Below are 57,671 nucleotides of genomic sequence, written 5' to 3'. Positions count from 1 at the left end.
GTGAGCGGCCAGAATCTGCTGACCTTCGATCAGTTCGTGGAAGGCTTCGACCCCGAGCAGGAAGATCAGGATGGAAACTTCTATCCCGTGATGAAAACCTTTACCGCTGGACTGAACCTGAGATTTTAACCAATTATGAAAAAGATACTTCTCTTTATTCTATCCGCACTGACGCTGACCAGTTGTGAGGACTACCTCGACCGGCAGCCGCTGGACACGCCGGCTTCGGCCTCTTATTATAATAACGAGGCCGAAATGAATCTGGCCCTGACCGGGGTGTACAGTTCGAACTACTGGACCACGGGCAACCTGCCCGTTCAGGTGCTGTATGACCTTTATACGGACATCGGCCTCGAACGCGCGCCGGGTATCGCCCAGGGAAACTATGACGCGACCAACGGGACGGTCAGCAGCTTCTGGGGATTCATGTACACGACGGTGGCCCGGGCCAACGCGCTGCTGGCGGGCATGGAACGGGGCAAAGCGAACGTCCCGGCGGCCAACTTCAACCGGATTCAGGCGGAAGCGAAAGTGCTGCGGGCCTGGGCCTACTATCACCTGATGGGGTTGTACGGCGATGTGCCGTTTTACACCGAGCCGCTGCTGCCGGAACAGTTTTATACGCTGACGCGGACGGAACGGGCCAAAATCGCCGACTTCCTGATTACCGATCTGGAAGACGCCGCGCCGAAACTGGAGTGGGCGTCCCGTGAACGGGGTCGGGTCAACCGGGGCGTGGCGCTGGGGCTGATCGCCAAGGTGGCGCTGATGCTGAATCGCCACCAGGTCGCCGCCGACGCCGCCAAGCGGGTAATCGACGGAAACTTCTACGGCCTCAATCCGCGCTTCCAGGACCTGTTCACGCTGGCTGGTCAGCAGGCCAATGCCGGTCGGGAGATCATGTTCGAAATGCTGTATCCGACCGACGCCGCCTTCCCGGTATCGTTCATGGCGCTGGGGCAGGGGTCTCGGGCAATTGCCGCGCAGTCGGGACGTTTTCCGTTGCAGGCATTGGTCGATAAGTTCGAGGCGATTGATGGCAAGCGGATTGATGAATCGGCCGTGTACAGTCCCGCCCAGCCGTCCCGCAACCGCGACCCGCGTCTGAAATGGACCGTCACGATGCACGGCGATACGATTACGGGCAATACTTCCGGCACGCGCCGCCGGGCGGTGTTCAATATCTACGACGCGCAGACGAGCTTCTTTAATTTCAACACCAACACCTGGGCCAACGCCGCCAATGCCGACGTAACGAACCCTTTCGGGCCGGTGCTGAACGGGCTGGGGCTGCTCTGGGCCAAGTGGACCTACGACGAGGCGCAGGATATGTTTGCGTCGAAAACCGGCTTTGCCTACATGCGCTACGCCGAAATCCTGCTGACGTATGCCGAGGCCAAAATCGAACTGAACCAGATTGACCAGACGGTCATCAACGCCATGAATCTGGTGCGCCGCCGGGCGGGCATGCCGAATGTGGACCCGGCCATCCAGAGCAACCAGACCAAGATGCGGCAACTGGTGCGCCGCGAACGGACCGTCGAACTGGCTAACGAGGGCATCCACCTGTTCGACATGCGTCGGTGGGGTACGGGTCGGCTGGTGATGAACACCATCGTTTACGGCGCTCCCCGGACCCGCACGGCCGTCGCCCCGATACCGTCGTTCGGGACGCCGGGTTCGCCCCAGGACCTGAACGACATCCCCAACTATACGGCGGGCGACGCCGTCCGGTTCAAGCGGGAACAGCGGACCTTCGACGACAAGCACAACCTTTTCCCAATCCCCCAGCGCGAACGCGACATCAACCGCAGCCTGACGCAGAACCAGGGGTGGTAAACATGTTTTGTGTTTTCCGTTTTGTGTTTTCAGTTATGTATTGCTCCGCGATGAGGAGGCACTGGAGACACAAAACGGAAAGCACAAAACAAAAAAAGCCCCGGCTGGGCCGAGGCTGGGGTGGGTACGAAATCCCTCGGTTTGGAGAGACTGCTTCATCAATGTGCCGGTTTGGCCGGCGAGTACAAGTTACATGAACAAAGCTAAAGGAAAGTTATTGCCTTGCAAATGAGTTTTGCTTTGTCTGACAATTATTAATTGAAGTTTAATTCATATTAGCGAAAGCAAAGAAAAAACCCGGCCGCAGCGCAGCCGGGTTTTTTGTACCCACCGTAACTTGTACTATTATCAGGCAAAATTAACCAGTTCGTTACAAAAACGGCCTTATGGGGCGAGGTGTTTATCCAACGGCCCCCCGCGTGTCTGTTAACAGGCCGCGATGGCGGCTTTCCGCTCCCGGAACGTCAGCAGATGGGGGAGGTTGTAGCAATCGGTAAACAGCACCTTGCAGGGCTGCGCCTCCGCTGGAATATCGGTGAAAAGCCATTTCCGGCCCGTTCTGGCCAGAATAAACAGGCCAAAATCATCCCCCACCGCGTTGAAATCCGGCAGCGGATTCATTTTACTGAACTGCGGCAGTGCAAACTCCTCGACCAGATACCGCGTAAGGGCCGTAACATCGTCTACCGCCAGTCCGATTTCGCTGACGCCCTGAAAAAGCTGACTGGGAGCGCCGCCAAACAGCGCGTCCCGGCGTTCGATAAACTCCACGAGGTTACCGGCGGCATCCCGAAAGTAACAGGCCCGGGCTCTCCAGTCCGTGAACGTGGCAATTCGCTGCCCAAAAGCGGTGTTCAGATAGGGCAGGGGGAACGACTTAATGAGGGTTTCCAGGGAATTGGTCGCGACGTTGAACGCAAAATGGTAGGGCGCGACCGGCGTATCCGTACGCACAAAAATCAGATCGGTCCAGCCGGCCCGAACGGTCAGGCTGCCCGGAAGTTCGCACACGACGGGAAGCTGCAGCGTGTCGACATAAAAGGTCCGGGTGGCTTCCAGGTCGTGACAAAGCAGCTCCAGTTGGCAGATTTTCATGGTGAAAGCGGTCGTCTGACCAGCTATTTGTTGTTTACTGTTCTGCAGGCAAAGATGCGCAACGACCACAGGAACCGAAACGGCTTCCGGCCCTAAACGGCAGGAAAGGCAACTGAACTGGGCTTTTTTCGGGATGAACAGGCGCCGGAATTATTGCAGTTGAACGGTCGGCGTCTGGCTGACGAACGTCTTGCCGTCGCTCAGCTCAACCGTAATTTCCGCCCGGAAAGACGACACGGACGGGGCCTGATTGAAGCTCAGGCGCAGGTATTCATAAGGTCCGGTTTTGGGGCTTTTCTGCTGAAGGAACGTCGCCAGCGGCAAGTCTTTGCCGTCCGGTTGGCCCGTCACGGTGAGCTCCGCATTCAGCAGACTCCCGGCTTTGAAGCGGTCGTTATAATCGGTCAGGGCTTTCACTTCTATCCGGCGGATGGTTTCCACGGACCCCTGATGACCGGGCTGTACGCAGTCGCAGGCGTAGGCGCTCGGGAAAAATCCGCCGGGGGCCGAGGAGCGACGCGAGTAGCCGGTACCCTCCCAACTCAGCATAATGCCGCCGAACCTCTCCCGGCTCAGCGTAGCGTCCGCCGAGTGGATGACTCCTGACTTCTGAAAATACCAGGTCTGAACCCGATCCGGCCGGAACAGCTTCGGCACATCCGGGCACCGACAGGTCGGGCCAATCAGGGAATTGCAGCCGGGCATCAGCACCTGCCAAAAGCCCAGCAGGAAAAAAAGCAGCAGGAAGCGCTTCAGCATAAGAACTGGTTTGAAGTTTATGGTTTATAGTTTATGGTTGAGGGTTCAAAGTTTAGGGTTGCTCTGCCGTGTTCAGAACAAGCGGAGCAACCCTAAACTTTAAACTATAAACTCCAAACCCTTCTCAGGTTTTCTGTTTTTTCTTCTTGGCGGCCGGGAAGAGGATGTTGTTCAGGATGAGCCGGTAGCCTGCCGAATTGGGATGGAGGGCGAGGTCGGTCGGTTCTTCGTTGATTTCGTGGCGGTAATCCTCCGGATCGTGCCCGCCGTAGAAGGTGAAAAAGCCTTTGCCGTAGGGCGCGTGAATGTACCGGGCCTCGTTGGCGGCCTTGCTCTCGGCCAGAACGACCACTTCGGGTTTGATCAGATTTTTCTTGAAGGCCGTGGTCTGTCCCATAAACCCTTTGATGATGTTCATGTGGTTCTGGGTCAGCATGGTCGGGACGGGGTCCCATTTGGCGGAAAACTGGAACAGCGTGAAGTAGTCGTTCTGTTCGCTCAGGCCCCGCTCGTCGGGCTGGTTGTCGATGTTGGAAAACTCGATCAGGTAGGGGTTCGTATACACCTGAAAGTTGCGGAAGGCCATGGTCTGGCTGAAATCCAGTTTGTTGTTGGCGGCGGGGTCCGCGCCGTCGCCGTCGTAGATGGACTCGGCCACGTCTGTGTTCTGGGCGGCCAGGGCGATGTCGTAGGTATCGGTGGCGTTGCACATGGCAAACATATACCCCCCGCCGAGGCAGTATTCCCGGATTTTGCGAACGACGGACAGCTTCAACTGAGAAACTTTCGTAAGGCCGTATTTTTTAGCGATCAGCTCGGCTTCGCGGCGCTGGGCCACGTACCAGGGTTCGGAGCGGAATTGATAAAATTTCCCATATTGTCCCGTAAAATCCTCATGATGAAGGTGCAGCCAGTCGTACTGGGTCAGCTTGCCTTCCATGATATCGTCGTCGTAGACCACCTCGTACGGAATCTCCGCGTAGGTCATCACCAGCGTGACGGCGTCGTCCCAGGGTTGTTTGGTCTTGGGCGAATAAACGGCTACTTTCGGGGCTTTCTGGAGCTTGACCGCGTCCATGTTGGCATCCGGGGAAGATACTTCCGCTAGGATCTGGGCGCCCTGCGCGTCGGAAATAACGTCGTAGCTCACGCCGCGCACCACCAGTTCGTTGATGAATTTCTGGTTGACCGGCATCATGAAACTGCCGCCGCGGTAATTCAGCAGCCAGTCGATTTCGGTATCGTACTGCTTCAGCACCCAGTAGGCAATGCCGTAGGCTTTCAGATGATTCTTCTGGCCCTCATCCATCGGAATCAGGATTTTGGAAGCCATCGCCGGGCTTACCAAGGCGAAGAAAAGGATAAACGGTAGCAGCAGCCGGTTCATTGGTGTGCAGGATTTTCAGGTTGCATATAGCTTTGTAACGAAAAATAGCAAAAATTGTGCAGGAGAACTAACATTGAGTGAAAGAGCGATTGAGCGATTAAGTGATCTGCCTTCTGGGTGCATTGCTTTGCTGCTTATTCTGTCACCGCAGCGGCGGACCGCTCATTCACGCAATCACTCATTAAGAAGATGAATCTAACCGAAAACATCAGCGAAGGACTTCGCTCCATTGCATCCAACCGGCTACGAACGATCCTGACTTCGGCCATCATCGCCATCGGGATCACCTCCCTGGTGGGCATCCTGACGGCCATCGACGGCATCCAGGCGTCTCTCGAAAGCGGCCTAGGTTCGCTGGGGGCCAATACGTTTGACATTGAAGGGCCGAACATGTTTCGCCGGTTTGGCGGCCGCGCCGAAAAGCAGGTACCGCCGATTGACTTCCGGCAGGCAATGATCTTCAAGCGGCGCTTTCCCTACAAAGCATCCATTTCCGTCTCGGCAATGATTACCGGGGCCGCGCAGGTGAAATATGCCTCCAAAAAAACGAATCCGAACACGCAGTTGGTGGGCGTGGATGACACCTATCTGGCCGTCAAAGGCTCGAAACTGGCGCAGGGCCGGAACTTCACCGAGAACGACCTGGTCAATTCCCTGAACGTGGCCATCATTGGGTCGGAACTCGTCAATACGCTTTTTGAACGGAATGTGTCACCGGAAGGCAAGGAAATTTCGGTGCTGGGAACGCGCTTCAAGGTAATCGGGGTGCTGGAAAAGAAAGGCAGTCTGAACGGCGCCGGCGACGACCGGCTGGTGCTGATTCCGCTGAACGTAGGCCGCGCGCTGGCAGGCGGCCGGGCGCTGACCTTCGACATTACGTCTACCGTCGAGGGCAGCAAAGACCCGGATGTGGTCATTGGAGAAGCCCGCGGCCTCATGCGCCAGATTCGGCAGGACCCGCTGGGCCGCCCGGATTCGTTCCGCATCATCCGGGCTGACGAACTGGCTAAGGAACTCGAAGAAAATACCAACGTCCTCCGCATCGGCGGCTTCGGCATCGGCTTTATCACCCTGCTGGGGGCCGCCATTGCCCTGATGAACATCATGCTGGTTTCGGTCACCGAACGTACCCGCGAGATCGGAATCCGGAAATCGCTCGGCGCCACGCCCCAGCGCATCCGGGAGCAGTTTCTGATCGAAGCCATCGTAATCTGCGTACTCGGCGGTCTGGGCGGTATCCTGCTCGGTCTGGGAATCGGGAACCTGATTTCCATGGTTGTCAGCCAGGGCAAGGGCGGATTTGTCGTTCCCTGGTTCTGGATGATGATGGGAATCATCGTCTGCGTGGCCGTAGGGCTGTTCTCCGGCATTTATCCCGCTTTCAAAGCCTCCCGGCTTGACCCGATCGAGGCGCTGCGGTACGAGTAATGAATGATGAATGATGAATAATGAACCGCGGCGGCGGACCGGAATGAACGGGGTGGCGGATTGCAATGAAGGAGGAGTGGGGAGGCTTGAGGGCGGGGTTTGCGGTGGGGCGGAAGGCTTGATTTTATGAGGCGGAGAGTCAGTCACTTGTGAAATAATCGCTGAATTTCCCTTTCTGATTCATTCTTCGTTGTTCATTATTCATTAATATTGCGCATCGATTTCAGGCCGGGATGGCGGAATCGGTAGACGCGATGGTCTCAAACACCATTGTCTGCAAGGACATGCCGGTTCGAGTCCGGCTCCCGGTACTCTTAAGCCGTAACACGTTGATCCGTGTTACGGCTTCTTTATTTTTTACCGGATTTTACCGGAAACGATGTGCAGCAGCGCTCCAACCGGGCTTTCTCTGCCCGCCGCTGAATCTGAAAGAATTGCTTTATCCCCTTTAACGATCAGCAGAAGTACCGTTGAAAAAAATATTCCATCGTAATATTGCGATATTCAATTTAGCCATTACTTTTGTGGCATGGGAGTAACAAAGACCGAAGTATTCACCGCCGAGCAGAACCGCATTGCTGATCTGGCCAAAGCACTGGCTCATCCCGCCCGGGTAGCCATCCTGCAACTGCTGGCCACCCGCAAGTCCTGCGTGTGCGGTGATCTGGTGGAGGAACTGCCGCTGGCACAGGCCACCGTTTCCCAGCACCTCAAAGAGCTGAAGCGGGTGGGCATCATCAAGGGCGACATCGATCCGCCCCGGGTGTGCTACTGCATCAACGAAGCCGTCTGGGCCGAGGTCCAGCAGGCGTTCGGTGCCCTGCTGGCGGCCTATCAGCCCCAATCCTGCTGCTGACCCCTTGGGTCGCCGCTTTTTTTTGACCGAATCAATCGTATTATTGCGATAAACTATGGACGCCATGAACCCAGCTATCCGACCTGCCGAGTCGAGCGATGTCCCCGCCGCTCACGGCCTGCTCCGCGCAGCGAGTCTGCCCACCGACGACCTGCCCGCTGACCTTCCCCATTTTGTGGTCCTCTACGACCAGACCCGGCTTGTCGGGCTGGCGGGGATGGAGTACCACGGTCCGGTGGGCCTCCTTCGGTCGGTCGCCGTGTCGCCCGAATACCGCTCCCAAAGGTTAGGAGAAAAGCTGGTGGGCGCGGTACTGGATGCCGCCCGGGAGGCGGGTGTCCGGGAAGCCTACCTGATTACGACCACCGCCGAGGCATATTTCCGCCGGTACGGATTTGCGACCGTGGCCCGAACCGATGTGCCCGAAGCCATCGGGAAGACAAGCCAGTTCAACGGCCTTTGCCCTTCGACGGCCACCGTCATGAAGATGACCCTGTAGCAATTCATTCAATCCACTTTATAAACCTCTATCCGAACATGGTAAACAATGCTGATGAACTGAAAGCCGTAGTCCGTCAGAAGTACGGCGAAATTGCCCAGACCGAAAATCCGGCGGGAGTCCCCGTGGACTGCGGCTGCGGCCCCACGTCCTGCTGCACTCCTTCTACCGCCGGGGCGGAAGCCATCAACATGGCCGAAGCTTATTCGGGCCTGAATGGCTATGTGGCCGAAGCGGACTTGGGGCTGGGCTGCGGACTGCCCACCCAGTTTGCCCTCATCAAACCCGGCGATGTCGTGGTAGACCTCGGCTCCGGGGCGGGCAACGACTGCTTTGTGGCCCGGGCCGAAACCGGCGAGACGGGCCGGGTGATCGGGCTGGATTTTACCGAAAGCATGGTCCAGCGGGCTCGTCGGAATGCCGACGCCCGGGGCTACACCAACGTTGAGTTTGTGCAGGGTGACATTGAAGACATGCCCCTGCCGGATGATCTGGCGGATGTGGTGGTCAGCAACTGCGTGATGAATCTGGTGCCCGACAAAAAGCGGGCTTTCGCCCAGACGTACCGGGTTCTGAAGACCGGAGGGCATTTCAGCATCTCGGACATCGTGCTGGAAGGAGAACTGCCACCCCGGCTGAAACAGGACGCCGAACTGTATGCCGGTTGCGTCTCGGGGGCTATTCAGCTCCGGGATTATCTGGCGGCGGTGAAGGAGGCCGGGTTCCGCAACATCCAATTGCAGAAGAAACGGCAGATCGTCCTGCCCGAAGAAGTCCTCGCCGCCTACCGGGATGAACTGCCCGCGGCGGGCGAAGGTGAAGCAGTTCCGGGCATCTTCAGCGTCACCGTTTACGCCGAAAAATAAGCTTACTCCGGCAACATCCGCCCCGAAACGTAATCGTCCGTAAGGCTGGCGCTGACCGGGCAGGGGCGGTGTTGCCGGAATTAACCCATTCTTTTTTAAGATGAACATACTGGTTCTTTGTACGGGCAACTCCTGCCGGAGTCAGATCGCCCACGGCTACCTCCAGTCCATGGCTGGCGACCGAGCCAAGGTCTACAGCGCGGGGGTAGAAACCCACGGGGTGAATCCCAAAGCCATCGCCGTGATGGCCGAAGAGGGCATCGACCTGTCCGGTCACACCTCCAACCACGTTGATGAGTACGCGGACGTTCCGTTTGATTACGTCATCACCGTCTGCGACAATGCCCGCGAGCGTTGCCCTTACTTTCCCACCACCGCCCGGAAATTTCACTACAACTTCCCGGACCCGGCCAAAGCGACCGGTAGCCCCGACGAAATTATGGAACAGTTCCGGGCCGTGAGGGACCAGATCAAAGCCTATAGCCAGACGTTTATCCAGCAGCAGATTGATGGAAGCCACCCTAACTAAAGGCAGATTGTCTTTCCTGGACCGCTTTCTGACGGTCTGGATTTTCGGAGCGATGGCGCTGGGAGTGGCTATCGGCTATTTCTTCCCGGGTGTTGATGGCATTCTGAACCAGTACCAGAGCGGGACAACCAATATCCCCATCGCAATCGGTCTGATTGTGATGATGTATCCGCCGCTGGCCAAGGTGCGCTACGAGAAGCTGCCGGACGTCTTCCGCAACACCCGTATTCTGCTGTTGTCCTTGGTGCAGAACTGGCTGATCGGCCCTCTGCTCATGTTTGGACTGGCCGTGCTGCTGCTGCCCGACAAGCCGGACTACATGGTGGGATTAATCATGATCGGTATTGCCCGCTGCATTGCGATGGTCATTGTCTGGAACGATCTGGCCGGGGGAGACCGCGAGTACGTAGCGGGTCTGGTGGCCTTTAACTCGGTGTTTCAGGTGTTGTTCTACCCGGTCTACGCTTACCTCTTTATCACCGTTCTGCCGCCTCTGGTGGGGCTTCAGGGCGTGGCCGTCGAGGTGAGCATCGGCCAGATTGCCGAAAGCGTCCTGATCTATCTGGGCGTCCCGTTTGGAGCAGGCATGCTGTCCCGTTACCTACTGGTGCGCCTGAAAGGGCGGCAGTGGTACGAATCCCGTTTTCTGCCCGCCATCAGTCCCCTGACGCTGGTAGCGCTGCTATTTACCATTGTGGTGATGTTCAGCCTCAAAGGCCGGATGATCGTGGAGATTCCGCTGGATGTGGTTCGCATCGCGATTCCGCTGGTGATCTACTTTGTCCTCATGTTCTTCTCGGCGTTCTATCTGGCCAAACGGGCCGGGGCGGATTACCCAAAGAGCACCTCACTGGCTTTCACGGCGGCAGGCAACAACTTCGAGTTGGGAATTGCCGTGGCCATCGCCGTGTTCGGCATTCATTCGGGGGTGGCGTTCGCCGCCGTGATCGGACCACTCATCGAAGTGCCGGTGCTGATTCTGCTGGTGAACGTGGCGCTTAAAAAACAGGCCGATTTTAGAGTATCAGCCCGTTCATGACCCACTTTCCCAGTCCAGACAGCGTTCCCGCGATTCGTTAAAATCGCAACCAAAATGGAAGTTAACTACCTCGACGCGGTTATCATCGGGGGCGGTCAGTCCGGACTGGCGACGGCCTACCATCTGCGGAAAGTCACGTCGAACTATCTGGTGCTGGATGCTGGCGTTCAGCCGGGTGGGGCATGGCCGCATGCGTGGGATTCGCTGCGGCTGTTTTCTCCGGCGGCGGCCAGCTCCCTGCCCGGATGGCTCATGCCCGCCACGGCAGAGGCGTACCCCGACCGGAATGAAGCCATCGATTACCTGACCCGCTACGAACAGCGCTACAGCTTCCCGGTCAAACGGCCGGTACAGGTGGAGTCGGTTGAAAAGGAAACCGAAGGCTTTAGGCTGCACACTTCGGCGGGTGTTTTTCACAGTCGGACGGTGATTGCCGCTACCGGTACGTGGAGTAAGCCCTTTATTCCTGACTATCCCGGACGGGATTCCTTTGGAGGCAGACAAATTCACTCGGCCCATTACCGTTCCCCGGAAGCTTTTCGGGGCCAGCGCGTATTGGTTGTGGGGGGAGGCAACTCCGCCGCTCAGATTCTGGCGGAGGTTTCCCGGGTGGCACATACGCAGTGGGTTACGCTGCACGAGCCGACCTTTCTGCCCGACGAGGTAGACGGCCGGTACGTGTTCGAAGTGGCTACCCAGCGATTCCACGCCGCCCAGCAGGGAGTGACCTTGCCGCCCGCCAGCCTTGGCGACATTATCATGCTCGATAGCGTCAGGGAGGCGCGAAGCCGTGGGGTGCTGAAGGCCCGACGACCGTTTGCCCGGATCATACCGGAAGGGGTGGAGTGGCCGGATGGCACGCAGGAACGCTTTGACGCCATCCTCTGGTGTACGGGTTTTCGTCCTGCCCTCGACTTTCTGGCTCCCCTGAACGTACTGACTCCGGAGGGCCGGGTGGAGGTCGCCGAAACCCGGTCTACGCGCCAGCCGGGCCTTTGGCTGGTCGGTTACGGCAACTGGACAGGGTTTGCGTCGGCTACCCTGATTGGCGTTAACCGGTCCGCCCGCAGGACGGCCGAAGAGGTGAAAGAGTACGGTCGATAAAAAGCGAATGCTTGGTAGAAAATATACACATTAAGCTTTCTACATTTGTGTCTTATAATTAAGCACATTGAATGAAAAAAACATTACTTGGTTTTTGCTTCTCATCATTAATTTTCTTGTCATCGTCAGCCTTTGCCCAGACTAGTACCGAAACCTGGAGTTCAGAGGGATTAGGGACTTTGGGTGGGGAGAATATAAAAACGGCAGCAGAGATAAAAAAGCTGTTGATTGGTACATGGGTGTTGAATGATGATCCAAAACAGACCGTTACATTCACAGCTACCACCGTCACCTTCAGGGTGAAAGGATTGTCTCAAAAGCCATCCACGTACAAAATGGAGGACGAATGCTGAGATGGTCCAGTTTTGCCGGACAGTCTAAGTGCTTAACTTAGCTGTACCATGAGCCAAAACAAATCCGTGCTGATGCCTCGTCGAAAGTACGATGAGGATTTCAAAAAAGAAGCTGTTCGCCTAGCTACTACTGGTGACCGGACCGTTGCTGATGTGGCCCGTTCACTGGGCATCTCGGAGAATCTGCTCTATCGTTGGAAAGGGAATAAAAAAGCAGGCCACCCGGATGGTAGCACCGTATCTATCGAGGAATATGAGCGGGTCCGGGAACAACTTCGTCGTGTCGAGCAGGAACGCGAAGTGTTAAAAAAAGCGTTGGCCATTTTCAGCCGGATGACCTGACGGTGGTCTATAAACTGGTCACTGAACTGAGTAATCACCACCCGATTCAAGTAATCTGTCATGCCTTGGAGATCAGCCGAAGTGCCTACTATGAATATCGACGGGGTTTGAGCTATCAAGTATCTGAAGAGAAACGAAAGCTCATTGGTGCTATGCAGAAAAGTTTTGCCGATCATCGTCGTCGATACGGCAGTCGTCGGTTAACGCCGGAATTACAAGAGCAAGGTTATTCGGTGGGACGGCATCAACTCCGACGGCTGATGCGCCGTGAAGGATTAAGGGCAATTCAGCCCCGAAGCTTTATTCCCCGAACGACGGACAGCCGCCATAGTGGACCTTTTAGTCCTAATTTGTTAGCAGATAGCCCATTTCCTGCCGCGCCAGGGTGTGTACTGGTTGGGGATATTACATATATTCCTTTGGTTACTGGAGAATGGGCCTATCTGGCTGCCTGGATGGATCTGTATTCTCGCCTGATCGCAGGCTGGCAGATTGAATTACACATGGAAGAATCGCTGGTCCATGAGGCCTTGAAAAAAGCCTTATTGCGTCGCAACCTGAATCCGAATGCGATCGTACATTCCGATCGGGGTGGCCAGTATATTGGCAAGTCATTCCGCAATACCCTACTTACTAATCAAATTCAACAGAGTATGAGCCGACCCAACGATCCGTACGACAATGCGTTTATGGAATCCTGCTGGTCCAGGCTGAAAGCTGAACTGTTAGAAAACGGAGCCTTCCGCTCACTGGAAGATGCCCGAACTGAATTATTTGATTACATTGAATGCTATTACAATCGCAAACGGCGGCACTCGTCGCTGGGCTACCTCAGCCCCGAACAATATGAAAACCAGTATTATTTAACGTTAAATCAAAACTTGCATAGTTGACTGTCCGGCTAAACCGGACCACCCCATGCGTCTGCGATTTTACCGAAGTCCCGCCATCACCTAATATGGTGGGTTGCTTTATGACCAATAATCCTAAAGTTTGCTTTCTTGTTGATGAACTGTCTAAGGCTTCTTTGAATTTAATGCCCATCTCACCTGTCGGTGAATATTACCATCTAAAAAAGAAGAAGTAAAACAGAGTGAAAGTTTAAACACTTAAATAGGATGACAAGCCCGGGCCTCCCTTCGGCTTATCAACAGCGGAACTTTGATGTTTGAGTGCGCTTCAAAGCCGATACGAGTATTCGTCCCGCCACTTGTCGCTTCATCCGAATTACTTCCATCCAGAAACGGTAGCAATTATCCTTTGATTCTAAGAGTTTTTAACAATAACCTGAGTGGAAGACTGGCTACGCTGACCGTCTGACTTGCGTAATTCAATCTGGTATACGCCGGGCTTAGTTTTTTGCCGGTCAAAGTAAAACTGGACATAATCTGGACTGTAGCCATCATTGCCAACTGTCAATTCAATCGGTGATGTCCCATCTGCGGGGATTGCATAAATTTGATAGTCTTGTAAGCGACCATCATAGAGATTACTAACGGGTAAGTTGACTAAGTACCTTTGATAGTTTTTTAGGTTTATAATCAGGCTATCCATTCCCGCTTGCATTAATTCGAACCGGACAGGACCAGCTGCTTTTAATAGAAGTTGATAGTCTTGATAAGTGGTTAGTGCCGTGTTGATGGGCCGTACTCGTAAATAGGTGGGCTTGCTGTTATCATAAGTGGTTACATCGAACGAAAATGGTTGTTCCAGTGATGGAGTCAGGTTTGGGTTAACGGGGCCTAAGACTGCATTGATGGAGGTCTTTACCAGTAGATTCATGATTCTATCTCGAATGCGACCTGCCTTAAAAGTGGAAGGTGAAACGGTAATAGTATGGGTTTGCTGATCTATATCAACACGAGTACTCGGATCGTCAATTACGCGCGCCTGTTGAATTTGGAGGGGTTGGTCAGCTACTACATCCGCTTGATGGCAGGCTGTTACTAATCCGATCAGTAAGCACAGCCAAGTTGTATAATTTTTTTTCATAAATAGTTTAGTTATTTAAAAGAATACCACAATTGGAAGGTGTTTTCCTGTTGTATGAGTGCTGCTGCGTAAGCTTTGCTAAGATAGCTATTAGTCTAACTTGGCAATGTTACCACCCTCATAATACCCTCGGCTTTTGGTGATTTTAGGGTAATGAAGTGTCGCGTGAACCGGGCGGGTTTCTGGGTAGTAAAATCTCATCTCCAAAATCACCCTCCCGAAACCGGTTGGTATGAATCTTGCGTTGTACTGGCTGTTCTACAAACATATGAAGCAACTGGTTTTTATTCTTTCCTTCCTGCCGTTCTTTGCGGCGCAGGCCCAGTCCAAGTACGAAAACAACCCCGACTACGTGCTCTGGTCGGCTACCCGGAAGCTGCAAGCCAGTGATTATCGGATGGCCCGTCCGCACCCTCAGGGAAATACCCCGGTGGTGGGCATGATTCTGGTCGGATACGATCTGCGTGGCTACGACCTCTACTCCAAACACCTCAACAAAAAGGTGGTCAACTACCTGCAGCGCTCGGGTTCGTGGATGGATACGACCAATTATGAGCCCGACCTGCTGCTGACGTACGAACAAACCCGCTTCGATATTCTGGAAGTGTACGCCCGCAAATTGCGGAAAGAGTTGAAGGATAACCGCCGCACCATCATCCTCAGGGGTGGGCAGACCTTCGATGCCCGCCACGAGCAGCTCATGGCCGAGTGCAACCGGCTGATTGTGGAATATTCGGACGATACCGACAGCGGCCGTCTGGAGGCAAAGCAGCGGCAGTGGGAAGCCAGAATTCAGACCATGCTGGCCGAACTGGCCGAATACGCTTACGACCGATGAGCACCTGAGGGCAGCCCCTCTTCGGGGAAATCATTCGAACTTAACTTAATCACAACGCTATGGCAGGATTGAAAGAATCAATACCGACCAGAGCGAAGAATCTGAGTGGAGCCCGGACTTCTACCATCAATATACCTACCAACCAAAGCAGATTCAGATTACCAGTTTCGACTACCTGCCTGCTACTCAGCAGTGGAAACAAAAGGCAAAATATACGTATACGCTGAATGATTCCGGCCAAGTAATACGGATCGTTCACATTCTGGACAAATGATTACTTGGGAAAACCGACCAAGAGCCTACCCATCAAGCACAAAACCTTTGATGAGGCAGGAGAAATGACGGCCGTTTACGAGTTACTGTACCAGTTTGATGCCAAGGGCTATGTAACCTCTCGAACAACTACCTACACCGATCCTACCGGTAAGTATAGTCCCCAGACTTACGGCAGTACATTCACGTACGAGTAAGGGCATCGGGAACGGAAATTCACCGGGAAGGGCCTCTTTCGCAGGGGCGGCCTTGGTCCCGGTCCATTCCCTGAAAGAGGCAGTTTTGGACCTGAATGCTGACGGCGAACGCTTCAGAGTCCGCTTCCATTGCCGGAAAGATTGCCGGCGCAGCGCCCGGACAGGTTCCCCGCCAGCGTTTGGCCAATCGGGGAAAAAGAAAAACAAAGTACTAGGCGAATGAAAAATCCTTCGTAATTTGCGCCCAGAAACGGTTTTTCCTTCGATTTCAGGCCGGGATGGCGGAATCGGTAGACGCGATGGTCTCAAACACCATTGTCTGCAAGGACATGCCGGTTCGAGTCCGGCTCCCGGTACTCAGTTTTTTGACTACATTTCATCAACCGCTTCGTTACTTTCTGTTCGAAGCGGTTTTTTTATTCCTTCCGGCAACGTTTGCGGAACCTGAACAACAAGACCACAGTCCTTTTTTATTAATCTAGTACCTGCAACCTGTTTATTTATGTCAACCCTCTCTCTTGCTCTCGAACACTTGATTCCGGCGGAAAGCAGCATCCCGGAAGAGTTCCGGATTCAGGAACTTCACCAGCGCGAGTACCTCATCGACGGCGAACTGCGGACCTGGGACGGACCCGTTCAGGAAGTGCTGTCGCCGGTCTACATCCAGACCGACCGGGGTGCCCGGCGCAAGGTCATCGGCAGCTATCCGCTGCCCGCTTCGGATATCGAAGCCATGCAGGCCCTGGACGCGGCCGTCCGGGCCTACGACAATGGCCGCGGCGAGTGGCCAACCATGTCGGTAGCCGACCGGATCGCCTGTATGGAGCGTTTCGTCGGCAAAATGATGGAGCGCAAAAGCCAGATCGTGTCCCTGCTCATGTGGGAAATCGGCAAAACCCTCGGCGACTCGACCAAGGAGTTCGACCGGACGGTGGAGTACATCTACGACACCATTGATGCGCTGAAAGACGTGGACCGGGCCTCTTCACGGTTCCGGATCGAACAGGGAATTATTGGCCAGATCCGCCGCTCGCCGCTTGGCGTCGTGCTGTGCATGGGACCGTTCAACTACCCGCTGAACGAAACCTACACCACCCTGATTCCGGCCATTCTGATGGGCAACACCATCCTCTTTAAGCCCCCCAAGCACGGCACTCTGCTGCACTTCCCGATGCTCGAAGCGTTTAAGGAATGTTTCCCGAAAGGGGTCGTCAACACGATCTACGGACGGGGCAATACGGTTGTTCCGGCGCTGATGCGGTCGGGGAGAATCAACGTCCTGACGCTCATCGGGTCGAGCCGGGTAGCCGATCAACTCAAGAAATTACATCCGAAAGTGAACCGCCTCCGCGCGGTGCTCGGCCTCGACGCCAAAAACGCGGGCATCATCCTCGGCAATGCGGACCTCGACCTGGCCGTGAAGGAATGCCTGCTGGGCACGCTTTCGTTCAACGGGCAGCGCTGCACGGCCATCAAGATCGTCTGGGTGCATCGGTCCATCGCCGACCGCTTCCTCGAACGCTTTACCGAAGAGGTCAACAAACTGAAACCGGGCCTGCCCTGGGAGAAAGGCACCCAGATCACGCCGCTGCCGGAGCCGCAGAAACCCGCTTACCTGACCGAATGCCTGCGCGATGCCGAGGCCCACGGCGCTCAGGTGGTCAACGAGGGCGGCGGCACGGTGCAGGAGTCGTTCTTCTTCCCGGCGGTCGTTTACCCGGTCAGTCCGGCCATGAAGCTTTACCGCGAGGAACAGTTCGGTCCCGTCGTGCCGGTGGTGCCCTTCGACGACATCGAGGAGCCGATTCAGTACATCATCGACTCCGACCACGGCCAGCAGGTCAGCATTTTCGGGACGGACCCGGCCGAGATCGCCAGCCTGGTGGACCCGCTCGTCAATCAGGTGAGCCGGGTCAACATCAACGCCCAGTGCCAGCGCGGACCCGACACCTTCCCGTTCACGGGCCGGAAAGATTCCGCCGAAGGTACGCTGTCGGTCGAGGACGCCCTGCGCTCCTTCTCCATCCGGACGGTCGTCGCCACCAAGGACACGGCCGACAACAAAGCCATCCTGAACGACATCGTCGAAGAACACCGGTCGGAGTTCCTGTCGACCAAGTTCATCTTCTAGGGTTTTCGCGGAGGGGCGGAAAAGCTCCGTTCCTCTCCGCACGAACCCGTCAAGCCCAGGACCCGGACCTTCCAGCCGGGTTTTTTCTTTTTTTTACGGTCCTAAAAAACCGTTTGTGAAGTATGCAGTATAGATTGCCGTCCATGCTGTAGTTTTACACCATCCGAGGGCAATTCCCTTTTGGCTTGCCCCAACCACAAACCAGCAACCTAAACCATGGGTCTTTTTGATTTTATCCGAAACGAATTCATCGAGGTCATCGAATGGGTCGATAACGGTCCGTCGCACGGCTCGACTGACACGGTCATCTGGAAATTTCCGGACAACGGCAACAACATCAAGTACGGCGCTCAACTGACCGTGCGGGAGTCGCAGGTGGCCGTGTTCATGAACGAAGGCCGCATTGCCGACGTCTACCAGCCGGGACGCTACGAACTGACGACCCAGAACATGCCGATTCTGACCACGCTCCGGTCGTGGAAGTACGGCTTCGAGTCGCCGTTCAAAGTGGACGTTTATTTTGTCTCGACAAAGCAGTTCACCAACCTCAAATGGGGCACGCAGAACCCGGTCATCATGCGCGATCCCGAGCTGAAGCAGGTGCGGGTGCGGGCCTTCGGGGTGTTTGCGCTGCGGGTGACGGACGCCGGAAAACTGATTAAAGAATTTGCCGGAACGACGCCCGTGGTCCGCATCGGGGATGTGGAGGCCCAACTGCGCTCGGCCATCGTGACCAACTTCTCCGATACGGTAGCCGAAGCCGGGGTATCCGTGTTCGACATGGCCCGTAATTACCGCGAAATGGGCGACAAGCTCCTGCCGCTCCTGCAGGAACATTTTACGGCCTACGGATTGGAACTGGCCCGGTTCTACATCGAAAATACCAGCCTACCGCCGGAAGTGGAGGCGTTTCTGGACAAAACCACGCAGATGAACATGGTCGGCGATATGGCCCGGTTCCAGCAGTTTCAGGCCGGAGTGGCGCTCGAAGATGCCGCCGAAAACGGCGGAGCCGCCGGACAGGCCATCCTGATGGGCGGCCTGGGAAATTTCATGCAGAACGCCAGCGCGCCCACCAATCCGACGACTCCGGCGGCGGGGTCTGAGGATAAAGGCAAAATCATGGACATGCTGAAACAACTGGGCGAACTGAAGGCGGCGGGCATCCTGACCGAAGAAGAATTCACCGCCAAAAAAGCTGAATTACTGGCCAGACTTTGATCCGGAAGCTGCCTTTCATGGAACATACCGAACTTACCGATATTCTCCGGGCGCCGTGTTCTGCCTGCGGTTCCCAGATGCGTTTTTCTGCCGATAAGCAGACGCTCGCCTGCGACCACTGCGGCAATACGGAACCGCTCGTTTTTACCCGGACCCGCCTGAACGAAAATCCGCTCCAGTTCCGACTCGAAAACAACGCGCTTCCGTCCGCCCCGACGGAGGAAAAGCGGGTGTTCGGCTGCGCCCGCTGCGGGGCCAGAACGACCGTTAATTTTGACAATCCGACCATTACCTGCGCGTTCTGCGGCTCGAAGAATGTCAACCCGGATGCGGTCAAAACGCGCCTGATCGAACCGGCGGGCGTTCTGCCGTTCCGCATTTCCCGGCAGGGCGCGATGGAACGGTTCAGCAACTGGGTCGGCAGCGACTGGCTGGCCCCCTCGGACCTGAAAGCCGGGGCCATGCTCGACAATCTGCACGGTATGTACATTCCGTTCTGGACCTTCGACGCCCAGGCGCAATCCGAATGGGAAGGCGAGGCCGGGCACTACTACTATGTGCCGGTTCAGGTGCGCGACAGCAACGGCCGGATGGTCACCCAGCAGCAGCAGCGGGTCCGGTGGGAATACCGGAGCGGGCACCACGAAGCGTTTTACGACGATCTGCTCGAAATGGCGTCGCGGAACCTCACCCAGCAGGAAAGTCATGTGCAGGAAGTGAGCCGGTACGAATTGCAGGAAGTGGTCGACTACGACCCCCGAATTCTGCTGGGCTGGGAAGCCGAAGTCTACAGCATCGACCTGGTCGAGAGTGCCCGCAAGGCCGAGGAACAGATTCAGCAGCGCGAGGAAACGGCCTGCGCCAACCTCGTCGGCGGGGATGCCCAGCGGAACCTGCACGTCCGGACGCAGCTTTCGGACCAGAGTTTCAAGCACCTTCTGCTGCCGCTCTGGATCTGTTCCTACATGTACAACGGCAAGCTTTACCGCTTTCTGGTCAACGGGCAGACGGGTCAGGTGGCCGGGCAGCGACCCAAATCCGCCCTCAAAATCGCCCTGCTGGTGCTGGCGTTCCTGCTGCTGGTGTTTTTCTTCTGGTATCTCGGGAAAAGGTAAAATGCGGTTTCGCGGCGTTTATCAAAGAAAACCAAAGTTTATCAAAGCATTCTTTGCGGTTCTTTGGCGCTCTTTGATAAACTTTGTGAAATAACCTCATCCTAACGAGTGCTCCAGGCCGATCAGATCAGTAAGTTTTTTGAAAATACCGCCGCCGTCCGCAGCGTCACGCTGGAGGTGCGCCCGGGCGAAGTCATTGGGCTGGTGGGCGAAAGCGGCTCCGGGAAAAGTACGTTCCTGAACCTGCTGGCGGGACTGGCCGACGCCGACGAGGGCACCGTCCGGTTCAACGGCGAACGAATCAAAGGGCCATCGGAGCAACTGGTTGCCGGGCATCCGCTCATCAAACTGGTGCACCAGGAGTACCAGCTCATGCCGAATGTGTCAATTCGGGAAAATATCGCCTACGCCCTGCGCTACTACGAGCGGACTTTTCAGGACTACCGGGTGGCCGAACTGCTGAAAACCTGCCGACTGGAGCACGTGGCCGACCGGATTCCCAAACACGTTTCCGGAGGCGAAAAACAACGGACCGCCATTGCCCGCGCGCTGGCCGAAAAACCGGCGGACGGTCTTCCCATGATTCTGCTGCTCGATGAGCCGTTCAGCCATTTGGACCTGCCAAACCGGATTCTGGTTCGGGACCTGCTGCTGGATGTCGTTCGCCATGAGCGGATGGGCTGCCTTTTTGTGACGCACGACGCCTCGGATGCCCTGTCGATTTCGGACCGGCTGGGTATCCTGCAGAATGGCCGCCTGATTCAGCTCGCGCCGCCCGCCCGGGTGTACCGCTATCCGTACAACTCCTACGCCGCCCGCATGACGGGACCGGCCAATATCGTCCGGGCGAAACAACTGCCGGCGCTGGGCGTCCAGCACATTTTTCACCCCAATGCCGCCGTCTGCATCCGGCCCGAACAGCTGCGCCTCAACGACCGCGGCGCGTTCGGAGGCATTGTGCAGCGGGTGCTTTTCAAAGGTCTATTCTCGGAAGTGGACATCGAAGTAAACCGGCAGACGACCCTGACGGCGCTGGCGACGTACCCTACCGAATTGTCCGTGGGTCAGGTGGTCGGGCTGGATCTGCTGGGTGGGGTGCACTGGCTGAAAGACCTTTGAAGTCCGAACATTGGGCCGCTACGCCGGGTTGTTTAGAAAACACCACGCAACGTTATGTCCAATACCAACAAACAGTCCGAAAATGAGCGGCATTCCAGCAACGAGCCGCACCTGGTCAGCATCAACGAAGATAACGTAACCCCGGAAGGCGCCGACGACAATTCGATGGGCGAACAGTCCTACGGCGAAGACTTCATGGGCAAATCGCATAAGCGGAGGAGCGAGGAGAAAAATGACTGAATGATTGAATGACTGAATGACTGAACAGCTCTGCGGTGTTAGGATTTGCGGAGCTATTCAGTCATTCAATCATTCAGTCATTCCGTTTAAATCGTCTGTGAAAACAGCCGTTCCTTCGTCTCCGCCTGAAGCATCCGCTGGTCGAAGGCCATGCAGATGTTGCGGATGAAGGGGCGGCCTTCCGGCTTTACGGTCAAGCCTCTCAGGTCCCATTCAATCAGGCCGTCGGCTTCGAAACCGGCCAGTTTTTCGGCCAGCGCCCCAAAGTCCGTTTCGTGGTGCTTCCAGTCGTCGCGGTGCCAGTGCGTTTCGAACCGGCACATGATGTTCAGGATGTGTTTGCGGAAATATAGGTCTTCGCGGTTGAGGCCGTGGCCGCGCAGCAGGGGCAACCGACCGGCGTTCACGCGTTCGAGGTACACATCCAGGTCTTTCTCGTTCTGGGCAAAAGCCGTCCACACATCACCGATGGACGAAACGCCCAGGCCCAGCATCACCTTCGTCCGGGTGGTGGTATAGCCCATAAAATTGCGGTGGAGTGTACCTTGCTGCATGGCTTTGTACAGGGCGTCGTGCGGCAGGGCGAAGTGGTCCATTCCGATTTCGGCGTAGCCCGCTTTCTCAAAAAGCGCCCGGCCAATCTCGTAGAGGTGTCGTTTTTCTTCACCCGACGGCAGGTCCTCATCGCGGAAGCCACGCTGGCCGTTGCCTTTGATCCAGGGCACGTGGGCGTAGGAGTAAAACGAAATCCGGTCGGGCTTCAGCAGCAGCGTTTTTTCAACCGTGTTTTCGATGGATTCCGGCTGCTGGAACGGCAGGCCGAACACCAGGTCGTGCGAGATGGACGTGTACCCGACTTCCCGCGCCAGTTCGGTGGCTTTCTGCACGTTTTCAAACGGCTGGAAGCGGTGAATGGCTTTCTGCACGACGGGGTCGTAGTCCTGCACGCCGAAGCTGACGCGGGTGAACCCGAAGTCATGCAGCGTTTGCAGGTGTTCGCGCGTGGTGTTGTTGGGATGACCTTCCCAGCCGTATTCGTATTCGTCCGCCCGATCCGCCCGGGCAAAAAGGCCTTCCATCAGCCGCCGCAGGTTCTCGGGTTTGAAAAAGCTGGGAGTGCCGCCGCCGAGGTGCAGTTCGGCGAGCTTCGGCCGTTCGGGCAGCAGGTTGCAGTAAAGCGCCCACTCTTTCAGCACCGCCTCGATGTACGGTTCTTCCACCGAATGATTTTTTGTAATGCGCTTGTTGCAGCCGCAAAACGTGCAGAGACTTTCGCAGTAGGGCAGGTGAATGTACAGGCTGATGCCCTGCTCGCGGTTGGAGGTCCGGAAGGCATCCTGCAAACGGTCGACCCAGGTGGCTTCGCTGAAAGTATCCGCGTCCCAGAACGGAACGGTCGGGTAGGAGGTGTAGCGCGGGCCGGGAACGTTGTATTTCTGGATGAGGGCGGTGTTGGTCATGGCATTGCAATCGTTCTCCACAAAATTGATGGATAAGCCGTTTGGACAACCTAATCACAATCAACCGCCCTGCTGACTTTGCTCATCCGGCAGGAAGCCGTTCGGCGCCAACTTGCAGAAAATTTACCGTCTATGAGCACCGCCACACTTACCCAAACGACCTGTTTTCACTGCGGCAATGACTGTGCGGAGTCGCCCATTCTGTTCGACGAAAAACCGTTCTGCTGCGAAGGCTGCAAATCGGTGTATGAAGTGCTGAATGCAAACCAACTCTGCCAGTACTACGACCTGACCCAGGCGCCCGGCCAGTCGCCGCGCCTGTCCCGCCTCGAATTTCTCGATAACCCCGATATTGCGGCCCAACTGCTTGAATTTACGGACGGCACGATGGCCACGGCCACGTTCTACGTACCGTCAATTCACTGTAGCTCCTGCCTCTGGCTGCTGGAAAATTTATACAAACTAGCCCCGGCGATCCGTTCGTCGCGGGTGGATTTCCTCAAAAAACACGTACACCTGACGTTCCGGATTGCGGATGTGTCGCTGCGGCAGGTGGCCGAACTGCTGACTTCGGTGGGCTACGAGCCGCTCATCAGCCTCAACGACGTGGTGCAGGAAAGCGAAAAGCCGTCGTACCGTCCGCTGCTGTACCGGCTGGCCGTGGCGGGTTTCTGTTCGGGCAATATCATGCTGTTCAGCTTCCCGGAATACCTCGGCCTCGACGATCCGGCCTTCAAACAGCTGTTTGGTTACCTGAATCTGCTGCTGGCGACTCCGGTGGTGTTCTATTCGGGGTCCGGTTACTTTACGTCGGTCTGGAAAGCCCTGCGGCGGGGCATGATCAACATCGACCTGCCTATCCTGCTGGGATTCGGCACGGCTTACGCCCGGACCATCTACGAAGTCTTCACCCAGACCGGAGCCGGGTATTCGGATTCCGTTTCGGGCCTGATTTTCTTTCTGTTAACGGGCAAATGGTTCCAGCAGAAAACCTACGATTTCCTTTCCTTCGAACGGGATTACAAATCGTATTTCCCGCTCGCGGTGATGAAACTGACCGGAGCCAAGGAAACGCCGGTGCCGGTGGCGTCGCTCAAAAAAGGCGACCGCATCCGGGTCCGGAACGCCGAACTGATTCCGGCGGACGGCATTCTGTACAAAGGCAGCGCAACGATCGATTACAGCTTCGTGACCGGAGAATCGGAACCGGAAGCGAAAAAAGCCGGAATGCTGCTCTATGCGGGCGGCAAGCAGATCGGCGAATCCATCGAACTCGAAGTGGTGCGGGAAGTTTCGCAGAGTTACCTGACGCAGCTCTGGAACAACGACGCTTTCCGCAAAGGGCAGGTGAGCCGCATCCGTTCGTTTGCCGATCAGGTGGGTCAGTGGTTCACCTACGTGGTGCTGTCGATGGCGTTCCTCGTCGGGACGTACTGGTACGTTAACGAGCCTTCCAAAGCGGTCAACGCGTTTACGGCCATTCTAATTGTGGCCTGTCCCTGCGTCCTGTCGCTGTCGTATCCGTTCGCGCTCGGCCACGGCATGCGGATATTCGGGAAGCTGAAATTCTACCTCAAAAACGCTGATGTGATTGAGCAGATGGCGGCCTGCGACACGATCGTCTTCGACAAAACCGGCACGCTGACGTCCACGGAAGCCGCCCGGCCGGTGGAAGAGTTTCGCCTGCCGCTCGATGAAATGGAGTACGCCCTGGTGGCATCGCTGGCCGCGCAGTCGGCCCACCCGCTGAGCCGGAAGCTGTCGAAATACCTGTCGGAGACGATGACCCTGCCGGTGGAAAACTTCACGGAAATAGCCGGACAGGGCGTCAAGGGGCTGGTGTACGGGCAGTCGGTCAAAATCGGTTCGCGGGCTTTTGTCCACCCGTCTATTTCGGGCGAGTCGGATGCAGAAGGCTCGGCCGTGCACGTGAGCATCGACCATGTGTACCGGGGCGCGTTCCGGTTCCGCAACCAGTTCCGGGAAGGCATCGAAGACATGCTGAACGCTCTTCAGAACGACCGCAAACTTTACCTGCTTTCCGGCGACAACGATGCGGCCCGGGCCGACCTGCAACGCTGGTTTCCGCAGAACGGTCAGATGGTGTTCGAGTGCCACCCGCAGCAGAAACTGGACTTTATCCGGCAGTTGCAGGCGCAGGGGCACCGCATCCTGATGATCGGCGACGGCCTCAACGACGCCGGTGCCCTCAAGCAGGCCGACGTCGGCATCGCCGTGACGGACGACACGATCCAGTTCACGCCGTCGAGCGACGCCATTCTGGAAGCCGGCGCCCTGAACCGACTGCCTGACTTTTTGAAATACAGCAAATTCGCCATGCGGCTGATTCATTTCAGCTTTGTCATCTCGCTGATGTACAACTGCATTGGGTTGTCGTACGGCGTCACGGGCAACCTGTCGCCCATCGTGGCGGCCATTCTGATGCCGGTAAGTTCGGCCACGATGGTTCTCATCGCCACCATCGGCATGCGCTGGAAAGCCGGCCAGATGTTCGCCAAAGCCCTGTCAGCACCGGGCCGACGTTCGGTCGAAAGACCCTGACAGGGGTTGGATGGCTTCCTGACCTGATTACATCTGTTGAAAAGAGCCACGCCTGACAGCGGTCCCAAGACACTGTCAGGCGTGGCTCTTTTCAACGAACCGATTTAATTCCCCTTGGGTCGGGCTGTCAGAATCTGCACCGGACCGAGAAGGCCGGATGGCAGCAGTTCCCATTCTTTCCGGATTGTAACGTTGGTTTGCGTGAGGCGTTCGTTCTGCGGCTTGCCCCGGTCGCCCACGAGCCGGTTGCGCCACGAATTGATTACTTCCACCTCCAGCTGGTTGCCCGTCGGTTTCAGAATTCCGCTGACCGGCACGCGGAACGGAGGGGTCCAGACGATGCCGAGGTCGCGGCCGTTCAGTTTCACCCGCGCTACACCCACGTCCCGGATGTCGCCCAGGTCCAGATACATCGGGCCGGTAGCCGGGAGGCCGGCGGCGTCAAAGGTTTTGCGGTAAACGGCTTTTCCGGAATAAAACCGTATGCCCTCCTGCGGATGCTCCGTCCAGCTGATGAGCCTGTCGAAGGTCTGACTGGCCGGGGCCCCGGCCGTCCAGTTGGAATTGAACTGCACCTGCCACGGCCCGCTCAGCGTCGTCACGGTTTCGTACGTCGCGACGGGCAAAGCGGCGGTTCCCTGCTGCGTGGCCGGGATGGGTTTCCGGAAGACCACGAAAACGGAGCCGTACGGGTCGAAGTCCAGCGTAACCGTTGTCTGCCCGTTCTCCTGCCGGAAAGCGGTTGCCGGTTGGGTTTCGCCCGTTACCGGATTCCAGAGTTCGGGCTGGCGGCCGGTGAGGCGGAACGAAGCCGTGACGCGGGCCGCCTCGCGATTCTGACTGCTGACGAAATAATAATCCGTGTCGCCCTGCACCTTGTGCATGAAATCAAAGACCTGATTGGGCCGCGTTCCGGCAAAGGCCGCGTCGGGTTTCACTCCGTCGGCCAGCAGTACCTCGCGGGCCGTTTTGCCCCAGATCACGCGCCCGGCACCCACCGCCCGCTGACCGGCCGGGCTTTCGCCTTTTCCCCAGAGTTCATCGGCGAGCGCCTGTAAACGACCGGCACTGGCCGGATAACCGACCAGACTGGCCGAGGTCGCGGGTTTCGGGCCAATCACCGTGGCCCCGCCTTTGACCAGCTGAGCCACTTTTTCGAGCGCCGCCAGTGAGAGGACCCGGTGGTCGGGCAGCACCAGCACGCGGTAGGAGAGGCCGTGCGGGAGCGTAATCCGGTTATTTCGGATCGAAAGCACCTGCAGCCGGTCTTCGTTGATCACGTCATAATCAAACTCCGGTAACGCTTTGCCCGGGTCGTCCGCCTTTTGCCGGGCGATGTTCGGAATATGGTCGCCGTAGTAATACAGTACGTCGGAAACCGACTGGCCCTGTTGCAGCAGGTACTGGCAGCGGGTGAGGTACTGGATGAAGCCCGTCGACAGGTCCCACCACGTCACGTTCGGGTTGAAGTGCGTCCCGGCGAAATACTCCTGACCGGGCAGGCCCATTTCTTTCGGCGAACAGGTGAAGGTGTGCAGGTAAACCAGATTCAGGCCGGCGCAGAATTCGTGGTCGGCGCTGGATTTCATGTCCGACCAGATGACGTCGTTCCAGTGCGGCCCGATGGTCGTGAACGACTCGGCTCCCACGAACTGCTTGTTGTAGATATGCGCCGCACTCGCCGCCTGCTTGACAAAAAAGCGGCGTTCGGGCGTGGGGCGGTGAGGCGAAGGCGACCAGAACTCGCTCATCATGATGTCGCTGTAGCCGTAGTTTTTTAGCCCGTCGAACGGTCCGGCATGCGGTCCGGCAGACTCGGGTTGCAGGCCGATGCCGTACCGGGCGGCCCGGGCGGCGAACGTGCCGTAGTGTTTCTCGGCCACCAGATCGCTGATCGTTTTGCGTAAATCCGCCAGAAAGCGGTTGCTGGCCTCCCGGTTTTCGATGATGCGCCCCGACACGACCGGCAGATACGCCAGCATATCGTAGCCCCGGCGCTTTTTAAATTCTTCCGCAAACCCTTCCGTCCAGTTACAGCCGCCCGCTTCCCAACTGTCGGTTTGCAGGTATTTCAGCGTTTTTCCGGCCATCGGCCCGATCATTTTCAGCAGCGGTTCGACATGCGTGTCCCAGTAGCGGTTGAAAATCCGGTCGTTGAGCGGGTCCAGCACCCGGCCCTGCCATTTGCCGCTGGAGGTCGATACTTCGGCGTCGGTGGGCGTGTAGCCGAAGCGCATGATGGTCCATTCGCCCGGCGGCACCTGCCATTCCAGAATGCCCTCCCGGTTCATCTTTGCAGACAGGTTCTGAACCGTGTTCGCCGCGGCGTCTTCTTCGCCCGCGGTGCCCGGAACGTCCGTCAGCAGGTAGCGCGTGTCCGGAGCCGACATGCCCAGTTCTTTGAACATCGCTTTTTCGGCCAGATCGCGGATGGGCGGGCGGTTGGCACCGGCTTTTTTCCCAAACGCCAGCACGGTGATGTCGCGGTAATAGTCGTCCTTGCTTTTGGGCAATGGCAGCGCCTGCCGGAACGTCATGGGCCCTTTGACGGTCACCTCCGACCAGGTCAGGTGTTTGGCGGCTTCGGCGGGTGTGATGTCCGGACCGCCGAGGTTCCAGCCGCTCTGGATGCTCAGGCTGAGCACCAGCCCAAGGCGCTCGGCTTCGCGGACGGCGTGGCGGTACAGTTCGCGCCAGGCCGGAGAGCCGAACAGGGGACCTTCCGGCACCTGGGCATTGCCGCGCTGCTCGGCCCCGCCCGCGTCGAAGAGGCAGGCGCCGCTGAAGCCTTTCGCTTTCATTTCCTCCAAATCGCGGGTGATCGCTTCTTTCGTGACGTTGCCGTTGAGCCACCACCACCAGCAGCGAATGCCGGAGGAGCGGGGCGGTGCTTTAAAACTTTCTTCCGAAAAGGCTACCGGCGCGGGCTTTTTCGGCTGGGGTTTGATGCCCGCTACCAGCGAAACCGCCAGTAACGGGATAAGAAGAAGAGGTATGCGCATCTGTCTGAACTGGAATGGGCAGTGATTTTAAGGATTCTTCCGACGATCTGACGAAGACTTCGGAGATAAAAGACGCGAACTTCATGAATTCCACCGCTTTTTGGAGAGGAAATCAATAAAATCTGCGGTAATTCAGGTTCGGACCCGCTTCGGCGTCGGCGGCGATTTCCGCAAGGGGCTGGGAGTAAGCCGGGGGCCAGGGAAGTCAGTTCTCTATTCAACGGCTTGAAAAGTGAGAAGGAATCTGCCTAATTTTGCCCTTTATTCAGGCTTTTGATTCCCCAGCGTTTTGAAAATCTTCCTGAAATCCTGCCGGTCGGCCCGACTGGTGGTGTGTTGATATTCCCAGGTTTAAGCGGTTGCCCAGAATGATTCTTGTTGTTGACGACAGGCCGGAAAATATTTTACCTCTGAAGAAAATCCTGGAATTGAACGGTTTTGCGGTCGATACGGCCGAATCCGGCGAAGAGGCGCTGAAACGGATTCTGAAAACCGCTTATTCGGTCATCATTCTGGATGTACAGATGCCCGGCATGGACGGTTTTGAGGTAGCCAATGCCATTTCCGGTTTCAGCAAAGCCCGCGATACGTCGATTATTTTTCTGTCGGCCGTCAATACCGAGAAAAAATTCATCACCCAGGGCTATACTTCGGGCGGCACCGACTACCTGACCAAGCCCGTCGATCCGGATATTCTGGTGCTGAAAGTGAAAACGCTGGACAAACTGTACCGGCAGCAGCAGGAACTCCGGGCGGCGCAGGAATCCCTGAAAAAGGCTGCCGAGCAGCTGGAAATCCAGGTGCAGCACCGGACGCAGGAGCTGCTGGCGAAGAATGCCGAACTCGAACGGGCCAACCACGAACTCCAGCAGTTTACCTGGGTGGTGTCGCACGACCTCAAAGAGCCGCTGCGGAAAATGCAGATTCTCCAGGACACCATTCGGGAGAAATACCTGAAGGGCAACGAAGAGGCCGTCAGTTACCTCGACCGCTCCATCCGGTCCTCGGCCCGCATGTCCCACCTCATCACGGACCTGCTGACCTTCTCGCAACTGGCCATTCCGGAGCCTTTTCAGCCGACCCAGCTCAATGCGCTGCTGAACGACCTGCTGCCCGATTTTGAAGACATCATCGAACGCAAAAAAGGCCAGGTGACGGTCGGGCCGCTCCCGGTCATCGACGCCATTCCGGTCCGCATCCGGCAGATTTTCCAGAATCTGATCAGCAATTCGCTGAAATTCGCCCGACCCGACGTGCCGCCCCGCATTTCCATCGAAGGAGAACGGATTGGGGAGCGAAGACTCGACGCGCCCGCCGACCCGAACGGTGCCTTTTGCCGCATCCGGGTGCAGGACAACGGGATCGGCTTTCATGAAAAATATCTGGAACGGATTTTTGTCATGTTTCAGCGGCTGCACGACCGGGCGAGCTACGAAGGCACCGGCATTGGGCTGGCCATCGCCAAAAAAAATGTTGAAAAACACGGGGGCCTCATTACGGCACAGTCTTCGGAAGGGCAGGGGGCTGTTTTTGTCCTGGTGCTGCCCCTGCGCCAGTCCCACGTTTAGTTAAAAACTCTGTCTGCGCTTTATCAATCGTCATTCCATGCCAGAATCAATCAATTCCCATTCGGTGGTCAGGCAACTCCGGTTTGTGTTTACCTTCTCGACGGTGCTGCTGCTGTTCAGTCTGGTGGCTTCTTTCTGGAGCATCCAGCGGCTGATCGCCAACTCGAAGATGGTGAATCATACCAACGAAGTGCTGCTGGAGGTGGAAAGCATCATTTCCGCCATCAAGGACGCCGAAACGGGCCAGCGGGGCTACCTGCTGACCTTTAGCCCGGACTTTCTCGCGCCCTATAACGGGGCCTACGGCCGGGTGACCAACAGCCATAACAAACTGCTCGCCCTCACCAGCGATAATCCGGTCCAGCAGCGCAATCTGGCGGAAGTCCGGAGGCTGTACGAAATCCGGTTTGTGCAGATGCGCAGGGTAATCGCGCTTTTTCAGCGCAACTCGACCGCCAGCCAGCGAACCGCGGAACTGAAGCGGGGACTGGTGATCATGCAGAACCTGCGGGCGCAGGTGGATCGGGTCAAAGCAGCGGAAACCGGACTGCTGGCCGAGCGGGTTCAGCGGCAGCAGCTCTACATCACCTACACGCCTTTTCTGCTGGTGGTGGCGGCCATTATCTCCATGCTGATTACGGCCTTTGCCTACGTCCGGATCAAAACCGACCTCGACCACCGCATCGCCCGGCAGCGCGAGGAACGGGAAAAATACCTCCAGACCTCCCGCCGGATCGCGGTCATGGAAGACATTACCCACAAAATTGCCGAAGGCGACTACACCGTACGGAGTGAAGACCTGGAAGACGACGACCTCGGCCGCATTGGCAAAGCCCTGAATACGATGACCGGAGCCCTGCAGCAGACGTTTACGACGTTGCAGAACCAGAACTGGCTCCAAACGGGCAACGCCCGCCTGAGCGACGCCATGCGCGGGGAACGGAACCTGCGGAAACTGGCCGGAAACATGATCGAAACGCTGGCCGGTTACCTGAAGGCCCCGCTGGGAACGGTGTACCTGCTGGAAAGCGAGGGCACGTACCAACTGGCCGGAAGCTACGCCGCGGCGGGTGCCCCCGCCCTCATCCGGAGCGGGGAAGGGCTGGTTGGGCAGGCCGTCAAATCCCGGCATCCGGTGGTCGTCGACGAGGTTCCCGAAAATTACGCCCGCGTCCGTTCGTCGCTGGGAGAAGCCCGGCCGACTTCGCTGATGGTCGTGCCGTTATGGTACGCGGATTTGTGCGTGGGGGCCGTTGAACTGGGCCTGCTCCGGAAGCCGGACCCGCTCGAAATAACGCTGCTGGACCAGAACCGGGATGCGATGGCCATCAGCGTCAACGCCGCGCTGGACTACCGGCGGCTTCAGGATCTGCTGGAAGAAACGCAGGCCCAGTCGGAAGAACTGCAAAGCCAGCAGGATGAACTTCAGAATCTGAATGTGGAGCTGGAAATGCAGGCGCAGAAGCTTCAGGCGTCGGAAGAGGAACTGCGCGTGCAGCAGGAAGAACTGCAACAGACCAACCAGGAACTGGAAGAACGGGGCAAATTGCTGGAGGAACGCAACGACGAGATTCAGACGAAAGTCCGGGAACTCGAACTCACGACCCGCTACAAGTCGGAGTTTCTGGCCAACATGTCGCACGAACTGCGGACGCCGCTGAACTCGATTCTGCTCCTGAGCCGCCTGCTGGCCGAAAATGCCGAACAGAACCTGAACGCCGAACAGATCGAATACGCCCGGGTCATCCAGTCGTCGGGCAACGGTCTGCTGGGGCTGATCGACGAAATTCTGGACCTGTCGAAGATCGAAGCCGGGCAGATGAAGCTCGACGTGCACCAGGTGGCGGTGGCCGAAATCACGGACGAACTGCGGTCGCTTTTTGCCGTCATGGCCCGCGAAAAAGGGCTGGAGTTCAGCATTACCGTCGCGGCGGATGTGCCGGCCACCGTCGAGACGGACAAACAGCGGCTCGGACAGGTCCTGAAAAACCTGATTTCGAACGCGCTGAAATTTACGGCTAAAGGCAGCGTCACGCTGACCATCGAACGGCAGGACGGCCAGCTCAGTTTCCGGGTGGCCGATACCGGCATCGGCATTCCGCCCGAGAAGCAGCCCATCATTTTCGAGGCGTTTCAGCAGGCCGACGGTTCGACAAAGCGCAAGTACGGCGGCACGGGCCTCGGCTTGTCCATCAGCCGCGAACTGACCAAGCTGCTCGGCGGCGACATCCAGCTCAAAAGCGAGGTGAACCGGGGCAGCGAGTTCACGGTCCGGATACCGTTCCAGCCGGAGCAGCCGTCGGCTCCGGCGCCGGTGGCGGTCCAGGCGCCGGTGGCCCTCACGCCCCGGCCGACGGGGCACGCCCGGTTTATCAGTCCGCACATTCCCGAACCGATTCCCGACGACCGGCAACTCATCCGGGAGCAGGACAAAGTCATTCTGATCGTGGAGGACGACCCGAATTTTGCGAAGACCCTGCTCGATTTTGCCCGGAAAAAAGGCTACCGGGGGCTGGTGGCGGTCCGGGGCGACGAAGGGCTGGAGCTGGCGACGCAGTACCGGCCGCAGGGCATTCTGCTGGATATCGAACTGCCCGTGATGAGCGGCTGGGAAATCATGGACGCGCTGAAGGCCAACCCGCAGACCCGGCCCATCCCCGTGCACATCATGTCTTCGCACCGGATGAAGAACGAAAGTCTGCTGAAAGGAGCCATCGATTTTGTGGACAAGCCGGTCGCCTACGACCAGTTGCAGGATATTTTCAAAAAGCTCGAATACGTCCTGAACCGCAATCCGAAAAAGGTTCTGATCGTGGAAGACAATCCGAAGCACGCCAGGGCGCTGGCGTACTTCCTGGAAACGTTCAACATCAACTCCGAACTGAAAAGCGACATCCGGGAGGGCGTCGGTGCTCTGAAACAGAACGAGGTGGACTGCGTGATTCTGGACATGGGCATCCCCGACAGCAAGGCGTACGAAACGCTGGACGAAGCCCGCAAAACGCCGGGTCTGGAAAATCTGCCCATCATCATCTTTACGGGCAAAAGTCTGTCGATGTCCGAGGAGCTGAAAATCAAAAAATACGCCGATTCGATCATCGTCAAAACGGCCCATTCGTACCAGCGCATGCTGGATGAGGTGTCGCTGTTCCTGCATCTGGTCGAAGAGTCGCAGCCGGGCGGTCCGCAGGGGCCCGTCAAACGGCAGACCGGGCTGAAACAGGTGCTGGCCAACAAGACCGTGCTGGTGGCGGACGACGATGTGCGGAACATTTTCTCCCTTTCCAAGGCGCTGGAGCAGTACAACATGACCATCATCCCGGCCCTCGACGGCAAGGAGGCGCTGGAGAAACTGGAAGAAAACCCGTCCGTCGATGTGGTGCTGCTGGACATGATGATGCCGCAGATGGACGGCTACGAGGCTGCCCGAAAAATCCGCGAAAACCCGCGCTGGAAATCCCTGCCCGTGATTGCTGTCACGGCCAAAGCGATGACCGGCGACCGGGAAAAGTGCATTGACGCCGGAGCCTCGGACTACATCACCAAGCCGGTGGACGTAGACCAGTTGCTGTCGCTGCTGCGCGTATGGTTGTATGATAAATAAAAAAGAAACAGGGCGGTAGGGGTTACCAGAGATACTTTATGCTGGAGGAGGAAGAGCTCGATTGGCTGCTGAATGACTTAATGGAATGCTACGGCTACGACTTCACGCAGTACGCCCGGACGTCGCTCCGGCGGCGCATCGCCCGGATTCGGCTGCTCGACGGGTTCGGCGACCTGCTGGAACTCCGCCGCCGCATCCGGTCCGATGCGGCGTACATGCAGCGGTTTGTCGAGGAGCTGACGGTCAACGTCACGGAGATGTTCCGGGACCCGTGGTTTTACAAAACTCTGCGGAACACGGTGCTGCCGACGCTGGCGGCCAAGCCGTTTATCCGCATCTGGCACGCGGGCTGCTCGACGGGGGAGGAGGTTTTTTCGATGGCTATTTTGCTGAAAGAAGAGGCGCTGCTCCAGAAGACGCTGCTCTACGCCACCGATCTGAACCCCGACGTGCTGGAAAAGGCCCGGAGCGGCATCTACAACCAGGCGGCGCTGAAGGAATATACGCAGAATTATGAGCTTGCGGGCGGGAAAGCGAATTTTTCGGACTACTATACCGCGCATTACGGCCACGTCAAATTCCGGGAAGAACTGAGCCAGCGCATGGTTTTCGCCGTACACAACCTCGTTTCGGACCGTTCCTTCAATGAATTCGACCTTATTCTCTGCCGCAATGTGCTGATCTATTTTAACAGGGAACTGCAGAGCCGGGTACTGGCGCTGTTTGACGAAAGCCTCGGCACGCTTGGCTATCTGGCGCTGGGGTCAAAGGAAACCATCCGGTTTTCGCAGTTGCAGACAGGGTACCAGCAGGTAGGAACGGACAAAATATGGCGAAAGCTTCGATGAAGACAGAACGGAAAGTGGTGGTCATCGGCGGGTCGGCGGGGAGCATCGACGTGCTGCTCCGGCTACTGCCCGCCCTGCGGGGGCCGCTCCGTTTCGCAATCGTCGTGGTGATTCACCGCAAAAACGCCGCTGACTCGGTCCTGGCGACGCTGCTGGCCTTTAAAACCGAAATCCCGCTCAAAGAGGTGGAGGATAAAGACCCGATCCTGCCGAACACCATCTACCTGGCTCCGGCCGACTACCACCTGCTTTTGGAGCGGGAAGGCTTTTTTTCACTGGATGATTCCGAAAAAATCAACTTCAGCCGCCCGTCCATTGACGTGACGTTCGAGACGGCGGCGGATGTGTACGGGGCCGGGGCCGTCGGGATTCTGCTGTCGGGAGCCAACGCCGACGGGGCGGAAGGGCTGAACGCCATTGCCCGGGCGGGCGGACTGACGGTCGTGCAGCAGCCCGAAACGGCCCGGGTGGATTTTATGCCCATGCAGGCGCTGGCGGTGGCGGCGGTGGATCGGGTCCTGAATACGGACGACATGGCCGCCCTCCTCAACGGCCTCAACCGGCAGGAGTAACTCCGCCGCGCTTATTTTTCTTTCCGAAAAACCACCCGCTGCACGTTCCGGACGGTATAATTCACGACGCCTTCTCCGGTTGTTTCGCCTTTCTTCCCCGAAGTCACTTCAAAAATGAGGTTTTCGCCGACCCGTTCGTAGGTGGCCGTCAGCAGGTTGCCACTGACCTCGAACACGTTGTAGAGCTTGTCTCCGACCAGATAAGTGTCGAGCAGAATGCCGTTACCTTCGTCGGTGACGTAGCGGTTCGCGGCTTTGTCCGTCAATTTGAGGGCATAATCCTTCACCACGGGGTTTTTGACCGAAAGGTATTCGGTTTTCCAGGCCCAGACGGCGGGGTCGGCGGTCCGGGCGACGGTCATCCGGACGGGGACGCTGTCTTTGACGACTCCCTGATAATAGAGATGCAGGGTGCCTTTCCAGACGCCGAGGCAGCGGTCGGGGAAAGGGGTCTGGGCCGGAGCGGCGAGGGAAATACCGCACCAGAAAAACAGAAGCACAACTACTCGGGTCAGCATCGCTGGCGGGGAACAGGGCATGGGGAATTCGTTAAATCAGGGCTGAAGATACGAAAATCGAACCGAACGCCGGATAAATGTCAGGTCCCGGACGTCCCCACTGACCCAAATCACTCCCCTCTCTGACAATCCTCATGGGTCGCCGGTGCCATTAGTGGCAATTTTGAACAACCAAAAGTAACCACTACGGCCATGCAAGTCATCTTCTTCATGATTGGCGTAAGTCTTCTGATGGCACTCGGGTTTCTGGGGGCTTTTTTCTGGTCGATGCGAACCGGCCAGAACGATGATCTCTACACGCCCTCCATGCGGATGCTGCTTGATGATACCAGTTCTGAACCTTCCTCGTCACATAATAAACCTGTTTCTGTAACTAAGTAAACCATGAATGTATCTCTCGAACCTTCTGCACACGCGGCCCCGGAAAGGCGTCAGCCCGGCACCGCCGCCGCGCCTGTAGTGGAGCGTTTCGCGTACGACAACCTGATTGTCCGCAACTTCGGTATCGCCACCATCATCTGGGGTATCGTGGGAATGCTGGTCGGGGTGATCGCCGCGACGCAGCTTTTTGCGCCGGCCGCCAACCTCGGTAACCAGTACACCACGTTTGGCCGGATTCGCCCGCTGCACACCAACGCGGTTATTTTTGCCTTCGTTGGGAACGCCATTTTCATGGGTGTTTATTACTCCCTGCAACGGCTTTGTAAAGCCCGGATGTTCTCGGACCTGCTGAGCAAGATTCACTTCTGGGGCTGGCAGCTCATCATCGTTTCGGCCGCTCTGACGCTGCCGCTGGGAATCACCACCTCCAAGGAGTACGCCGAACTGGAATGGCCGATCGACATCGCCATCACGCTGATGTGGGTGGTTTTCGGGATCAACATGTTCGGTACCATCATCAAGCGCCGGGAGCGTCACCTGTACGTGGCCATCTGGTTCTACATCGCGACCTTCATCACGGTGGCCGTGCTGCACCTGACGAACTCAATGGAAATGCCGGTCAACTTCCTGAAAAGCTACTCGCTGTACGCTGGGGTTCAGGATGCGCTCGTTCAATGGTGGTATGGTCACAATGCCGTGGCGTTCTTCCTGACGACGCCGTATCTGGGCATGATGTACTACTTCCTGCCGAAGATGGCCAACCGTCCGGTTTACTCCTACAAACTGTCGATTCTGCACTTCTGGGCCCTGATTTTCATCTACATCTGGGCGGGTCCGCACCACCTGCTGTACAGCTCGCTGCCCGACTGGGCGCAGTCGCTGGGCGTGGTGTTCTCGATCATGCTGATCGCTCCGTCCTGGGGCGGGATGATCAACGGGCTGCTGACGCTGCGCGGCGCCTGGGATAAAGTGCGCGAAGATGCGATTCTGAAGTTCATGGTCGTGGGTCTGACCGGCTACGGGATGGCTACCTTCGAAGGTCCGATGCTGTCGCTGAAAAACGTCAACGCCATCGCGCACTTCACGGACTGGGTCGTTGCCCACGTTCACGTCGGTGCCCTGGCCTGGAACGGCTTCCTGACCTTTGCGATGCTGTACTGGCTGATCCCGCGTATGTACCACACGCCGCTGTTCTCCAAGAAGCTCGTCAACGTTCACTTCTGGATCGGTACACTCGGTATCCTGTTTTACGCCGTTCCGATGTACATTTCCGGCTTTACACAGGGGATGATGTGGAAAGACTTCACGGATGAAGGTGTCCTGAAATACCCCAGCTTCCTGGAAACGACCCTGCAGATTCTGCCGATGCACATGATGCGGGCCGCGGGCGGTGTGCTCTACCTGACAGGTACCATCATTATGGCCTACAACCTGTTCAAGACCATGGCGGCGGGTTCGCTGACGGCCAACGAAGCGGCCGAAGCTCCGGCGCTGGAAAAAGCCTACACGCCGACCGGCCACGATGCCTACTGGCACCGCTGGTTTGAGCGCAAGCCTATCCCCCTGCTGGTGGGTTCCCTGGTGGTTATCCTGATCGGTTCGCTGATCGAACTCGTGCCGACCTTCATGGTGGAATCGAACGTACCGACCATCTCCACGGTGCAGCCCTACACGGCTCTGGAAGTTGAAGGCCGCGACCTGTACATCAAAGAAGGCTGCGTAAGCTGCCACAGCCAGCTGGTTCGTCCGTTCCGCTCGGAAACCGAACGCTACGGCGAGTACGCCAAAGCCGGCGAGTTCGTCTACGACCACCCGTTCCTGTGGGGTTCGAAGCGTACGGGTCCGGACCTGCTCCGCGAAGGCGGCAAGTATCCTGACTCATGGCACTACCACCACATGCGCGAACCGGCTTCCATGTCACCGGGCTCGATCATGCCTGCGTATCCGTGGCTGCTCGAACAGAGCCTGAGCTACGCCAGGACCGGCGATAAGCTGGAAGCGCTGAAAGCCGTTGGCGTGCCGTACGACAACATCCAGATCGCCAACGCCCAGGCCGACGCCGAAGCACAGGCGCAGAAGATTGCGGCGAACCTGGCCAAGGAAGGCATCAAAGTAGCCCCGGACAAGGAAATCGTCGCCCTGATTGCCTACCTGCAGCGCCTGGGAACGGACATCAAGAAGCTGGAAACAGCCCAAAAGTAATTATGAATTAAGAGTTAAGAATTATGAGTTGGTCTGGTCCAGACCAGCTAACTCATAACTCATAACTCCTAACTCTTAACTGAATATGTTTAAGCAATTCATCGATAAAATTCCGGGTGCGGACGTCTTCATGGTGACTTCGTTCGTGACGTTCATGGTGTTCTTCGTCCTGGTCGGTCTGTACCTGTTCATTGTAGACAAGAACCACCTCAAGCATCTGGCAAACCTGCCGCTTGAAGATTCAAACGCCTAATATTTCTGATTGATACCGCTATGACCTTATCAACCATCCTGCTGCAGGCTGTTCCGGCCGCAGCAGCCGCAGAGAAACCTCTGCTGGAGATAAAAACACCTGAAGACCTGTTCCTGGCCGTTATCCTGTGCTGCCTTGTTGCGGTCTGCGCCGTGGTGGCCGTGGCTACCTGGTCTCTTTACCTGAACGTGAAGAAACTGAGCCAGCCTGCCGGGGCCGTCGAGGCGGTGGAAGAACCCAAAACGTTCTGGCAGAGCCTGACGGGTCTGGTTCCGCTGGCCAAAGAAAAAGACCTGAAAATGGACCACGAGTACGACGGCATTGCCGAACTCGACAACCCGACGCCGCCCTGGTTCATGTACCTGTTCTACAGCACGATCGCCTTTGCGGTGGTCTACCTGATCGGCTACCACATGACCGGCACGGGCAAACTGCAGATTCAGGAGTATACGGAAGAAGTCACCGTGGCCGAAAAAGCCCGGGAGGAATACCTGGCGAAAGTGGCCGGCTCCATCAACGAAAACACGGTGACCTTTGTCCGGGAAACCGCCGCGCTGGAATCGGGCAAGACGCTCTTCAACCAGTACTGCACCGCCTGCCACGGCCAGAACGCCGAAGGGAAAGTCGGTCCGAACCTGACGGATGAATACTGGCTGCACGGCGGCGACGTCAAGGCGGTCTTCCACACCATCACCGAAGGGGTTCCCGAAAAAGGGATGGTCGCCTGGAAAAAACAACTGAACCCGCTGCAGGTCCAGCAGGTCACCAGCTACATCCTTTCCCTCCAGGGCAGCAAGCCCGTCGGCGCCAAAGAGCCACAGGGCGAAAAGGTAGATATGCAGCTGGCGCTGAAATAGTTATGAGTTAAGAGTTACAAGCGCTTCGCTGTGGCCGTTAACACCGTTGATTTATAACTCATAATTCTTAACTCATAATTCATAACTGACCAAAGCTTTCCCCGCATCTGACATCCGTCATGCGGGGATTGCTGTTTTTGGGGGAATTTTAGGGCACATGTAGTACCGCTCCCTGAATAGTTATGGTAACCGAAACCGAACATAGAACCGACGATTATTTCCGCGAACACCTTTCCAACCAGAACGAGGACGGCAAGCGGAAATGGTTGTACCCCCGGGTGGAAAACGGCCCCCTGCTTCGCTGGCGGACGGTCGTGGCCTGGGCGCTGCTGGCGGCGCTTTTTGTCGGCCCCTGGCTCCAGATCAACGGACACCCGCTGTTCCTGTTCAACGTGCTCGACCGGAAGTTCATCTTCTTCGGGGTCACGTTCTGGCCGCAGGATTTCCACCTCGTCGCCATTGGCCTGATTGCCTTCATCATCTTTATTTCCCTGTTTACGGTGGTCTACGGCCGCGTCTGGTGCGGCTGGGCCTGTCCGCAGACGATCTTCATGGAAATGGTTTTCCGCAAGATCGAAGCCTGGATCGAAGGCGATCATAACGCCCGCAAACGCCTCGACAACGGGCCGTGGACCGGCGAAAAAGCCTTTAAAAAGACGGCCAAGCACACCGTTTTCTTCCTCATTGCCTTTGCGATCAGCAATACGTTTCTGATGTACATCATCGGCAAAGGCGACTGGCTGAAGCTCGTCACCGACAATCCGGTAAACCACATCGGCGGACTGGCTTCGATGCTGATCTTTACGGCCGTTTTCTACCTCGTGTTTGCCCGGCTGCGCGAAATCGTCTGCATCACCATCTGTCCGTACGGGCGGTTGCAGGGCGTTTTACTGGATAAAAATTCGATGGTGGTTGCCTACGATTACGTCCGCGGCGAGCCACGCGGAAAAAAAATCAAGAATGAAGAAGTAAGAATGAAAAACGGGGGTGCAGTAGCTCCTAAAGGGGATTGTATTGATTGCAAGCTTTGCGTGCAGGTCTGCCCGACCGGAATCGATATTCGCAACGGTACCCAGCTGGAATGCATCAACTGTACAGCCTGCATCGACGCCTGCAACAACGTCATGGATAAGATCGACCGGCCGAAAGGGCTGATCCGGGTGGACTCGCTGGAAGGCATCGAAAAGGGCCAGCCGCTGACGTTTAACACGCGCACTAAAGCCTATACCGCCGTACTGGTCGCCATCATGGGCCTGTGGGTGTACCTGATGGCCAGCCGGGCCGACGTGGAAACGACCGTGCTCCGGGCTCCGGGCCAGCTGTACCAGACCGAAACGGGTGGCCTGGTGTCCAATCTGTATAACATCGAATTTGTCAATAAGACCCACCAGGCGCTGCCCGTCCAGTTCCGCGTGACGCGCCCCGACGCGCAGATCCGGATGGTGCTGCCCATCCAGACGGTGCCATCCGCCGAAATCGCCAAAGGCTCCTTCTTCATCCTGCTGCCCGACAAAGCCATTACCGAAACCAGCACCAAACTGGAAATCGAGGTGGTAGCCGGTGGCGAAGTGGTGGATCGGGTCAAAACGACGTTCCTCGGACCGGTAAAATGAGTTAAGAATTATGAGTTAAGAGTTATGAATTAAGAGTTAAAAGTAAGCTCTGCTTGGACATAATGCCTGAATCAGCAGAGCCTACTTTTAACTCTTAATTCACAACTCTTAATTGATAAAAGCTTCGCTTTTGCCTGACCGGGGTCATGCTCGGGACGGAGGGGTTTGCTGATTTTTGTAAGGAAATAAACACCATTCGTATGAACTGGGGAAAAAGTATTGTGCTGGTCTTTGTGTTGTTTGCCGGATTTATTGGCGGCATGGTCTTCTGGATGACCCGCCAGCGCGTGGATTTGGTGCGCGAAGATTATTATCAGAACGAGATGGAGTACCAGCAGCAGATCGACAGATTGTCCAATACAGCGAAACTAACCACATCGCTCGATATGACCTACGAACCTAACCAGCAGGAAGTGGCCTTTGTGTTGCCGCAGGCACTACGAAAAGGCGAAATTACCTTCTACCGCCCGGCCGATCGCCAGCAGGATTTTCGCGTCCGCATCCCGGCCGAACATCCCAACCGGAAAGTGATCTCCACCGCCCGGATGGCCAAAGGATACTGGAAAGTGCAGTTCTCCTGGAGCGACGGCCGCCAGGAATTCTTCTCCGAAAAAGAGCTGTTTATTCAATGAATGATTAACCGCCGCCGCGGTTCATTTTTCACTAACCATGAATCCCTGGTATTACACTGCCTTACTGACCGGTCTGGCCGGAAGTCTGCACTGCGTGGGCATGTGTGGTCCGCTGGCGATGGCCCTGCCCATCGGGCGGTTACCGCGCTGGCAGCGTGCCGGTGCGGTTTTGCTGTACCATGCCGGACGGGTTTCGGCGTACGCGCTCCTGGGGACCCTGATGGGCACCGTGGGCCGCGGTCTCGTGCTGACCGGCCTGCAGCAGCCGATCTCCATCGGAGCCGGTCTGCTGCTGCTTTTCTGGACGCTGACGAGCCGGGCGTATCCCGAAGTGCTGCGCTCCACCTGGCTCGGCCGGACGGTGACCCGGCCGATGATGCAACTGCTGCACGCGCCAAGTCTTGGCAATTTCCTCGGCATGGGTTTTCTGAACGGCCTGCTGCCCTGCGGCTTTGTTTACGTGGCGATGGCGGGTTCGCTGGCCAACAGTTCGGCGACCGAAGGTGCGGCTTACATGGCCCTGTTTGGGCTGGGAACCCTGCCGGCCCTGCTGGGAATCCGCTTCGTTCCGGAATTGCTGCCCGTCAAGCTGCGTCAGAAGTTTTCAAAGGCTCTGCCGGTGATGACGCTGGTGGTGGCTCTGCTGCTGATCGTGCGGGGCGTAATGCCCTACGTAGCCGCCGGGCATCCGACCGGGGAAGGCCCCGAAGTGCCGAGCGCCCCGCTGTGCCACCGAACCAAATGAAAGTCGCCCGGCGCGCCTTGACGCGGGGCGATGGTTTCCGGCAATAAAAAACGGACACCTGTGATGGGGTCCGTTTCTCTGCGTTTAGAACGCTAAACGAGTAAGTGGGTACGTGGCTACAGTTACAGATTGGGTTGAAGGTTGTTCAGTTGTCCGGAAAGGGAGCGAATGAGTTCGGGAGTTTCCAGCAGGCCGAGCTGGCGCCAGACTTCGGTGCCCTGTTTGAGCAAAACAAAAGCGGGCAGTGCATTGATGCTAAAGCTATTGACTACCTCCGGATGCGTGGCATCATCGACCAGCGTAATTCTCAACTCATTTCCAAGCACCGTTCCGACACGTTCCAGTTGCAACTCGACGGCGAGTCGCTGAGCAGCATTGCCGGGCATGAAGACCAGCAGCACTGCCGTTTTGGGCGAAACCAGAATTGGCCGATACGTGGTAGTTCTCATAATTCAACTATTGACACTCCGTTACAATCGTAAAATTGCAAGGATAAAACAACATCCTTAATGAGGTACGTCAGCGGTCGTGCTGACTTCCGTCAGGGATACAAATCCTTCGTATTTCAGAAATTTTACTTATTTTTTCAGTTTGTAAGGCGGAGGCCGCCTTTTGGCGGCCTGTGTTTTTGATGCGTTTATGGAAAAAACAACCTTCTCAGATACGTTTTACTGCGACCTGGCTCATGTGCTCTTTGAAGAATCGGACGAATTTGTGGGGGTCTATTCCCCTGATTCCAAGCGGTTTGTCCGGGTAAATGAGGCAGGCGTCCGGCTGTTCGGGGTAGAGTCCGAAAAGGTGTTCTTCGAGCGCTACGGCAACAGCATTCGCCGCAGGCCGCTCTCGGTCGAACAGCAGGAGGAACTCATCCGGCTCATCGAGCGGGATGGGATGCACGTGGAAGAGGTCGAATTGTTGCGGGCCGACGGAGTGCCTTTCAAGGCGCGCGTTCAGATGTCGCCGTTCCGGCACGAAGACAGGAAGTTCATCGTGGTCCGGGTGACGGACATCGAGCACGTCCGGACGATGGAGTCGATGGAGCGCCAGCTGGAACACAGTTCGCAGCGCTACGGCGCCGTCTTTACCAACGCCACCATCGGCATCATTGTCTGCAACAGCCGGGGAACCATCGTTTCGGCCAGTAATTTCATCCAGAAACAGTTTCATTACTCGGAAGAAGAACTCGTCGGGAAGCCGATTGAACTGCTCGTGCCGGATTCGGTGCGGCACACCCACGAACGCTACCGGGATGCGTTTAATACCAATCCGCAGATTCGGTCGATGGGCCACGGCCGCGATCTGTACGCCCGCCGCAAAGATGGCACGGTGTTTCCCGCCGAAATCAGCCTGAGCTACTTTCGCCAGGACGATGAACTGTACGCCGTTGCCTACATCATCGATATAACGTACAAAAAAGAAGCAGAACGGGCCCTGATCGAGCAGAAAAACCGCATCGAACAGATGAACGCGGAACTGGAACAGAAGGTAGCCGACCGGACAAAAGCCCTGCTGGCCACGCTGCACCAGCTCGAACAGTCGAAGGACGAACTGGCCATTGCCCTGGCCGCCGAACGCGAACTGGGCGAACTCAAATCCCGCTTCGTGTCGATGGCTTCCCACGAATTCCGGACGCCGCTCAGCGCCGTGCTTTCGTCGGCCTCACTGCTGGAGAAATACACCACCACCGAACAGCAGGAAAAACGCGACCGGCACATCCAGCGTATAAAGTCATCCGTCAATCACCTGAACGACATTCTGGAAGAATTTCTGTCGGTCGGAAAACTCGAAGAAGGCAAGGTGGAGGCGACCTATTCGTATTTCCACCTCAACGACCTGATCGCGGACGTGATTGCGGACATGCAGAGTATGCTCAAAGCCGGTCAGCGGGTGGAGGCCGAAATCGACTGCAACACCCAGGTCCGGCTCGACAAGTCGCTGGTGCGCAAGGTGCTGGTCAACCTCATTTCCAACGCCGTGAAGTATTCGGGCGAAAACACCACCGTCTGGGTACGGGGCTGGTGCCGGGGAACCAACTCCCGGATCGAAGTCCAGGACCAGGGAATCGGTATTTCGGAAGAAGACCAGAAGCACCTGTTTGAGCGATTCTTCCGGGCAAAAAACGCAACTAATTTTGCAGGTACCGGCTTAGGATTGCATATTGTGGCGAAATACCTTGAACTGCTCAACGGCACCATTGAGTTGAGCAGCGAACTGAACAAAGGTACAACCGTCACTATCTCATTTATGCATGAAAACCATTCTGCTTATTGAGGACAACCTCGATATCCGTGAAAATACCGCCGAAATTCTGGAACTCGCGGGATACACTGTCCATACCGCCGAAAATGGAAAAATTGGCGTCGAGAAGGCGCTCACCCAAAAACCTGACTTAGTCATCTGCGACATCATGATGCCGGTTCTGGATGGCTATGGTGTCCTGCATATCTTCAGCAAGAATCCGGAGCTGTCGGGCATTCCCTTCATTTTCCTGACCGCCAAAACCGAGCGCCTTGATTTCCGGAAAGGCATGGAACTGGGCGCCGACGATTACCTGACCAAGCCGTTCGACGAAAGTGAACTGCTCACCGCCGTCGAAGTCCGGCTGCGGCGCTTCCAGCAGATGCGCCCGGCCTACGAACCCACCAAAGAGGGTCTTGAAGAATTTCTGGACGATGCAAAAGCCGTGGGCGGCATCGACTCTCTGAAGACGGACCGCAAGGTGCATACGGTCCGGAAAAAGCAGTACGTCTATTCGGAGGGGGACGAGCCAACGCGGCTTTATTTCCTCAAAGCGGGCCGGATCAAGACGTTCAAAACCAACCCGGACGGAAAAGAATTAATCACCGGCCTTTACCAGGACGGCGACTTTTTTGGCTACATCAGTCTGCTGGAAGATACGGACCAGACCGATTCGGCCGTGGCCCTGGATGATTCGGAACTCATTTACATTCCGCGGGAGGACTTTCTCGACCTGCTGAGCCGGAACCAGGACGTGGCCAACCAGTTCATCAAACTGCTGGCCAACCGGGTTACCGAGCGCGAACAGCAATTGCTGGGCATGGCATATCACTCGCTGCGCCGCCGGGTGGCCGATACACTGCTGCGTCTGCACCGCCAGCAAACCGAGAACGGCGGAAGCGGGGCCATCCAGCTTTCGCGCGACGATCTGGCCTCCATCGTCGGCACGGCCACCGAATCGCTGATCCGGACGCTGAGCGAATTCAAACAGGATAAGCTGATCGAAATTGCCGACGGCAACATCCGCCTGCTGAACCCGGACGGGCTAAAGCGAAAGAATTGGTAAAACCAGTCAATCAGTCGTAAGTCGTAAGCGGTCCGCCGCTGCGGTCGTAAGCGGCTCCGCCCATTTCCTAACCTGGCGAATCCACTTACGACCGCTGGTACTGTCGTGCTTTGCAAGTTTTGAGTTAGTATTTTTTCAATATCTTTGAATTACCTGTGGGACAAGATGGCTTCGGCCTCTTGGTCCTGTGTAGTCCCGCTAGTCGGGACTATTTTTTTAGCCTGGTCCGATACGTTCTTTGTCGTAGTTGGAGAGTAACTAGGCTCGTACTCAGACCCGTTGCGCCAGAGAGCATAACATAGAGTAAGCAGCTTTTTCTGGACGGCTACATACGCTTTCATTTTGATGCGTGATCGGCTATAGACCCGCTCATAAAGGGCGGCACAGCCAGGTTCACCAAAACGCACCGCATTGAGAGCGGGTAGATGCAAGATACGACGAATGCGACTGTTCCCCTTTTTTGAGATGCGCGTCTTACCGATATGTTTGCCCGATTGGTTTTCCACTACGTCATAGCCAGCAAAGCTCACTAGTTGCCGTACGTTCTCAAAGCCCGTGAAGCCATTTGTCTCTGCCACTAGTGTAGCGGCCGACAGTCGGCCCAGCCCCTTGATGGCACTCAGCCGATCAATGCCTTCCCGTAAAGGTTGATCATCGTCCAGCAGATCATTAATGGCCTGACTGATTTCGGTCAACTGCCTGTCATAGAGAGTAATGAGGTTGTCAAGCTGTTTGAGGATGAACCCATCGCTGAACTGGCTGTACTCAATAGAGTGCTTTTGATTCTGGCTTTGGGTCTTCAGTTCCTGTAACCTTTGGTGTTGACGAGTTAGCATCCGCAGACTGTATATGTTCTTCGAGAGTGGTTGCCAAAGCGGCAGTTGCTGTTCAAGCGTCATACGAGCCAGCCCTTGTGCATCAATGCGGTCATTCTTAGACTTGAGACCCAGGCTTTTGAGGTAGTGCTTTGCTTTGTTTGGCAGGACCACACTGACCGATTGGTCTTTGTGTAGCCTTCCCCGAAATCGGACAGTAAGCCTTTAGACTTTGGTTTGTGTTTGCCTGGCATATGTTGCTGGAGCCAAGCCACCCAACGACTGGTGCGGATGTAAACGGTTATACCGGTCCATCCATTCGTCCGATAGTATCCTTACCTCTTCGAGTGACTCGAACAAATAAGCGTCTAGCACATCTTCCCGAAAGGTACGGTTTAGCCGTTCAATATAACCGTTCTGCATAGGCTTTCCGGGTTGGATGTATAGAATTTCGATATTATTATCAGTACACCACTTGGTGAATTTATCAGCGATAAACTCTGCGCCATTATCGACGCGTATTCGTTTAGGAAGGGGCCGTTGTAACGCAATGTCTTTGAGTACATCAACTACTTTCTGGGCTGGCAACGAAAAATCCGCATGAGCTGCCAGAACCTCCCGGCTGTAATCATCCATGATCGTTAGCACTCTGATCTTTCGCTTACTAACTAAAGCATCCGCTACAAAGTCCATGCTCCAGCAGTGGTTAGCTGCTTGAGGTACCTGTAATGGCTTCTTAACCCGTGCAGGTAGTCGTCGCTTATGTCGTCTTCGGTGCTTGAGTTTCAGTAGCCGGTACACTCGTAATACCCGCTTACGATTCCACACCAGACCTTCATTCCGGATTTTGCCATAATAGTCATCAAAGCCACGAGTGGGGTACGCTTCAGCATAAGCCTGCAACTTATCAATCACCGGTTGGTCATTTTTCCGGTTCTGATAGTACCAGCGGGAACGATGCATGCCTACAACACGGCAGGCCCTGCCTACAGACACCTTTTTTTCCACTGCCCACTCAACCAACGCTTTCTGCTGACAAGGCCCTAAAGCTTTTTTTCGATGATCTCCTTCGCCAATTTGTAGTCCAGACTCAGTTCAGCATACATCTGTTTAAGACGCCGATTCTCATCTTGTAGGGCTTTAAGCTCCTTAAGATGAGTCGATTCCATGCCGCTATATTTCCTGCGCCAATTGAACAGAGTGGCTTTAGAAATGCCGTATTCGCGGCAAACATCCATTGCTTCGCGTCCCCCTTCGTACTGTTTGAGGATGGCAACGATCTGAGGTTCGGTGAAAGTCTTCTTTTTCATGTGACAGTTAAAATTAGCCCTTTATGAGTCTAATCCTACACTGTCCTAATTTCAGGGAAGCTTACATTTGGTAAACAGATACCAGGCCAGGGTCTCATGATAAACGCCTGTGGCTTCCATGACATAGCGAACCGGTAGGTCTGTCTGCTTACAGTGCTTTCCTAGCCAGGTCATTAGTCCTGAGAAAGCGGCCGCCTTGTTAACTAGTTTAGTGGTTCCTTTGACCGTCACTTTTCCGGTGGTGTCCATAACGGAAACACAAACGTGAATGGTGTCTTTGCCAATGTCAAAGCCCACCCCGTAACGTAGGAAGGTAGCTGTCGCTTTCATAGTGGATAAGGGTTAGAAGTGAACTGACCGCTTTTCTCGTCTTTTGCACATGTATGCAGGATTACAGTACAGAACCGTATCCATAGGTACTGTTGAAGTTACTGAGAAAAAGCAGGGTGGACAGATAGACCAGCGGTACAACATCGTCATCATAGACGTGTTAGCGGCGGAACCCGGGCTGCTGCCCACCCCTGTCAGGGACTAACCCAAAATTGCACTCTTTCCAACTATATCAAAGAAAACCAAAGATATGAGCGGCGGACCGCTTACGACTTATAAACTAACATACGCCGACACTTTCACGGCGAATTTGGGGATGGGCACCCCGGTTACGCTCTTACCGTCGAGGTAGGTCAGCCGGTGGATGGCATCGACGCGGAACAGTTTCAGGATATTGTCGATGCCGTACCCGACCTCCACATACGGCGTTCTGCCGAGGGCGCGGAAACCCTGAACGGTCTGTCCGCTGGCATCCAGGGGTGGAACAAGCAGCTGATTTGCCCGGCTCACACCACCGGTAAGCACCTTGGCCGTGACGAGCGTCCGCCACTTCAGCCGCCGGATCGCCGGAATCCGGTTGAAAAACAGGCCCTCGAAGTTGTGCTCGAACTTCAGCGAAGCGTACCGGTCACAGACAAACTCGAAGAAGTTCATCATGTTGAAGGCATTGTACACGTAGAAGTACGACTCATTCCCCAGCGGCGTGTGCAGCAGCGGGTAGGGCACCGTCGACGGAATGAGGCCGGTGTTGATGTTGTAAAAAGTCCGCCCCAGCACGCCAACCCGGAATGAGTGCCGGAAATCCGCCGAAAGCCGGTGGTACGAAAAATCGCCGTGAAAAACCCCTTTCATGCCCAGCGCGTACCGCAGCGTCAGAACCGGTTTGTTGGTCGCGCCCACACTGAACCGTTCGTTGTCGTTCTGCACCATCAGTTCGCCCGGTGCAAACCGGGTTTCCAATTGCAGTTCGGTGGTCCGGAAGTCGGTGCCCAGTCCTCCCTGCGGGTCATTGGCCGATTCGGTCCGGTAAGCAAACGGGAAAAGCGGATGGAAGCTCCGGTTCTGCAGGGCAACCGTCTGCGTAAAGCCGCTGCCGAGTTCACGCCGGATGTAGCCGTAGTAGCTTTCCTGAAAAAACGGCCGCCGGTAATTGCCGAACCGGGCGTAGGCCAGCAGAATGGAGTTGTTGTTGAGGTTCTCCGGATTCAGGCCCACCCGTTCGAGGTCGTAGCTGTAACGGGCCCCCATGATGGTGTACGGCTTTTTTGACAGCACATAATCGCCCGCGAGGCCGTACTTGAACAGCTGGTCGCGGGTGCCGTAAGCCAGATAACCGCTGAGAAGCCACCGCCGGCTGAAGCCCGGATTGGTGCGCAGGCTGACCCGGAACCGATTGCCTTCCAGTGTGTTATTGGCGTAAGTGTAAATAAACGGTCCAACGTCCAGGTGAAGCTTTCCCAGCGACTGGTACCCGTTGAAACCCAGCCGCAGCACCTCGCCCGTATACTTGATGAGCGGAATGTTCCGGACCGAATCGACCAGTTCGAACGCCCGCATTTCCTCCGCCGTCACGACCTCCGGCCGGATGCCTTTCCAGAACTGCGGGTCTTTTTCCTTGTAATTTTCGGCCAGTTCAAGCGCAGGTTCGTAGAACTTCGGGTCGTGAACGTCGTTGACCTTGATGTTGGTGGCGGCGATAAAAAAGCGGATGAGAGCCCCGGGCGCGCTCGGCGTCAGTTCATCCATGTCGATCATGATCTGCGTCAGCGAAGGCAGCCGGTGGCCGGACGAAGTCGCCTCGTATTCCTGCTCAATCCGGATTTCGTCCACAAAGTTGATGTTGGCCCGCTTGCCCACCCGGGCCTCTACCTGGACCAGCGAAAGCTGGGTGGTATCAATCCAGACGGTCCCGTTAAAGGCAAGGTCGGTTTCGCGTTTGGGTTCGTAATCAATCTGGAAGCAGACCGATTCGCCGACCCTGAGCGTATCCATCAGGTGAAACTGGTAGTAGGTGTTCCACGAGCCGCCCATCGGCGAGGGCAGGTCCTTGCGCAGAACCGTCAGAAAGTTGCTGTAAAAATTGTACTGCTGGAACGAAGCGCCCGTAAACTGCGAAACGAGGCTTCCGTCCTGAATGCCGACCGCCGCAATGCGGGTTTTGCGGATAAATTCCTTTGTTTTCAGCGGGTCGTGCCGTTCGTAATAGTCCGAATAGTTCTCGGAAACGAACACCGGGACGGCGGGCAGCCCTTCCTCGTCGGTCACGGCCGGCAGTTTGCTCAGCAGCCGACCGACCGGGCCGGGCCGACGGCCATTCTTGCGGGGCCGTTTGAAGTTGTTGACGTACGCCTCGATCTTGGTGTAGCTTTCGTACTGAAAGGCCGAGAGTTTGGCGGGATCGTAGCGGTCCGCGCGGCGGATGGCCTCGCGCAGAATCCGGTAGGCCGGGTCGCCTCCTTTGGCGTATACTTTTACTTCCTTCAGTTTGGCGGCCGAAGCGGCCAGTTTGACATCGATAACCTGCTCGGCTATACGCAGCAGGGGGGCAGAACGGGTCTGAAAGCCAAGGCTGGAAATAACGAGGGAGTCACTGATCTGGCTGGTCTTTAGGGAATATCGACCATCGGCGTCGGAGGTGGTGCCGACGGCTTTTCCGCGAAGGGCGATACTGGCAAATGGCACGCCTTCGCCGGTAGCGGCATCGGTGATCCGGCCGCTGATGGTATAATTGGACTGAGCAGTTGCCGTCTGTATCAGCGTAAAAAAGCACAGACACAGAAGGGCCCAGAATCCAGGTAGTTGTTTAGACATCTTAATCAGGTGGTATACGAAACAGGGACATAACGCAAATATTTCAAAAGGGGTTTAGTTTATACCTAGATTCTTAATGAGCGCAAAACGTTGCAGAAGAAGGTAAAATTAAGGAAAAGATACGTAATTTGTTCTTTGACCGTTTAATAGAATATTAATCATTCGCCTATCCATATGAAACGTTCAGGGCTCCTTTTTCTGCTTTTTCTTTTCCTGGTAAATATTCAGGCCTGCAAGGACAAAAATTCCGAAGCGGTCGATCCGCGTAACCAGTACATCGGCAATTACGACGTTGCCTATACTTCCAGTACGACGCTCAACGATTTCCCCTTTGTCCCGAAGGAAACCGCTTCCGGCACCATCGTCATTACCAAGGGAGCTGCCGCCGACGAACTCAAGCTGGCCATCGCCTTCAAAAACTACAATGAGGAAGTGGGAGCGAAGCTTCAGGGAAACAAGTTTACCGTCCTGAAACAGAAGGAGAAAGTGTACATCAACGAGTACAATACCTTCGAGGCGGACTATGCCGGTTCGGGTGAATTTTCGGGTGCCAATCTGAACATCACCGCCATTGCCCAGACCACCGCCAACGGAGGGAAAGTGGTCAAGAACATGGTCTTCAACGGGATTAAAAAATAGTCTTTTCGCCACGCCGGAGACACCGCGGGCGGGTTCTCCAATCCTCAGCGGTTTGTTGTATCTTTGTGGACAGGGTCGGCTACATCCCTGCGGGGAGCCGCCGACCGGAAACCACTGACACGATCTACCTTGCCTGTACATACCGACCACATTCGACTTCTTTTTGGCTTAAAACTTCGTCAACTCCGGCTCGACAAAGGCTTGTCGGTCAGCGAACTGGCGCAGGCGTCCGGCCTGTCGATTTCGTACATCACCGAAATCGAGAAGGGACGGAAATACCCCAAGACCGACAAAATTGCGGCCATTGCCCGAGCGATGGGCGTGGAGTACGATACCCTCGTTTCGCTGAAACTTTCCAAGAAGCTGGAGCCGATCTCGGACCTGCTCAGCTCGCGTTTTCTGACAGAAATTCCCCTGGAGCTTTTCGGCATCGATCCGTCCGACCTGCTGGAACTGCTGGCCGAAGCGCCGGCCAAGGTCAGCGCTATGATCAGCACCTTCATGGACATCGGCCGGAGCTACAACATGAGTGTCGAGCGCTTGTACATGGCCGTCCTGCGGTCGTATCAGGAAATGCACGACAATTATTTCGAAGAAATTGAAGCCGAAGCCGACAGTTTTCTGACCCGGTACGCCGCGGGAAGCGCCGTGGTGGACGAGGCCCTGCTGACGAGTCTGCTCCGCTCGGAATACAATTACCGCATCGAGGTGTTCGACCGGACGACGCACCCGGACCTGGCGGCACTGCGGTCGGTTTTCCGGCCCGAGTCCAGTACGCTGTACCTCAACGCCCACCTTTCGTCCGAACAGCGGCTGTTTATCCTGGCGCGGGAAACGGGTTTTCAGTACCTGGGTTTGAAAAACCGGCCCCTGACCTACGCCTATGTCGAAGCGGAGTCGTTTGAGCAGATTCTGAACAACTACAAAGCCTCTTATTTTGCCGGGGCCATCCTGATCCGCCGCGAGGAACTGATTCGGCGGCTACAGGAGCTTTTTGCCCGTCCGCAATGGAGCAATGACGCCTTTCTGGCCTTCATTCATTCGTTCGGTGCCACGCCGGAGCGCTTCTTTTACCGGCTCAGCAACCTCCTGCCCCGGTACTTTGGCATCAGCCAGCTTTTTTTCTACCGGTTCAACAACACGGCCGGTCAGAATGTCTTCTCCCTGACGAAAGAAATGCACCTGACGCGCCAGCAGGGCCCCAAAGGCATGGTCGACGAACACCACTGCCGCCGCTGGATTGCCCTGACGATTCTTCAGGAACTGGCATTTCTGCAACAGAACAAGAACTTCAACGGAACCCTCTGCCGGGCGCAGGTATCTACGTACGCCGATTCGGGCCAGACCTATTTTATCGTTTCGGTGGCGCACCCGCACCAGCCGCATCAGCACCAGAACATGAGCGTCTCGATGTGCTTTGCCATGAACGACACCCTGCGCGAGAAAATGCGGTTTCTGAATCCCGTTTCGCCCGAAATCAGCCTGCGAATCGTCAACGAAGCCTGCGAACGCTGCGGCATCTTCGACTGCCGTGAACGGGTCGCCGCCCCGGTCATCCTCCAGAAACGTCGCCAGACCGAAGCCATGCGGAAGGCCCTGGAAAGGCTTAAGTAGTTAAAAATTAAGAGTTAAGAGTTAAAAGTAGGCTCCGCTCAGTCAGGATACCTGAATTAGCGGAGCCTACTTTTAACTCTTAACTCTTAATTTTTAACTCACTTAAACGCTTGAATTCCTGTAATCTCGTTGCCCAGGATGAGGAGGTGGATGTCGTGGGTGCCTTCGTAGGTGATGACGGATTCGAGGTTCATCAGGTGGCGCATGATGGGGTAATCGCCGGTGATGCCCATGCCGCCGTGAATCTGCCGGGCTTCGCGGGCGATGTTCAGGGCCATTTCCACGTTGTTGCGTTTGGCGAGGGAGATTTGGGCCGTAGTCGCCCGGCCTTCGTTTTTGAGCACACCCAGCCGCCAGCAAAGAAGCTGCGCTTTCGTGATTTCCGTCAGCATTTCGGCCAGTTTCTTCTGGACCAGTTGAAAAGAGGCGATGGGCTTCCCAAACTGCTGACGCTCCAGCGAGTACTGCCGCGCCGATTCGAAACAGTCGAGCGCCGCCCCGACGGCCCCCCAGGCGATGCCGTACCGGGCCTGATCAAGGCAGGAAAGCGGACCTTTCAGACCTTCGACGCCGGGCAGCAGGTTTTCTTTGGGCACCCGCACATCCTGAAAAACCAGTTCGCCGGTCACGCTGGCCCGCAGCGACCATTTGTTGCCGATTTCGGGCGTGGTGAAGCCTTCCATGCCGCGTTCGACAATCAGCCCGCGCACCTTGCCCTGTTCGTTTCGCGCCCAGACCACGGCGAGGTCGGCCAGCGGGGAGTTGGTAATCCACAGCTTCGAGCCGTTGAGCAGGTAGTGGTCGCTGTGCTCGGTAAAGGTGGTTTCCATGCCGCCCGGATTGGAGCCGTGGTTGGGTTCGGTCAGCCCAAAACACCCGAGCAGTTGGCCGCTGGCGAGGCCGGGCAGGTATTTTCGCTTCTGTTCTTCCGAGCCATAGGCAAAAATCGGCCACATCACCAGCGAACTCTGTACCGACACCGTGGACCGCATGCCGGAGTCGCCGCGTTCGATTTCCTGCATCATGAGTCCGTAGGAAATGTAATCCAGCCCGCCGCCGCCGTATTCGGTCGGGATGGTTGGGCCAAAAGCGCCGATCTCGCCGAATTTGGGAACAATGAACGCCGGAAACTCGGCGCGCTGGGCGTGTTCTTCGATGATAGGACGGATTTCGCGGGTTACAAAATCCCGGATGGAGGTGCGAACCAGTTTGTGTTCGTCGTTCAGAAGGTCGTCGATGCAGTAAAAATCCATAAAATATCAACGGGCTTTAGCCCGTACGGGTGCGTGTGTTGATGAGGAGGCGCCGGTTTCTGCCTGGTTTCGGCCAATCCGGAAACAGGAGCTTGAACGGTTGAGCTTTAAAAAGCTTTCCGGGCTAAAGCCCGGGGATATAAAGCCCGGAAATATACGAACCGGTTCGCCGCCCAAGATGTTGACCAACGGGGATATTTCAAAGGAAAGGGCTAAAAAGTGTCCCTGACTTTCGTCATATTCCGTATTTTTGTCTTTCAACTAACTGTTTAGGGCTAGCTACCCTACCAGCATCCATGCATCAGTCGATTACCATGACCGTCGAGCCCGCCGTGGCGTTCGACGATACCTTATTTTTCCAGGAGGTTTGCCGTCGGGTACAGGTGCCGCCGACCGAGCAGCCCGTCGTGCGCAAAGTACGTCAGTCCATCGACGCCCGCGGCCGACAGGTCAAAGTCCATGTCGAGGCCGAAGTGTTCGTCGGGCAGGAACCTACTCCCCGCATTGCCTACCGGAAAGCCTACCCGAATGTCAGTAAAGCTCCCCAGGCGATTGTGGTCGGGGCGGGTCCGGCCGGACTTTTTGCCGCCCTCCGGCTGGTCGAACTGGGCATCAAACCCATCGTGATCGAACGGGGCAGTGATGTCCGCAAACGCCGCCGCGACCTGGCTGCCATCAACAAGGACCATGTCGTCAACCCCGAATCCAATTACTGCTTTGGCGAAGGCGGGGCCGGCACCTATTCTGATGGAAAGCTTTACACCCGTTCCAAAAAACGCGGCGACGTCCGCCGGATTCTGGAAATTCTGGTGGCCCACGGCGCCACCGAAGACATTCTGGTCGATGCCCACCCGCATATCGGCACCAACAAATTACCCAACGTCGTGGCCGACCTCCGCGAGAGCATTCTTGGGGCAGGCGGCGAAATTCACTTCGATACCAAAGTCGTTGATTTTCTGGTCGAAGTCGGCGAACTGAAGGGCGTCGTCACCGGCGACGGCCGCGAGCTGACCGGGCTGGGCGTTATTCTGGCTACCGGCCACTCGGCCCGGGATGTATTCGAGCTGTTACACCGGAAAAGTATTTTAATCGAATACAAGCCTTTTGCGATGGGCGTCCGGATCGAGCACCAGCAGGCGCTCATCGACCAGCTTCAGTACCATTTGCCGAAAAACGCCGCGGGTCGGGGCGATTACCTCCCGGCGGCGGCCTACAGTCTGGTGACCCAGACCCGCCACCGGGGCGTCGAACGGGGCGTGTTTTCCTTCTGCATGTGCCCGGGCGGGTTTATCGTCCCGGCGGCCACGGCTCCGGGCGAACTGGTGGTGAACGGCATGTCGCCTTCCCGCCGCGACTCCCGCTTTGCCAACTCGGGACTGGTGGTGGCGGTGAACGATGCGGACCTGAAGCCCTTCCGCGAATGGGGACCGCTGGCGGGCCTGCAATACCAGAAAGAGGTAGAACAGCGGGCCTGCCGAATGGGGAGTCTGGCCAGCGGCGAACCGTCCCAGACGGCCCCGGCCCAACGTGTGGCCGATTTTGTGGGCGGGCGCGTTTCGGCCAGTCTGCTGCCGACGTCTTACCAGCCGGGTCTGCGTTCGGTGGATATGTTCGAGGTGCTGCCCGAGGCCATCGCCGCGCCGCTGCGGCTCGGACTGGCGCAGTTTGGACAGATGATGCGGGGGTACGTGACCAACGAGGCGCAGCTGATCGGCACCGAAAGCCGGACGTCTTCGCCCGTGCGCATTCCCCGCGACCCGCTCTCGCTGGAGCACCCCGTCGTCAAACGGTTTTATCCCTGCGGCGAAGGGGCGGGGTATGCCGGCGGCATTGTTTCGGCGGCGATGGACGGAGAGAAATGCGCGGAACGGCTGGCCGCTCAATACGGAAATTTGTAATTCAATGAGGCTGAAGAACGTCATCGTCACGCTGTTGTTTATATTCGGAACGCCCTTGCTGCTGCACGCGCAGTGGGCGGTCCGCGACCGTCGGCCGAAGCCGCAGCATCACAGGCTGAAAGGCCCCGTCCGGCGGGCGACGCAGGTGCAGTCGCCGCTGAGCAACCGCCGGGCCGACTGGCTGGACGGTTACAGCGGACAGAATTATACGGAAGAATACAACCGGGCCGGACTGCTGCTGACCCGAATCCAGCGCGACGATTTCAACCAGCCCCATCAGGCCGTTCATTACACCTATGACGCGGCCGGGCAGGTGGAGACAGTGCGGGACGAACCGTTTCAGTCGGGCAGGATGGCCTCCACGTCCGGCGCGATGACGTACCGGTTCAATCCGGCGACGAACGTGCTGACCGTAGAAGACAGACGAATCATCATGGGGCAGCCCGTGAACCGGCGCTCGGAGGTGCGGGTCGATTCAGCGAAGGGCATTTACCACAAGCGTGAATTCACGAACGATACGGTGCTTGTCCAGGAGGTGGTGCGCCAGTGGGACCGCCGGGGCAACCCGACGATGCACGTGACGCGGACGAATCGTCAGTTTGAGTTCGGTTTCCGACCGGCGCGGTTTTCGGCGAAGGATTTGCAGAAATTTATGGGCGAAGTCACTCCGGGCGATACGGCCATGACGCCGGAAATACGACAGGCACTGGCAACCCTGAACCGCCGCGAGGACAGCCTGCGGCTGGCCCGGGAAAAACAGGGCACCGTCTGGGCCACTGATACGGTCCGTTACCGGAACGAATACGATACGCAGGGACGATTAGTGAAGCAGGAAGAAATCCACGGCGGCCGGTTGGTCGTACGTAAAGGAATTGTTTATGGCAAAACGACCCGTACCGTTACTTCTCAGTCTTTTGACCGGCAGGGGCAGTTGGGGAGTGAGCATGTGAACGAAGAAGACCTGACCACGAAAGCTATTCTGAAGTCCGTTTCCCGGAATCGGACAGGCGATAAATGGGAGGAAAACACGTATACCCGGCCGGTTTCTGAGCAATCGGTTTACCAGTATCGCTACGACCGGTATGGAAACTGGATTGAGAAAAAACAGGTTAAACCGAATGGCGTTCAGCCCGGACCGGCGTTGGTGCGGAGCATTGACTATTATTAAACGATGGGATCAAATACGTTTGATCTGCGGCCTCGACACCAGCCGCCATTGACTCTATGACCGACACCGATTTCCATACCTTCCGACAAAACCTGGCCCGCCGCCTGCAGCAGCCCCTTCCCGGTGTCGAATCGCACCGGAAAATGGCTTCGGCCTCGCGCCTGCGGGCCATGCTGCAGCCCAACGAGCGTACCCGCCGCAGTGCCGTCCTGATTCTGTTTTATCCGTATCAGGGTTCCATTTACCTGCCGCTGATCCTGCGGCCCCTGTACGATGGCGTGCATGCGGGCCAGATGGCGTTTCCGGGCGGACGGATGGAACGGACCGACGAGAACCTCATCCGGACGGCTTTGCGGGAGGCGCAGGAGGAAATCGGCATCCGGGTGTCAGATGTGCAGGTGCTGGGCAAACTGACCGAACTCTACATTCCGCCGAGCAATTTTTTTGTCCTGCCGGTCGTGGCGGCGATGTCCTGCAAACCGGATTTTTA

Annotated in this window: 51 protein-coding genes and 2 tRNA genes (2 of these 53 cut by a window edge); 39 read left to right on the top strand and 14 right to left on the bottom strand. The window is 56.6% G+C overall.

The window, feature by feature from the left end:
- On the top strand, positions 1 to 129 hold the end of the coding sequence (locus ORG26_RS00960; RefSeq protein ID WP_266366486.1) for a SusC/RagA family TonB-linked outer membrane protein. The gene continues 2,964 nt to the left of window position 1, outside the view; the window shows 129 of its 3,093 coding nt (coding positions 2,965-3,093); its start codon lies off the left edge, out of view; the stop codon is at positions 127 to 129.
- Between the two features lie 6 nt (positions 130 to 135).
- Positions 136 to 1,839, top strand: a complete 1,704-nt coding sequence (locus ORG26_RS00955) for a RagB/SusD family nutrient uptake outer membrane protein (RefSeq protein ID WP_266366484.1) — start codon at positions 136 to 138, stop codon at positions 1,837 to 1,839.
- A gap of 426 nt (positions 1,840 to 2,265) precedes the next feature.
- On the opposite strand, the gene ORG26_RS00950 is transcribed toward ORG26_RS00955, so the two are convergent.
- The 3 genes from ORG26_RS00950 to ORG26_RS00940 form a co-directional block, all read right to left on the bottom strand.
- The gene (locus ORG26_RS00950) at positions 2,266 to 2,934 is read right to left on the bottom strand and encodes a VOC family protein (RefSeq protein ID WP_266366482.1); all 669 of its coding nucleotides are present in this window, start codon (positions 2,932 to 2,934) and stop codon (positions 2,266 to 2,268) included.
- 150 nt (positions 2,935 to 3,084) lie between these two features.
- The gene (locus tag ORG26_RS00945) at positions 3,085 to 3,693 is read right to left on the bottom strand and encodes a hypothetical protein (RefSeq protein WP_266366480.1); all 609 of its coding nucleotides are present in this window, start codon (positions 3,691 to 3,693) and stop codon (positions 3,085 to 3,087) included.
- Positions 3,694 to 3,817: 124 nt separating this feature from the next.
- Entirely contained in the window at positions 3,818 to 5,080 is a 1,263-nt protein-coding gene (locus ORG26_RS00940; protein ID WP_266366479.1) for an asparagine synthetase B, read from the bottom strand.
- A gap of 189 nt (positions 5,081 to 5,269) precedes the next feature.
- Here ORG26_RS00940 and ORG26_RS00935 point away from each other — a divergent pair, with 189 nt between their 5' ends.
- The 11 genes from ORG26_RS00935 to ORG26_RS00885 all read left to right on the top strand — a co-directional run bounded on the left by ORG26_RS00935 (position 5,270) and on the right by ORG26_RS00885 (position 12,989).
- Entirely contained in the window at positions 5,270 to 6,508 is a 1,239-nt protein-coding gene (locus ORG26_RS00935; RefSeq protein ID WP_266366477.1) for an ABC transporter permease, read from the top strand.
- A 227-nt stretch (positions 6,509 to 6,735) separates the two neighbouring features.
- A tRNA-Leu gene (locus ORG26_RS00930) sits at positions 6,736 to 6,819 on the top strand.
- Between the two features lie 218 nt (positions 6,820 to 7,037).
- Positions 7,038 to 7,364, top strand: a complete 327-nt coding sequence (locus tag ORG26_RS00925; RefSeq protein WP_266366475.1) for an ArsR/SmtB family transcription factor — start codon at positions 7,038 to 7,040, stop codon at positions 7,362 to 7,364.
- Positions 7,365 to 7,428: 64 nt separating this feature from the next.
- Complete coding sequence (gene arsN2 / locus ORG26_RS00920; RefSeq protein WP_266366473.1) at positions 7,429 to 7,863, top strand: arsenic resistance N-acetyltransferase ArsN2; 435 nt, start codon at positions 7,429 to 7,431, stop codon at positions 7,861 to 7,863.
- A 38-nt stretch (positions 7,864 to 7,901) separates the two neighbouring features.
- Entirely contained in the window at positions 7,902 to 8,729 is an 828-nt protein-coding gene (gene arsM, locus ORG26_RS00915; protein ID WP_266366471.1) for an arsenite methyltransferase, read from the top strand.
- 100 nt (positions 8,730 to 8,829) lie between these two features.
- Positions 8,830 to 9,258, top strand: coding sequence for an arsenate reductase ArsC (locus ORG26_RS00910; RefSeq protein ID WP_266366469.1), 429 nt, complete (start codon positions 8,830 to 8,832; stop codon positions 9,256 to 9,258).
- Entirely contained in the window at positions 9,239 to 10,297 is a 1,059-nt protein-coding gene (arsB, locus tag ORG26_RS00905) for an ACR3 family arsenite efflux transporter (protein WP_266366467.1), read from the top strand. The genes ORG26_RS00910 and arsB overlap by 20 nt, the downstream gene beginning before the upstream one ends.
- A gap of 54 nt (positions 10,298 to 10,351) precedes the next feature.
- Complete coding sequence (locus ORG26_RS00900; RefSeq protein WP_266366465.1) at positions 10,352 to 11,401, top strand: ArsO family NAD(P)H-dependent flavin-containing monooxygenase; 1,050 nt, start codon at positions 10,352 to 10,354, stop codon at positions 11,399 to 11,401.
- A 71-nt stretch (positions 11,402 to 11,472) separates the two neighbouring features.
- Positions 11,473 to 11,754 (top strand): hypothetical protein, encoded by a 282-nt coding sequence (locus ORG26_RS00895; protein WP_266366463.1) that lies wholly within the window; start codon positions 11,473 to 11,475, stop codon positions 11,752 to 11,754.
- Positions 11,755 to 11,802: 48 nt separating this feature from the next.
- On the top strand, positions 11,803 to 12,096 hold the full coding sequence (locus ORG26_RS00890) for a transposase (RefSeq protein WP_266366461.1): 294 nt from the start codon (positions 11,803 to 11,805) through the stop codon (positions 12,094 to 12,096).
- 2 nt (positions 12,097 to 12,098) lie between these two features.
- Entirely contained in the window at positions 12,099 to 12,989 is an 891-nt protein-coding gene (locus ORG26_RS00885) for an IS3 family transposase (RefSeq protein ID WP_266366459.1), read from the top strand.
- Between the two features lie 373 nt (positions 12,990 to 13,362).
- Here ORG26_RS00885 and ORG26_RS00880 read toward each other — a convergent pair whose 3' ends face one another.
- The gene (locus ORG26_RS00880) at positions 13,363 to 14,088 is read right to left on the bottom strand and encodes a hypothetical protein (RefSeq protein WP_266366457.1); all 726 of its coding nucleotides are present in this window, start codon (positions 14,086 to 14,088) and stop codon (positions 13,363 to 13,365) included.
- A gap of 232 nt (positions 14,089 to 14,320) precedes the next feature.
- Between ORG26_RS00880 and ORG26_RS00875 the strand changes: the two genes are divergently transcribed.
- The 7 genes from ORG26_RS00875 to ORG26_RS00845 all read left to right on the top strand — a co-directional run bounded on the left by ORG26_RS00875 (position 14,321) and on the right by ORG26_RS00845 (position 21,222).
- A complete protein-coding gene (locus ORG26_RS00875; protein ID WP_266366455.1) occupies positions 14,321 to 14,926 on the top strand; it encodes a hypothetical protein in 606 nt (201 codons plus the stop codon).
- 742 nt (positions 14,927 to 15,668) lie between these two features.
- Positions 15,669 to 15,752, top strand: a tRNA-Leu gene (locus tag ORG26_RS00870).
- Between the two features lie 146 nt (positions 15,753 to 15,898).
- Complete coding sequence (locus ORG26_RS00865) at positions 15,899 to 17,527, top strand: NADP-dependent glyceraldehyde-3-phosphate dehydrogenase (RefSeq protein ID WP_266366453.1); 1,629 nt, start codon at positions 15,899 to 15,901, stop codon at positions 17,525 to 17,527.
- 216 nt (positions 17,528 to 17,743) lie between these two features.
- The gene (locus ORG26_RS00860; protein WP_266366451.1) at positions 17,744 to 18,748 is read left to right on the top strand and encodes an SPFH domain-containing protein; all 1,005 of its coding nucleotides are present in this window, start codon (positions 17,744 to 17,746) and stop codon (positions 18,746 to 18,748) included.
- A 17-nt stretch (positions 18,749 to 18,765) separates the two neighbouring features.
- Positions 18,766 to 19,863, top strand: a complete 1,098-nt coding sequence (locus ORG26_RS00855; RefSeq protein WP_266366449.1) for a TFIIB-type zinc ribbon-containing protein — start codon at positions 18,766 to 18,768, stop codon at positions 19,861 to 19,863.
- Positions 19,864 to 19,971: 108 nt separating this feature from the next.
- On the top strand, positions 19,972 to 20,982 hold the full coding sequence (locus ORG26_RS00850; protein ID WP_266366447.1) for an ABC transporter ATP-binding protein: 1,011 nt from the start codon (positions 19,972 to 19,974) through the stop codon (positions 20,980 to 20,982).
- Between the two features lie 54 nt (positions 20,983 to 21,036).
- Complete coding sequence (locus tag ORG26_RS00845) at positions 21,037 to 21,222, top strand: hypothetical protein (protein WP_266366445.1); 186 nt, start codon at positions 21,037 to 21,039, stop codon at positions 21,220 to 21,222.
- Between the two features lie 86 nt (positions 21,223 to 21,308).
- Here ORG26_RS00845 and hemN read toward each other — a convergent pair whose 3' ends face one another.
- A complete protein-coding gene (gene hemN, locus ORG26_RS00840; RefSeq protein ID WP_266369471.1) occupies positions 21,309 to 22,682 on the bottom strand; it encodes an oxygen-independent coproporphyrinogen III oxidase in 1,374 nt (457 codons plus the stop codon).
- 132 nt (positions 22,683 to 22,814) lie between these two features.
- Between hemN and ORG26_RS00835 the strand changes: the two genes are divergently transcribed.
- The gene (locus ORG26_RS00835) at positions 22,815 to 25,244 is read left to right on the top strand and encodes a heavy metal translocating P-type ATPase (RefSeq protein WP_266366443.1); all 2,430 of its coding nucleotides are present in this window, start codon (positions 22,815 to 22,817) and stop codon (positions 25,242 to 25,244) included.
- A 104-nt stretch (positions 25,245 to 25,348) separates the two neighbouring features.
- Here ORG26_RS00835 and ORG26_RS00830 read toward each other — a convergent pair whose 3' ends face one another.
- A complete protein-coding gene (locus ORG26_RS00830; protein ID WP_266366441.1) occupies positions 25,349 to 28,246 on the bottom strand; it encodes a glycosyl hydrolase in 2,898 nt (965 codons plus the stop codon).
- A gap of 368 nt (positions 28,247 to 28,614) precedes the next feature.
- On the opposite strand from ORG26_RS00830, the gene ORG26_RS00825 reads away from it, so the two are divergent.
- The 4 genes from ORG26_RS00825 to ORG26_RS00810 are packed head-to-tail and all read left to right on the top strand — an operon-like array spanning position 28,615 to position 34,838.
- Positions 28,615 to 29,814, top strand: coding sequence for a hybrid sensor histidine kinase/response regulator (locus ORG26_RS00825; RefSeq protein WP_266366439.1), 1,200 nt, complete (start codon positions 28,615 to 28,617; stop codon positions 29,812 to 29,814).
- A 37-nt stretch (positions 29,815 to 29,851) separates the two neighbouring features.
- Positions 29,852 to 33,418, top strand: a complete 3,567-nt coding sequence (locus tag ORG26_RS00820; RefSeq protein ID WP_266366437.1) for a response regulator — start codon at positions 29,852 to 29,854, stop codon at positions 33,416 to 33,418.
- A 38-nt stretch (positions 33,419 to 33,456) separates the two neighbouring features.
- Complete coding sequence (locus ORG26_RS00815; RefSeq protein ID WP_266366435.1) at positions 33,457 to 34,266, top strand: CheR family methyltransferase; 810 nt, start codon at positions 33,457 to 33,459, stop codon at positions 34,264 to 34,266.
- Positions 34,263 to 34,838 (top strand): chemotaxis protein CheB, encoded by a 576-nt coding sequence (locus tag ORG26_RS00810; RefSeq protein WP_266366433.1) that lies wholly within the window; start codon positions 34,263 to 34,265, stop codon positions 34,836 to 34,838. The genes ORG26_RS00815 and ORG26_RS00810 overlap by 4 nt, the downstream gene beginning before the upstream one ends.
- Positions 34,839 to 34,849: 11 nt before the next feature.
- Here ORG26_RS00810 and ORG26_RS00805 read toward each other — a convergent pair whose 3' ends face one another.
- Positions 34,850 to 35,356, bottom strand: coding sequence for a hypothetical protein (locus ORG26_RS00805; RefSeq protein ID WP_266366431.1), 507 nt, complete (start codon positions 35,354 to 35,356; stop codon positions 34,850 to 34,852).
- 192 nt (positions 35,357 to 35,548) lie between these two features.
- Between ORG26_RS00805 and ccoS the strand changes: the two genes are divergently transcribed.
- The 7 genes from ccoS to ORG26_RS00770 all read left to right on the top strand — a co-directional run bounded on the left by ccoS (position 35,549) and on the right by ORG26_RS00770 (position 42,039).
- Positions 35,549 to 35,737 (top strand): cbb3-type cytochrome oxidase assembly protein CcoS, encoded by a 189-nt coding sequence (gene ccoS / locus ORG26_RS00800; RefSeq protein ID WP_266366429.1) that lies wholly within the window; start codon positions 35,549 to 35,551, stop codon positions 35,735 to 35,737.
- 3 nt (positions 35,738 to 35,740) lie between these two features.
- The gene (gene ccoN / locus ORG26_RS00795; RefSeq protein WP_266366427.1) at positions 35,741 to 37,939 is read left to right on the top strand and encodes a cytochrome-c oxidase, cbb3-type subunit I; all 2,199 of its coding nucleotides are present in this window, start codon (positions 35,741 to 35,743) and stop codon (positions 37,937 to 37,939) included.
- An 85-nt stretch (positions 37,940 to 38,024) separates the two neighbouring features.
- A complete protein-coding gene (locus ORG26_RS00790; RefSeq protein ID WP_266366425.1) occupies positions 38,025 to 38,192 on the top strand; it encodes a hypothetical protein in 168 nt (55 codons plus the stop codon).
- 20 nt (positions 38,193 to 38,212) lie between these two features.
- A complete protein-coding gene (locus ORG26_RS00785) occupies positions 38,213 to 39,049 on the top strand; it encodes a cbb3-type cytochrome c oxidase N-terminal domain-containing protein (RefSeq protein WP_266366423.1) in 837 nt (278 codons plus the stop codon).
- 182 nt (positions 39,050 to 39,231) lie between these two features.
- On the top strand, positions 39,232 to 40,662 hold the full coding sequence (gene ccoG, locus ORG26_RS00780) for a cytochrome c oxidase accessory protein CcoG (protein ID WP_266366422.1): 1,431 nt from the start codon (positions 39,232 to 39,234) through the stop codon (positions 40,660 to 40,662).
- Positions 40,663 to 40,862: 200 nt separating this feature from the next.
- Positions 40,863 to 41,294, top strand: a complete 432-nt coding sequence (locus tag ORG26_RS00775; RefSeq protein ID WP_266366420.1) for a FixH family protein — start codon at positions 40,863 to 40,865, stop codon at positions 41,292 to 41,294.
- Between the two features lie 37 nt (positions 41,295 to 41,331).
- Positions 41,332 to 42,039 (top strand): sulfite exporter TauE/SafE family protein, encoded by a 708-nt coding sequence (locus tag ORG26_RS00770; RefSeq protein WP_266366418.1) that lies wholly within the window; start codon positions 41,332 to 41,334, stop codon positions 42,037 to 42,039.
- 122 nt (positions 42,040 to 42,161) lie between these two features.
- On the opposite strand, the gene ORG26_RS00765 is transcribed toward ORG26_RS00770, so the two are convergent.
- Positions 42,162 to 42,488 (bottom strand): YbbN family protein, encoded by a 327-nt coding sequence (locus ORG26_RS00765; RefSeq protein WP_266366416.1) that lies wholly within the window; start codon positions 42,486 to 42,488, stop codon positions 42,162 to 42,164.
- 190 nt (positions 42,489 to 42,678) lie between these two features.
- Between ORG26_RS00765 and ORG26_RS00760 the strand changes: the two genes are divergently transcribed.
- Together ORG26_RS00760 and ORG26_RS00755 are read left to right on the top strand one after the other, a co-directional pair.
- Entirely contained in the window at positions 42,679 to 44,310 is a 1,632-nt protein-coding gene (locus ORG26_RS00760) for a sensor histidine kinase (protein ID WP_266366414.1), read from the top strand.
- Complete coding sequence (locus tag ORG26_RS00755) at positions 44,288 to 45,343, top strand: response regulator (protein ID WP_266366412.1); 1,056 nt, start codon at positions 44,288 to 44,290, stop codon at positions 45,341 to 45,343. The genes ORG26_RS00760 and ORG26_RS00755 overlap by 23 nt, the downstream gene beginning before the upstream one ends.
- A 149-nt stretch (positions 45,344 to 45,492) precedes the next feature.
- Here the strand turns inward: ORG26_RS00755 and ORG26_RS00750 are convergent, their stop codons facing one another.
- From ORG26_RS00750 to ORG26_RS00730, 5 genes are all read right to left on the bottom strand, one after another.
- On the bottom strand, positions 45,493 to 46,332 hold the full coding sequence (locus ORG26_RS00750) for an IS110 family RNA-guided transposase (protein WP_266366410.1): 840 nt from the start codon (positions 46,330 to 46,332) through the stop codon (positions 45,493 to 45,495).
- A gap of 51 nt (positions 46,333 to 46,383) precedes the next feature.
- Positions 46,384 to 47,154 (bottom strand): IS3 family transposase, encoded by a 771-nt coding sequence (locus tag ORG26_RS00745; protein WP_266369398.1) that lies wholly within the window; start codon positions 47,152 to 47,154, stop codon positions 46,384 to 46,386.
- Between the two features lie 47 nt (positions 47,155 to 47,201).
- Entirely contained in the window at positions 47,202 to 47,468 is a 267-nt protein-coding gene (locus ORG26_RS00740) for a transposase (RefSeq protein ID WP_266362041.1), read from the bottom strand.
- A 51-nt stretch (positions 47,469 to 47,519) separates the two neighbouring features.
- Positions 47,520 to 47,798: an IS110 family transposase gene (locus ORG26_RS00735; RefSeq protein ID WP_266366408.1), complete on the bottom strand. Its 279-nt coding sequence runs from the start codon at positions 47,796 to 47,798 to the stop codon at positions 47,520 to 47,522.
- A gap of 273 nt (positions 47,799 to 48,071) precedes the next feature.
- Positions 48,072 to 50,609 (bottom strand): DUF5686 and carboxypeptidase-like regulatory domain-containing protein, encoded by a 2,538-nt coding sequence (locus tag ORG26_RS00730; RefSeq protein ID WP_266366406.1) that lies wholly within the window; start codon positions 50,607 to 50,609, stop codon positions 48,072 to 48,074.
- Positions 50,610 to 50,783: 174 nt separating this feature from the next.
- Here ORG26_RS00730 and ORG26_RS00725 point away from each other — a divergent pair, with 174 nt between their 5' ends.
- Both ORG26_RS00725 and ORG26_RS00720 read left to right on the top strand, forming a co-directional pair.
- Positions 50,784 to 51,248, top strand: a complete 465-nt coding sequence (locus ORG26_RS00725) for a hypothetical protein (protein WP_266366404.1) — start codon at positions 50,784 to 50,786, stop codon at positions 51,246 to 51,248.
- Positions 51,249 to 51,377: 129 nt separating this feature from the next.
- Positions 51,378 to 52,862, top strand: a complete 1,485-nt coding sequence (locus ORG26_RS00720) for a helix-turn-helix domain-containing protein (protein ID WP_266366402.1) — start codon at positions 51,378 to 51,380, stop codon at positions 52,860 to 52,862.
- Positions 52,863 to 52,960: 98 nt separating this feature from the next.
- Here the strand turns inward: ORG26_RS00720 and ORG26_RS00715 are convergent, their stop codons facing one another.
- Positions 52,961 to 54,115 (bottom strand): acyl-CoA dehydrogenase family protein, encoded by a 1,155-nt coding sequence (locus tag ORG26_RS00715; RefSeq protein ID WP_266366400.1) that lies wholly within the window; start codon positions 54,113 to 54,115, stop codon positions 52,961 to 52,963.
- Positions 54,116 to 54,411: 296 nt separating this feature from the next.
- Between ORG26_RS00715 and ORG26_RS00710 the strand changes: the two genes are divergently transcribed.
- The 3 genes in view from ORG26_RS00710 to ORG26_RS00700 are tightly spaced (at most 56 nt apart) and all read left to right on the top strand, a layout consistent with a single transcriptional unit that may run on beyond the window.
- Positions 54,412 to 56,013 (top strand): NAD(P)/FAD-dependent oxidoreductase, encoded by a 1,602-nt coding sequence (locus ORG26_RS00710; protein ID WP_266366398.1) that lies wholly within the window; start codon positions 54,412 to 54,414, stop codon positions 56,011 to 56,013.
- A 4-nt stretch (positions 56,014 to 56,017) separates the two neighbouring features.
- Positions 56,018 to 57,181 (top strand): hypothetical protein, encoded by a 1,164-nt coding sequence (locus ORG26_RS00705; protein WP_266366396.1) that lies wholly within the window; start codon positions 56,018 to 56,020, stop codon positions 57,179 to 57,181.
- 56 nt (positions 57,182 to 57,237) lie between these two features.
- Positions 57,238 to 57,671, top strand: partial view of an NUDIX hydrolase gene (locus ORG26_RS00700; protein WP_266366394.1) — the 5' portion only. 208 nt of this gene lie beyond the right edge of the window; 434 of the gene's 642 nt are visible here — the first part of the coding sequence; its start codon is at positions 57,238 to 57,240; its stop codon lies off the right edge, out of view.

The organism is Tellurirhabdus rosea (genome assembly GCF_026278345.1).
GTDB classification, from domain to species: domain Bacteria; phylum Bacteroidota; class Bacteroidia; order Cytophagales; family Spirosomataceae; genus Tellurirhabdus; species Tellurirhabdus rosea.
Note: the sequence above shows the minus strand (reverse complement) of the source record. Positions and strands in the feature narration are given on the sequence as shown.

Excerpts from the sequence above, each read along its gene's own strand:
- ORG26_RS00955 (WP_266366484.1), top strand. The coding sequence starts at position 136 with ATGAAAAAGATACTTCTCTTTATTCTATCCGCACTGACGCTGACCAGT.
- ORG26_RS00950 (WP_266366482.1), bottom strand. The coding sequence starts at position 2,934 with ATGAAAATCTGCCAACTGGAGCTGCTTTGTCACGACCTGGAAGCCACC.
- ORG26_RS00945 (WP_266366480.1), bottom strand. The coding sequence starts at position 3,693 with ATGCTGAAGCGCTTCCTGCTGCTTTTTTTCCTGCTGGGCTTTTGGCAG.
- ORG26_RS00940 (WP_266366479.1), bottom strand. The coding sequence starts at position 5,080 with ATGAACCGGCTGCTGCTACCGTTTATCCTTTTCTTCGCCTTGGTAAGC.
- ORG26_RS00935 (WP_266366477.1), top strand. The coding sequence starts at position 5,270 with ATGAATCTAACCGAAAACATCAGCGAAGGACTTCGCTCCATTGCATCC.
- ORG26_RS00925 (WP_266366475.1), top strand. The coding sequence starts at position 7,038 with ATGGGAGTAACAAAGACCGAAGTATTCACCGCCGAGCAGAACCGCATT.
- arsN2 (WP_266366473.1), top strand. The coding sequence starts at position 7,429 with ATGAACCCAGCTATCCGACCTGCCGAGTCGAGCGATGTCCCCGCCGCT.
- arsM (WP_266366471.1), top strand. The coding sequence starts at position 7,902 with ATGGTAAACAATGCTGATGAACTGAAAGCCGTAGTCCGTCAGAAGTAC.
- ORG26_RS00910 (WP_266366469.1), top strand. The coding sequence starts at position 8,830 with ATGAACATACTGGTTCTTTGTACGGGCAACTCCTGCCGGAGTCAGATC.
- arsB (WP_266366467.1), top strand. The coding sequence starts at position 9,239 with ATGGAAGCCACCCTAACTAAAGGCAGATTGTCTTTCCTGGACCGCTTT.
- ORG26_RS00900 (WP_266366465.1), top strand. The coding sequence starts at position 10,352 with ATGGAAGTTAACTACCTCGACGCGGTTATCATCGGGGGCGGTCAGTCC.
- ORG26_RS00895 (WP_266366463.1), top strand. The coding sequence starts at position 11,473 with ATGAAAAAAACATTACTTGGTTTTTGCTTCTCATCATTAATTTTCTTG.
- ORG26_RS00890 (WP_266366461.1), top strand. The coding sequence starts at position 11,803 with ATGAGCCAAAACAAATCCGTGCTGATGCCTCGTCGAAAGTACGATGAG.
- ORG26_RS00880 (WP_266366457.1), bottom strand. The coding sequence starts at position 14,088 with ATGAAAAAAAATTATACAACTTGGCTGTGCTTACTGATCGGATTAGTA.
- ORG26_RS00875 (WP_266366455.1), top strand. The coding sequence starts at position 14,321 with ATGAATCTTGCGTTGTACTGGCTGTTCTACAAACATATGAAGCAACTG.
- ORG26_RS00865 (WP_266366453.1), top strand. The coding sequence starts at position 15,899 with ATGTCAACCCTCTCTCTTGCTCTCGAACACTTGATTCCGGCGGAAAGC.
- ORG26_RS00860 (WP_266366451.1), top strand. The coding sequence starts at position 17,744 with ATGGGTCTTTTTGATTTTATCCGAAACGAATTCATCGAGGTCATCGAA.
- ORG26_RS00855 (WP_266366449.1), top strand. The coding sequence starts at position 18,766 with ATGGAACATACCGAACTTACCGATATTCTCCGGGCGCCGTGTTCTGCC.
- ORG26_RS00845 (WP_266366445.1), top strand. The coding sequence starts at position 21,037 with ATGTCCAATACCAACAAACAGTCCGAAAATGAGCGGCATTCCAGCAAC.
- hemN (WP_266369471.1), bottom strand. The coding sequence starts at position 22,682 with ATGACCAACACCGCCCTCATCCAGAAATACAACGTTCCCGGCCCGCGC.
- ORG26_RS00835 (WP_266366443.1), top strand. The coding sequence starts at position 22,815 with ATGAGCACCGCCACACTTACCCAAACGACCTGTTTTCACTGCGGCAAT.
- ORG26_RS00830 (WP_266366441.1), bottom strand. The coding sequence starts at position 28,246 with ATGCGCATACCTCTTCTTCTTATCCCGTTACTGGCGGTTTCGCTGGTA.
- ORG26_RS00825 (WP_266366439.1), top strand. The coding sequence starts at position 28,615 with ATGATTCTTGTTGTTGACGACAGGCCGGAAAATATTTTACCTCTGAAG.
- ORG26_RS00820 (WP_266366437.1), top strand. The coding sequence starts at position 29,852 with ATGCCAGAATCAATCAATTCCCATTCGGTGGTCAGGCAACTCCGGTTT.
- ORG26_RS00815 (WP_266366435.1), top strand. The coding sequence starts at position 33,457 with ATGCTGGAGGAGGAAGAGCTCGATTGGCTGCTGAATGACTTAATGGAA.
- ORG26_RS00810 (WP_266366433.1), top strand. The coding sequence starts at position 34,263 with ATGAAGACAGAACGGAAAGTGGTGGTCATCGGCGGGTCGGCGGGGAGC.
- ORG26_RS00805 (WP_266366431.1), bottom strand. The coding sequence starts at position 35,356 with ATGCTGACCCGAGTAGTTGTGCTTCTGTTTTTCTGGTGCGGTATTTCC.
- ccoS (WP_266366429.1), top strand. The coding sequence starts at position 35,549 with ATGCAAGTCATCTTCTTCATGATTGGCGTAAGTCTTCTGATGGCACTC.
- ccoN (WP_266366427.1), top strand. The coding sequence starts at position 35,741 with ATGAATGTATCTCTCGAACCTTCTGCACACGCGGCCCCGGAAAGGCGT.
- ORG26_RS00790 (WP_266366425.1), top strand. The coding sequence starts at position 38,025 with ATGTTTAAGCAATTCATCGATAAAATTCCGGGTGCGGACGTCTTCATG.
- ORG26_RS00785 (WP_266366423.1), top strand. The coding sequence starts at position 38,213 with ATGACCTTATCAACCATCCTGCTGCAGGCTGTTCCGGCCGCAGCAGCC.
- ccoG (WP_266366422.1), top strand. The coding sequence starts at position 39,232 with ATGGTAACCGAAACCGAACATAGAACCGACGATTATTTCCGCGAACAC.
- ORG26_RS00775 (WP_266366420.1), top strand. The coding sequence starts at position 40,863 with ATGAACTGGGGAAAAAGTATTGTGCTGGTCTTTGTGTTGTTTGCCGGA.
- ORG26_RS00770 (WP_266366418.1), top strand. The coding sequence starts at position 41,332 with ATGAATCCCTGGTATTACACTGCCTTACTGACCGGTCTGGCCGGAAGT.
- ORG26_RS00765 (WP_266366416.1), bottom strand. The coding sequence starts at position 42,488 with ATGAGAACTACCACGTATCGGCCAATTCTGGTTTCGCCCAAAACGGCA.
- ORG26_RS00760 (WP_266366414.1), top strand. The coding sequence starts at position 42,679 with ATGGAAAAAACAACCTTCTCAGATACGTTTTACTGCGACCTGGCTCAT.
- ORG26_RS00755 (WP_266366412.1), top strand. The coding sequence starts at position 44,288 with ATGAAAACCATTCTGCTTATTGAGGACAACCTCGATATCCGTGAAAAT.
- ORG26_RS00740 (WP_266362041.1), bottom strand. The coding sequence starts at position 47,468 with ATGAAAAAGAAGACTTTCACCGAACCTCAGATCGTTGCCATCCTCAAA.
- ORG26_RS00735 (WP_266366408.1), bottom strand. The coding sequence starts at position 47,798 with ATGAAAGCGACAGCTACCTTCCTACGTTACGGGGTGGGCTTTGACATT.
- ORG26_RS00730 (WP_266366406.1), bottom strand. The coding sequence starts at position 50,609 with ATGTCTAAACAACTACCTGGATTCTGGGCCCTTCTGTGTCTGTGCTTT.
- ORG26_RS00725 (WP_266366404.1), top strand. The coding sequence starts at position 50,784 with ATGAAACGTTCAGGGCTCCTTTTTCTGCTTTTTCTTTTCCTGGTAAAT.
- ORG26_RS00715 (WP_266366400.1), bottom strand. The coding sequence starts at position 54,115 with ATGGATTTTTACTGCATCGACGACCTTCTGAACGACGAACACAAACTG.
- ORG26_RS00710 (WP_266366398.1), top strand. The coding sequence starts at position 54,412 with ATGCATCAGTCGATTACCATGACCGTCGAGCCCGCCGTGGCGTTCGAC.
- ORG26_RS00705 (WP_266366396.1), top strand. The coding sequence starts at position 56,018 with ATGAGGCTGAAGAACGTCATCGTCACGCTGTTGTTTATATTCGGAACG.